The organism is Paraburkholderia tagetis, from assembly GCF_022213065.1.
Taxonomy (GTDB): Bacteria; Pseudomonadota; Gammaproteobacteria; order Burkholderiales; family Burkholderiaceae; genus Paraburkholderia; species Paraburkholderia tagetis.
In genome coordinates, this window is record NZ_JAKLJA010000052.1 from 1 (window position 1) to 41179 (window position 41179).

Sequence of the window (41179 nt, forward strand, 5' to 3'; positions counted from 1 at the left end):
ACGGCGAGCGAGCGCACGCCGTCCCAGCGCAACTCCATGTTGTAGTTCAGGCCGCCGCGAATCAGATGCAGGTGGTTATCGATCAGGCCTGGCAGCGCGGGCCGCCCGCCGAGATCGACGACCCTGGTCGTGCCGCGTGCGAGCGGCATCACATCGGCGTCGCTGCCGACCGCGACGAAACGGCCACCGGCGACCGCGACCGCTGTGGCGTTCGGGTTCGAACGGTCCAGTGTAGTAAATCGTCCGTTATGCAGAATGAGATCAGGTGGGGTATCGGTTGCGCTCATGGGAGTGTCCTCGCTTCGCTCGTTGCACTGATTGCATTCAAAATCCGAGCAACGGCTTGAGTGTCGGGATGGCCTGCGCGCCAATCAGCATGCCGAGCAGGCCGATAAGGGCGATCAGCGGCGGCGCGGGGGAACGGACCTTGATGGCGCTGTAGATCACGCCGATCAGCACGCCCCCGCCTAGTGACACCAGATACGGTTCCATACGATCAGTCTCTCCGACGGTTCAAAAGGCAGGTCATGGCATCCCGGTGTTCGCCGTCTGGAGTGGGTGGGTTTGTCCTTCTGACCGAATCCTTGATGATCCTGGTAGACGAAGCAGCGACTCCAGACCTGCGCCGGATCATGCAAATTTTCCCGGTCCCGAAGCCGAGGCCGCAGCTGCAGCTGCCACGCTTTCGCGTGGAGCACGCCGCAGCGGCCTCAACAAATCGGCTTCGAGCGTCGCGACAAGCGCGACAGGCCGCGATCGGGTCGCGATCAGGCCGCCGGTACTGCGGGGAGCGCCTCATGCGGCGTTGCGGTACGCTGCGGCGCCTTGTGAACCATCGTGTACGCGTAGTCGATGCCCATGCCGTAGGAGCCCGAGTGCTCCTTCGCGATCGCCATGACGGCGTCGTAGGTCTCGCGGCGTGCCCAGTCGCGCTGCCATTCGAGCATGACCTGCTGCCAGGTGACGGGCACGACGCCCGCCTGGATCATGCGCTGCATGGCATAGTCGTGCGCTTCCTTCGACGTACCGCCCGAGGCATCGGCCACCATGTAGATTTCATAGCCGCCTTCGAGCATCGCGCACAGGGCGAAGGTGTTGTTGCAGACCTCGGTCCACAGGCCCGAGACCACCACCTTCTTGCGACCGTTCGCAGCAAGCGCGTCGCGCACTTTCTGGTCGTCCCACGAGTTCATCGAGCTGCGTTCGAGCAGCTTCTGCCCCGGAAACACGTCCAGCAATTCCGGATACGTGAAGCCCGAGAAGCTCTCCGACTCCACGGTCGTGATCGTGGTCGGAATATTGAACACCTTGGCCGACTTGGCCAGTGCGACGACGTTGTTCTTCAGGACCTGCCGGTCGATCGATTGCACGCCGAAGGCCATCTGCGGCTGCTGGTCGATGAAGATGAGCTGGCTGTTCTGCGGCGTGAGTACTTCAAGCTTCGGATTGCTCATGACGGGTGTCCTTAGATCCGGAGATAAAAGAAGACCGCCTCGCCGGATTAACCGGAAGGAGTCGAATGTGTGATTGAGCTGGGAAGATCAGTCATCCAGCCCTATTCATTTAACACTCAAATCCGCCAAAAGAACATCGAATAAATGGAATTAAAGCGATTCCAAAAAGCGCCTGTCAAATCTCCGTATTTACCCTTTCCTTATTCCGGCAAACCCGCTAGGCTTTCACCCAATTCGCGGCGCAGTGCCTCTCACCGATCGATCGTCAACGAGACTCGCATCATGAAATCGTATGTTCTATCGCTGCTCGCCGGCGTGCTTGCCGGCGTCGTCTATCACACGATCGGCGTGCAATCGCCCGCGCCGCCCACTATTGCGCTGGTGGGTCTGCTCGGCATGCTGGCCGGCGAGCAGATCCTCCCCGTCGCACGCCGGATGTTCTCGGGTCTCAAGCTGAACACGGCCTGGCGCGAAGCGAAATGCAGCCAGCACATGTTCGGCGCACTGCCTGGGGCTCACGTACCCGATGCCACCGCAAAGGAGCGGCGGCCATCGTGATGCATTATGATTTGCGCAATCGCGCGCCGCGCGATCTACCGGCACGCGGATGAACAACGTCGAGCTATTTCATTACCTGCTGTTGTTGATCTGCGGCGCGGGCGCGCTCACGTGGCTCGCGGAACGTATCGCCATTGCGCCTGCCGTCGTGCTGCTGCTCGGCGGCTGCGCGATTGCGATAGTCGGCAAGCGCGTGCCCGACATGGACCCGAACCTGCTGCTCGCGGCCGTGCTGCCGCCGCTCCTGATGTCGAGTTCGTTCTACACGGCGTGGAAGGAATTCCGGCGCGAGCAAGGCACGATCGTTTCGCTCGTGATCGGCGCGGTGACGTTCACGACCGTTGCGGTCGGCGCCGCCGTGCATGCCTTCAATCCTGCGCTGCCCTGGGCTGCGTGTTTCGCGCTGGGGGCCATTGTCTCACCGCCCGATGCAGTCGCCGCGAAGGCGATCCTGCAGCGCCATCCGTTGCCCGCGAGGCTCGTGGCCGTGCTCGAAGGCGAGAGTCTCGTCAACGACGCATCGGGCCTGCTGCTCTATCAGGTGGCGGTTTCGGCGGCCATGGCCGCCACGATCACGGCCTCGGGCGCAACGGGCCTCTTCTTCACGCTCACGCTGATCGGCGTCGTGGTTGGCCTCGTGTGCGGTCAGGCCATGTGCTGGGTGCTGCCGCGTCTGGCCGACCCCATGCTCGGCATCGTCGTCACCTTCGTGATGGCCTGGGCGAGCTATGGCATCGCCGAGGCCGTCGGCGGATCGGGCGTGCTCTCCGTGGTGACTTGCGGCCTCGTGCTCGGCGTCCGCCAGCATCGCGTATTCGATGCCGACATGCGCATCAAGGCCAAGGCCACGTGGGAAGCGATCGTGTTCGTGCTCGACGCGTTGGTCTTCATCCTGATCGGGCTCGCGCTGCATGGCATCCTCGCGCGCGTGAATCACGAAGGCGCCGTGTTGATGGCCGGCCTGCGCGTCGCGTTGCCGGCCACCGCCGCCGCCATCGCGGCCCGCCTGGTGTGGGTGTTCGGCGCGCTCTGGCTGCCCGGCCGCATGCGTGCGAAACGCGCGGGCCGCGAGCCCTGGTCGTTGCGCGAAGCCATGGTGCTGGGTTGGGCCGGCATGCGCGGCGTCGTGAGCCTCGCCGCCGCGCTTGCGCTACCCGCGAGTTTCCCGGGCCGCGACCTGATCGTCTTCAGCACCTTCTTGCTCATCATCGCGACGCTCGTCGTGCAGGGCGCGAGCCTTGCACCGCTCATCCGCGTGCTCAAGCTGCGTCCGAGCCTGCGTGAAACGATGTCCGAGCACGAGGCGCGCGCTACGACGTTTCGCGCAGCCCTCGCCGCGCTCGAGGAGATCGGCAAGCGCGCATCCGGTCTCGAGCGCGCGACGCTCGATCGCCTGCTCACGGAGTACCGGGTTCGCGTCACCGCGAACGAAAACGCGCATACGTCGGGCGCGGAGCGCGTCGAGCACCGCGCCCGCTTCCTGCGCGTCGAGCTCGAGCTCGTCGGCGTATCGCGCGAGGCATTGCTCGGCCTGCATCGCGACGGCAAGATCGACGACGCGCTCCTGCACCGCATCGAGTCGGAGTTCGACCTCGAAGAACTGCGCCTGTTGCGCCTGCTCGAACCCTGACGGCTCCTCCGGCGCCAGCAAGACGCCCGCCCGCCGCCAGGATGCCGCCCCTACCTGAGCGCTTGTATCCATACTTCGTTGCGGTGTCACGCGCCGGAAAGCAACGCGCCCGCGCCAGGAACGATTGGCTCAAGCTCGAGATGGTCCAGCATGCGCCGGACGGTGCATACCGCAGTCGAAACGGTGCGAATTCCAAGCATGTCTTCGATGCGCTGAATCGCCGGCAATGAAGGCATCTGGACGCATGCCGACGCCACTACGACGTCCGCACCTTCGGTATTCAGGCCGCGAACGTCGTCGACCAGTTGCATCGGGTCACGCAGACCAACCTCAAGGTTATCGGGAATCTCAAAGCAGATGGAATCGATGACCTCGATGCCTTCGTTTTCAATGTAAGCGACGACGAGATCGGTCAATGGCCGCATATACGGCGCCATCAGCGAAATCCGGCGAGCGCCCATGATCTTCAGACCGTCGATCAGGGCTCCCGCGGAAGTCATGACGGGCGCAAGGCAATGATTGGCACGCGCAACCTCCAGCAGGTCGCGCTCGGTCTCCCGATGATATCCGGGGCCCATCGCCATGATCGCGACCAGGCATGCCGTGCTCATGACATCGACACGAGCGTCGGCAAGTTCCGCCGCGCAGCGCAAGCCTTCCTTGTTCATTGCGACCAGTTCCTCCTTCGTCACCTTGTGCATTCTCATCCGGCTCGAATGGAAGGTGAACCGCTCGGGGCGGATCGATTCACGGGCACGCAACATGGCGGGAATTTCCGTTTCCATGGTCGTATTCGAGCTGGGAACGATCTGTCCAATACGAAAATTTTGAGGCATTTTTCCTTCCAGAAATAAAGTTAGGTGTCCGGCATGCTGATTGACTCAGTCCGGCATGCCCGCGCCACGCGTCTCGGGCAAGAACCAGGGCAATACGATACCGAGCAGATAGACGCTGCCGAGTGCCAACGCAGCCTGCGAGACACCGCCGAACGATTTGATCATGCTGCCCGCAATGATCGGGAAGATCCACGCGATAAGGCGCGCCGCATTGAACACGAAGCTGATCGCAGTGGAACGCACACTCGAAGAAAAGAGTTCACAGGGGTAGATCGCCATCCAGACATAGGCGCAGCCCAGGGTAAAGAACCCGTTGACAGGCGCCACGACCATCATCGCTTCAACGCTTGTGGTCAGCTTGTACGTGATGACCGTTGCCACCAGCGCGCCGGCAAAAGTCAGTGACAGGAACGCCCGCCGGCCAATCGCATCCACCACGAAGCCGGCAACGGTATAGGCCGCAATCGCGCCAACGGTATACGCGATCGATATCTTCGAGCCCCAGGACAACGCGTCGGGGTAGCCTTCGGCTTTAGCGAGCGCCACGGTATAGGTCGGCAGCCAACTGGAAATCGCCCACCAGCCCACCGTCGCAGCGATCGACAGCACGACCAGCAGCATGGTGCGGCGCAGCGCTTCGGATTCGCTGAACAACTGCGTGAGTGTGAAGGGACGCTTGTCGGATACTGCCGTGTTGCCGGCAACCGGCTGGGTACCGGTCGCGCTCCAGCGTTTCTCGCGCACTGCGGATTGCCATTTTTCCGACTCGTCGACGCCGCGGCGGATATACAGCACAAAGAACGCGGGGGCTGCGCCAAGCACGAACATCAGCCGCCAGGTTTCGGCGCCGAGTGGATGCGTGAGCGAAAGTGCGTACCACACGACCGCTGCGACCAGCGTGCCCCAGCCGAAGCCCGATTGCAGGAAACCCGCCCCTTTCGCACGAGCCCGTTCCGGCCAGGTCTCCGATAGCAGCGCGACGCCCGTGCTCCATTCGCTGCCCATGGCGAGGCCAGTCAGGAAACGCAGCCCGCATAACGCCCAGAAGGTTTGCGAGAACGCGGTCAAACCCGACAACATCGCATAGAGGAACACGGACCAGAGCATCATTCGCTTGCGTCCGACATAGTCCGCGAGAATCCCGCCGACCAGTCCGCCCGCGCCCCAGCCAAGCAACGTAATGCCGATTACCAGGCCCGCGTAGGTCGTGGGAGAGGCGGCTTGCGCCGGCGACAGCACCGAATGCAGCATCGGACCCAGTACAACAACGAGCGCCAGTGCCTCGTAACCGTCGAAAATCCAGCCAAGGAAGCTAGCTTTCAGCACCCGCCAGTGCATCGCCGTGAGCCCCTCGTACCAGTGCGTTCGCGAGCCCGATACAAATTGCCTGTGTTCCATCTTTAGTCTCCGTCATTTTCTTCAACCGGGTTTTCACGTATTTCGGCCGTCCGCCGGCGCGCAGCGTGCCATGTCCCAGCGGTATCTGCCGAGACAACGCCGCCTCCTCGACATAGAATCGCGATGCGCGCTGCTCAGCCTTGGCGCCTGGACCGATGGCTCCGCAAGGCTGGAATGCTTTGGCACACAGGATGCCGATTGTCGGGATTATTGAAAACTTCTCAATGCTCAATAGAGGCATCGCCAAATGCGATGGGAGCCAAACAGATATCCAACCCGAAGGAGCGAGGATGCGTGTTTCAGTAACCCGGCCATTTCGACTCGACATGGAGTCGCTGCGCATTTTCGTGGCGGTCGTCGAGGAGGGCAGCATTGCGGCGGCGGCGGCCCGCACGCACATTGTGGCGTCGGCCGTCAGTAAGCGTGTATCCGATCTCGAAGGCGACGCGGGTACGCCGTTGTTATATAGGCACAGCCGCGGCGTGCAAGCTACGCCTGCGGGCGAGGCGCTTTATCACCATGCAAAGCGCCTCGGCGAGCACTTGCAGCAAATTGCGGACGAACTGTCTGAGTATTCGGCGGGATTGAGGGGACACACTCGAATTTATGTGAACTTCACCGCCATGGTCCAGTATCTGCCGGGCGTGCTGCGCACCTTTTTACGCACCAATCCGAAAGTGCGGATCGACATGGTCGAGAAGTCGAGCGATGAAGTGGTGCAGGCGATCACGGGCGGCGTCGCCGACCTCGGCATCTGCGCTGCCACCGAGGACGCGCTGGGCGATCTGCAGTGGCGGCCATACAGCGTCGATAAACTGGTCGTGATCGTCCCGTCGGATCATCGGTTCGCCGGGCGCGAAAGTGTGTCCTTCGCGGAGGCGCTGGACGACGACGTTGTCAGCATGCCATACGGTACGTCCATTTCGAAACTGTGTCGCGCTGCCGCGGAGCGTGCCGGCAGGCGGCTTCGCGTGCGCATCGAGGTGACGAGCTTCGAGGGGGTGCGCAATATGGTCAGCGCGGGTCTCGGCATTGGCATCCTGCCCAAGGGAAGCGTGACACCTTATATGCAGTCGGTCCCTTTTCACGTCGTTGAGCTTGATGAGCCGTGGTCGCTGCGGCCGCTGTTAATTATTGCGCGCAATTTTGAAACGCTGCCGCTTCCTGCGCGCATGCTGGTCGACCACCTCGACAAGCAACAGGACAACTTATCATGAGGCGTTGCCAGGCGTTCGATCGAGCCATTCGACGATGTTGCGCACGGTATCGCCATAGAATGTCTCGTACATCTCACGCGTAACGTAACCGATATGCGGCGTGGCGAGCACGTTGTCCAGCGTGCGCAACGGATCGCGCAGTTCGAGCGGCTCGCTATCGTACACGTCGATCGCGGCGCCTGCGATCTGGCCGCCCTTGAGCGCCGCGAGCAGCGCCGCCATGTCGACGATCGGCGCGCGCGACGTATTGACGATCCGGCTCGTGGGCTTCATGCGCGCAAGCTCGGCAGCGCCCACCAGCCCCCGGGTGCGCTCGCTCAAGCGCAAATGAATCGACAGAAAATCGGACGTCGAGAACAGCGTGTCTTTGTCGACCCGTTGCACGCCCTTCGATTGCGCGCGCTCCGCAGTGAGGTTCTCGCTCCACGCAATGACATTCATTCTGAACGCGCGGCCGATCACGCCGACCGCCGACCCGATATGACCGAGGCCCAGGACGCCGAGCGTCTTGCCGGCCAGCTGCGTTCCGAGCGTGCGCTGCCAGCCCCCCTCGCGCAAGGACTGATTCTCGCGGGGAATATTGCGCGCCATGGCCAGAATCATTGACCATGCGAACTCGATGGTGGGCGTGGACGAGTACCCCGTGTGCGCGACTTCGACACCGCGCTCGGCCGCCGCGTCCATGTCGATCGATTCGTTGCTCACGCCCGTGGAGGCGATGAGCTTGAGATTGGGAAGGTTTTCGATTATCTGGCGCGTGAGCGGCGTGCGCTCGCGCATCACACACACGATGTCGAATGGCGCGAGGCGCTCGATAACCTGCGCGGTCTGCGCGACGTGATCGTTGAAGACCGTGATCTGCGCACGACCATTCAACGCGGACCAGTCCGCCACGTCGAGCGCGGCGTTCTGGTAATCGTCGAGAACCGCAATTCTGATGCACGATGAGCCAGACATGGTTGTCCTCCTGCGGGAAACGCTCTGTTGCAAAAGCACGGATTGGTTTTCTCCCCGCGGCCCCCATTTTCAATTCAGACAAAATTGCCGATGGGCATGGAGAGCAGCAATGGAAACGACACTGGAAACCTTCTCGCGCGATGTGATCGACCACTCCGCGAACACACCCATATTGCTCGACTTTTGGGCGCCGTGGTGCGGTCCGTGTAACGTCCTCGGGCCGAGGCTCGAAAAGCTTGAGGCCGAGTACGAGGGGCGCTGGAAGCTGGTCAAGGTGAATGTCGACGAAAATCGCGAGCTTGCTGCCCAATTCAGGGTTCGCAGCATTCCCCATGTGGTTGCATTCGCGAATGGCGAGGCAGTCGGACAGTTCACGGGAGCGCTGCCTGAAAGTCAGTTGCGCGACGTGCTCAAGCAATTGACGTCGCTTGCGCCCGCCAATTGATGTGCCGGCCACTGAGAGGGCTTCGCCTCTCAGTGGCCAACCTGCATTTACGAAGCGAGCTTTGCCGCCAGCTCGGCAACGTGCTTGCCCTGATAGCGCGCGATATCGAGTTCATTCGCGCTCGGCGTGCGACTGCCATCGGCACCGGCAAGCGTCGTGGCGCCATAAGGCGAGCCGCCGGTAATCTCGTCCATCCTGGTCAGCCCAGCGCAAGCGTATGGCACGCCAACGATCACCATGCCCTGATGCAGCAGCGTCGAGTGGAACGACGTGATCGTGGTTTCCTGGCCGCCGTGCTGCGTACCCGTCGAAGCGAACACGCTGCCGATCTTGCCGATGAGCGCACCCTTCATCCACAGGCCACCGGTTTGATCGAGGAAGTTGCGCATCTGTGCGGCCATATTGCCGAAGCGTGTTGGCGTGCCAAAAATGATCGCGTCGTAGTCCGCCAGTTCGTCGATCGTCGCAACGGGTGCAGCCTGATCGAGCTTGATATGGGCCGCCTGGGCCTGCTCGGGAGGAATCGTTTCCGGCACGCGCTTGACGGTTACCGTCGCGCCCGGTACCGACCCGGCACCCTCGGCAACGGCCTTCGCCATCGTTTCGATATGCCCATACGACGAGTAGTAAAGCACAAGAATTTTGGCCATCTGGTTTCTCCGGTTTTACGTCGAATGATCGATCCCACCGCCCCACCGCTCGCCGATGCATCATCCGCACAGGCAAGCGTCAACTACGGCGCCGACGGCAAGCTTTCTGCAAGATAGTCGAGCAACGCCGCGACACGCGCGGGACGGATGACCCGCGAAGGCGTCACCAGGCTCAGGTAAGCCTGTGCAATCTTCCATTCCGGCAAGACCTCGACCAGGTCGCCGCGCGCCAGCGCGTCCGCAACCACGAACTCCGGCTGCAGCGCCATGCCCATGCCGGCCAGCAGCGGCGGAATCAACGACTCTGCATTGTTGGTCCGCATGCGGCTGTCGATCGTTATACTGCATTCCTCGCCGGACGTGTGTCTGAAGCGCCACGACAGCGATGTCGAATGACTCGCGTAGCACAGACAGGTATGGTCTTCGATTTCCCGAGGGTGACTGATGGGCCCATGCCTGGCGAGGTACGTCGGGCTTGTCACCAGCAGGCGGCGTATAACGCACAGATTGCGAGCCCGCATCGACGAATCTTCGGGCGCCGCAATGCGAACCGCCACATCAAAACCGCCGCGCACGACGTCGACCACGGCGTCGTCGAACGAAACGTCGAGATTCACATCCGGATAGCGCGCGAGAAACTCGGGCATGAGCGGCGCCAGATACTTGAGGCCGAATGACATGGGCGCTGAAATACGCAGCAAGCCTTTAGGCGCACGCGAGTGCGCCGATGTCTCCGCCTCGATCAACTCGCCCTCTCTGACGATGTGCCTGGCGCGCTCCATGACGAGCTGACCGATTGGCGTGAGAGAAATTCGGCGCGAAGTCCGGTATAGAAGCGTCGTACCCAGTCGCCGCTCGAGCCGGATAATCGCCTTGGACACGGTGGGCTGCGACATGCCGAGGGTTTCGGCCGCTTTCGCGAAAGAGCCGGCTTCGAGCACGCGCGCGAAAATCGCCCAAGCTTCGAGATCGGGAAGATTTGGCATGCAATTGTAATTAATGGGCGAGCATTGCTTCTTGAGGCAATGTTATCGGACCGGAAGCCAACGAAAAATAGAAAGAATGGAATAGAAGACATTCCATTTTGATAGGCATCTCAGCAGCGACCTGCCCGCTTCTCGAAACACCGAATGTCGACTGTTTTCCAGATGCCCGCTATGTTGAAGGGATCTTCAAGCACGAACGCCCGCACTGTCTCGATGTCGTGCGCATCGTAGAGAAAGAAGCTGCCGACGATGGTCCCGTCCGGCTCGGTGAGCGGCCCGGCAATCACTGTGTGAAGCGGCGAAGTCTCCAACCGTGCCTTATGCGCCGCAAAGTGCGTGCGACGAAGCGCGATCACGTCGGGGTGATCGAGGCAGTAAACGACGATATGCATTCGAGTTCCTTACTGGACAGAACATACGGGCGGCGCAAAACCGTCCGGAAACGTTTGACACAGGGCAGCACGCTTGCATGGCGTTAGCGCCCATATCTCAGCAAAAAATCCCTAAGCGGCGGATTGACGTCATGAGCATGCGTCAGGTTCGGCGTGTGCCCGGCCCCTGGCACGGTCACCATCCCTTTGCAGTTCGGCAGCCTCGCAGCCAGCGCTTCGCCGCAACGTGGATCGATGGCCGTATCGGCATCGCCATGAAATATGATGGACGCATGCGTAATTTCGCGTAGCTGGTGGGTGATGTCGTCACGCGAAGTGAGCGCATCGACCGGACGGTTGAAATGCTCGCGCGACATGCGCAGCCATTTCGAGGTCCACGCCGCTGCCGCATAGTCAGGGCCAAGAAGAAACGTCGCGAGATGGTCGGCTACGTTCGTGCCGCCGTTGCGTGCCCATTCCGCCTTCAATTGCTCGAACGAGTCCGTGACTGACGCGTCGTCAAGGTCGCTGCGCGTCGCAATCAGGGCGAGTGAGCGGAACCGGTCGCGCTCCAGCAGCGCGGCACGCATCGAAACGAAGCCGCCCTGCGACATGCCCACCAGCGACGCAGTGGCGATCTCCAGGTGATCCAGAAGGCCAATCAGATCGCGCGCGGAATCCCAATAGGTGAATGCCTGCCCGGTAGGCCCCGTTGTGCCGAATCCGCGCTGGTCCCACACGATGCACCGGAATACGTCCCGCAGATTCTCGACATTCGGCCGGAACATTTCGCCGTCCATCAGAAAGCCGTGGCTGAAGACCACCACGGGTCCATCCGGCGGACCCGATTCCTCATAGGCAATCTGGACGCCCTCGCGCTCAAACCATGCCATTTCGCTCCCTCCTCGATTGCGATGCGCTGTCGTGTGCACCATCGCGCACATGGGTATCACTATGGTTCGACTCACCCTCGGCGTGGTAATCGAATGAAGCGATCATTTGCCGTATCGTCCGGAAATCGCGCTACGCCACGCCTCGTGCACACCTGCGTCTTATACCCATTGACTTGTCGTGATTCATTTGATTTAGTGACAGGCGCAATAACGCACCGCCCATGACCATGCGCATGTCACAACGGCATCGCACCGCCAAGAGAACCCCGTATGCCCCCCATGACGATCGATTCGGAGAAGCCAGTCTGGATCCTGCAGGGAGACTTTGGCCGCGCGACGGTCAATTTCATCAGCCGCCCACTCGTCGCGCATGCGCACGCGCAGTATCAGTTCCTGTTCAAGCTCGGCGGCGCCGACTGCGGATTTCGTATCGGCGGACAAGAGTGCACGCTCACCGGCGAGCGTGCGATTTGCCTGAATCCGTGGATCGAGCATGCGAAGAGCGACAACGGCGGCACACCATCGCTGATCCTCTCGCTGGTGGTCGAGACGGCATGGTTGCGCTCACGGCTGCAACTCGCGGAATCGGGTCCCACGGGGATCTTTCCCAACGCTGTGGTCGTCGTCACGCCGGACGTGCGTCACCACGTCGAACGCCTGGCGGCCGCGATTACCCACCACCTCGTCGCGCATGACGATGGCGGCATGCCAATTCTCGAAGATCTCGTGTCCGCACTCGGGCGCGATTTCGCCGATCCGGTGCTCACCACGGGCATCGCACCGTCCACACGCCCCGTCGACTTCCGCATCCGCAAGGCGCTCGACTTCATCAAGCGGTCGCCGGAACCGAATCCCAGTGTTGCGCAGGTCGCCGCGCAGGTCGGGTTGTCGCGCTCGCGCTTCTTCGAGCAGTTCCGCCGCTGCATGGGCATCTCGCCTCAGCATTACATCGACTGGGTGCGAATGTCACATGCGATCCAACTGCTGGGCACCAGCGACCGGCCGCTGGCCGACATTGCCGACGAGTTGGGCTTCGAAGAACATAGTCATTTCACACGCTTCTTCTCGCAGCACATGGGTGTGCCGCCGAGCGAATTCCGGCGCCGCTCGGTCGTGCTGGGCAATTTGCAAGAGTAAGCCAGTAAGCCACTAAGCCGCGCGCGCGCGCGGCGCGGCACGCGCGGCGCAGATGCGCCCTGTCATCGCGCCGCACGCATGCGAGCGGTCTACCGCGTATCGCTCTCGCGGGACGGATCGGGGACCACCGGATTGCGCAACACACCCAGGCCGTCGATTTCAATTTCGACCGAGTCGCCAGGCCGCATGTGCACGAGCCCAGGCGTCGGGAACGGTCCGTATTGGCGCGACAGATCGTTGCCTTCAACATCGTCCGGCTGGGGCTTCAGCGCGCCCGGCGTGCCCATCGCGATCAAATCGCCCGGCCGCAGCCGGTAACCGCAACTCAGGTAGCTGATCGTGCGCGCGACGTCTATCAGCATGTCGTCGAGCGGCGCCTGCTGCCGGACCACGCCGTTCACGCGTGTCAGCACGGAACGCCGCGCGGGGTCGCCGAATTCGTCCGGCGTCATCAGCCAGGGACCATACGAGCCCGATGCCTCGAAGTTCTTTCCGAGTCCGAATTGCCGGTTATGTATTTGATATTCGCGCACCGAGCCTTCGTTCAGGCACGTATAGCCGGCCACATACGCGAGGGCACGCTCGACCGGAATGTAGCGCCCCGGCTTGCCGATGACGACGCCCAGTTCGCCCTCATAGTCGAACGCGCGAGCGACCGATTCGGACGGCGCGAAGATCGGCTCGTTCGCTCCCACATAAGACGCGGCGGTGCGCAGGAACAGGTGGGGATAGTTGGGGTTGGTCTGCAGACCGGTTTCGGCTATATGGCTCTTGAAGTTCAGCGCCAGCGCCCACATTGCGTTTGGCCGGCTCAGAAACGGCTTGAGCGTCACATCGGCTAACAGGCGGTCGCCCTGGCGGCCTTGGGTCGATTCGCGCAGGCGGGCGAGGCCGTCGTCGAGTTCGAGAATCTCGATCAGGTCGCTCGGCAGATCCGGCGCAACGTCCGCAACGGCGACGAAATGGGTCGGGCTGGTCACGACGCCGAGCACAGTATGGCCGGCGTCCAGATAGGCAATGATTTTCATCGGTACAGGTTAAGTCGAGTTGAATTGAGGAGACCAAACTGCGCCAAACCGCGCGGACTGCGCCAGACTGCGCAGCGGCGCTGGCGATTCAGCGCTCCGGCAACGCACTGGCGGCAGCGCGGCGCCCGGCTGCGGAGAGCGCACCGAGCACCACGATCGCCAGGCACGCGGGCACGATGGCGGTCAATACGATGTCGCGCGGCGCCCAGCCGAGCGAGAGCAATGCCCCACCGATCGCGGGGCCGACAAACGACCCAACGCGTCCCAGCGCATGGCCCCAGCCCACTCCGGTCGCACGCAGGTGCTCGGGATAGAACGCGACGGCAAGGGCGGTCTGGCCCATGATGCCGTTGACGAGGCCCGCCCCGATCACACCGATCAGCAACAGAACGACCGCGGGCAGCACGGCAACATGCGCGAGCGCGGCGATGCCCGCGATCACGGCCACGATGCCGACCGTCAGCGCCGATTTCACACGCACCTTGCCGGCGAGCGTCATGGCCGTGACTGCCGCGGTCATCAGCAAATTGCCGCTGAGCCCGCCGATGCTGAACGCGGCCATTCCGGCTGGCGCGTGTTCGAGCGTGAAGCCGAACGACAGCAACAGCGTGGGCAGCCAGAACAGCAGCGCGTAGACGTCCATGAAGATCAGGAAGGAGAACAGCCAAAGCAGCCCCGTGTAGGTGGCGTATCCATTGCCGAAGAGCGCCTTTACCGGGTTCGTGCGCATCTGCGGCTTGTGTGCGGCACGCGGTGGAACGCCAGCCGGCAGGATCCGATAGAACGCCGGTGCGACGACGAACGGCAACGCGCCACCTAGCACGAACACCGCCTGCCAGCCGAACCGGTGCATCAGCGGACCGCCGACGACGCCGCCAATCACCGCGCCCACCGACATGCCCGTTGTCACGAGCAGCGATGCCGCAACCTTGTGCCGCGCGCCGATGATGGTTGCCGACGCGGCAATCGCGATAGGCAGCGCCGCGCCGAGGCCGATTGCCGACAACACGCGCATCGCCGACAGCGCGGCGACATTGTCCGCATACATCGTGAGCCACGTCGCCCCGCCAAACAACACGACGCTCGCGAGGCCCACCAACCGGTGTCCGAAGCGATGCGCGAGCGATCCTGTGATGATGAAGCCGATCGCAGCCCCGATATTGGTCGCGACGAATACCGGCGTAAACGCGGCGGCGCTCAGTTGCCAGTCATGCGCAAGCGTTGGCACGACGAACGAAATCGAGGTGGTGTTGAATCCGTCCAGCACCACGACGAGAAAACAGACGAACAGAGCGATACGCCAGCCGGTGCGGCTGGCGTCCGGAATCGCGTCACCCACTGCAACCGGCTTGGAGTCTTCCACATTCATGACCTTGCCTCCTGCGGCGCGCGGGGCGGATGCCCGCGCGGCCGTATCCATACTCAAAAACGAAAACCCACGCGGCCTACGCGCGCACGTGCGAGGAAATGCGATGTTGCAGCTCGGCCGAGAAAATGCGCTTGGGCAGCATGCAGTGAACGCCCTTCGGGGGCTTGGTCGCATAGACGGTATGGGTCTGGTCCGCGAACTGCGTCACGCGGAAGCTGCCCGCCACACTAAGGATGCCGTAGCAATCCACCGGCTCGATGCCCGCGGCGGCCGACATCCAGCCGATCATCTGCCGCAGACACGCGACGAGCGAACTGTCGAGACTGTCGGCGAAACCGAAGCCAATCCAGTGATCAGCGGTTTCGGCCATCGGGCCGTCGAGCGCCTTGTGCTTGTGCAGCACGTACTGGATGCGCATTTCTTCGAACGCGGTCTCGATCGACGTCTGGTCGACATTGCCCTCGCCGGACGCGCCCATCGAACCGCCGGTCCACACGCGGCCGCCACTCTGCTGCACCGGCAGAAACACCGAGCTGCCGGGGTTCAGCACCGCACAGTCGAGGTTGCCGCCGTAGCTGCCCGCGAAGTTCGCGCTGACCGGCTTGTCACCGGGCGGTTGCGTGCCAAGGTAGGCCTGAAACGGATTGACGGGAATCTTGACGCCCGGGACAAAGTCCGCGTAGGTCCGCGCATCGTTGAACTTCAAATAGCGCAGGTACGGCGGGAAGTCGTGCGGCAGCGCGCCGACTCCGGGCGGCGCCGAGTTCCAGCCCCAGTAGATCGGCCGCATCTTCATCAGACGGCACTCGATGAGATCGCCTGGCTGCGCGTCGTCGATCACCACGGGTCCAATCAACGAGAATGCGCCGTTCGGATACTTCTTTCGGATCGGCTCGCGCTCCTTGAAACCCATCCCGTACTTGGGTTCGTTGCCCCAGTTGGTCCACGTGCCGTCGTACCAGACGGTGTCGCCGGAGCGGATCGTGACAGCAGCCGGCCGGCCCGGATCCATTTGTCCGACCTGGACGGTGTCCCACGACGGCACGAGACGGACCACCTTGCCGCCTGGCAAGGGCTGCATTGCGTTGCCGCCCGAGGACGAACCACTCGTCGCCGCACGCGCGACGCCCGCGACGCCCGCGAAGCCCGCGGCACCCGCGGCACCCGCGGCACCCGCTGCAATCGCGCCGAAGCCGAGCTTGAGCATCGTGCGCCGGCAGAGCACGGTTGCATCCTGTGTCGTCGCGCCAGCCACCTGCAGGTCGTTCGCCGAGGTTTCGCGCGCGTTATGGATATCGGTCGTATTTTTCATAAGTCATCCTGATGTTATTTCAACGGCAAAGGCGTCGTCATCGCGTAACCTGCGCACCGAACGCCTCAATGGCTTCCTTGAGCACTGCGTCATCGATTGCGGACGGTGCGCCACCCGCACCGACTGCACCGAGCAAGTGTCCGTTCTGGAACACCGGAAACACGCCGCGCCCTGGAAGGAACGGTGCGTAGTAGCCAGCGCTGGACACGTTGCTGTATTCCGACGGGTCGTCGCGATAGCGCTGCTCGAGCGTGACGCCCGACTGGCCGCCCAGCGCCACGGAGGCAAACGCCTTGCCGCGCGCGAAATCGACTGTCGCGAATGGCGCACCGTCCATGCGCACCGCCGCAAGCAGATGCCCGCCTGGATCGACCACGGCGAAACTCATCGAGAGATGGCGCGCATTGGCGGCGGCCACTGCGATGCTCAGCAGCTTCTGCGTTTGCGCATAGCTGAGCACATAGCTTGCGATGGGTGCGGGCGACGCAGCCTCCTGTGCCGCCGCACCCGACACGCCCGCGATGCAGCCGGCCACAGCGACGGCTGCGTATGCCGTCAAACGAACCGAGAACCTGGCATTCAACTTCTTCTCCTCCTTCTCAGCAACCGGTTGCGTTACGTCACAGCGTAGCCGCGGGTATGCGAACTTCGGTGACCGTTGAGCCCAGGCGCTTACCGGCAAGTCCGAAAAATGCCGGCAGCGAAGAAAAAAACCCGCGGGGCGCTCGCTCATGCGCCTCGCGGGCAAGCTGCATGCACCTACAGGAGACGCTCGCCCTTACTCCGTCGCGAACACCGAAACGCCGGTCCCGGCAAACTCCGGCGACGGTCCCTTCGCGAACGGCACGAACACCCGATGCGCTTCGCCGTCCACCGCCACCGAGTGCGAACCGGTGCCCGTCGGCACGACGGCGACGAGGCTGCGCGTGCTCGCGTCGACGATGCCCAACGCCGGATCGAACTTCGCGGCCTTGTTGCCGACCTGGGACACGTTATCCGCCGAGTGATGGCCGGCGGCCAGGAAGTAGCGGTTCGAGACCGGGTCGTAGACCGCCTCGTCGGTGCCGCCAAACGGCAGTTCGGCCAGCGTCGTGCCGTTGGTGCGATCGATAATCACGGTGGTCTGCTTGCCGCCCTCATCCGGATCGCAGCCGATCAACGCATCGTTGCCCGGCCCGATTGCGAGACCGGTCGGCCCTTCGCAGCCTTTGAGCTTGAGTACTGTGGCGATTTGCGGATTGCCGTCGAGCACCGATTTCACTGGAATCAGATCGACCTCGCCCTTCGGGTTGGCCTTCGTGCCGTCGTTGTTCAGCATGAAGTTTTGGGCTTTGGGATCGTAGGCGCACGCCTCGAGCCCGGTCGAATCCTTCAGCGGCAGTTTCGCAATGACCGACTGGGAGTCGGTGTTGATAAACGTCGCGAACGGCGGCTCTTCGGCGCCGCTCGAGAACATCACGACGTGGTGGACGGGATCGAGACAGCCTTCATCCGCGCGAATGCCCGAGGTGCTGACCTCGATTCGCTTGACAAGCTGCTTCGAAGCCACGTCGATCACCTTGACGGCGTTCACGTCGCCGATGTACACCAGCGACGATCCCGGAATCGGGATCACGCCGGACGGGCCCGATTTGTCATGGGTCGGTCCAATGCCCGCGAAATCCGCGGAAATCCGGTCGCGCAGCGTCATCGTCTTCGTATCGAATACGTCGAGCGTCGCGTTCGATCCGTTGGCCAGATAGTAGTTGCCGTCCGACGCCGCGCTGATGTCGAAGCCAAACGGTTTCGCGCCCGTCACCGGAATGTTGGTGATCAGCTTGGGACCGTTGTGGGGCGCGTCGCCCGCCCACACGACGGCTCCTGCCGCGGCGACACTCGTCAGTACGGCTGCACAAATGGCTCTTTTCATGTTTTGACTCCTCCAACCTCGTGTTGATATGTGTCCGGCCTGCGCCGGGATTAGCTACCGCTTGTGGGTACGCACTTAGAAGCTGTGATAGATGCCGACCCGCAGATCCGTCTGATTGCCCGTCAGCGACGGCTGGAAACTCGCGCCGATCACCGCGTCCACGCCGGCCGACGCCTTCAGGTAATCCCCCGACACATAGAGCTCCGTGCGCTTGGACAGCAAATACAGCGCGGCCGCCGTCACCTGGTTCCAGGTGTGGCCCTCGAAGCCCGTGTGCTGATAGCCGCCGACCAGCTCGAACGCTGGCGTCACCTGCCAGGTCGCGCCGCCTTCGTAGACGTGCATCACCGAAGTCATGTCGAGATACTTCAGGACGGTGTCGCTGAAGTTGCCGAACAGCGTGACATCGCCGATCGCATAGGACGCGCCGATGCCGAGCGTCCCAAGCGAGCGGATCTGGAACGCCGGTGCGAGGTCGGTCGCGGTGTTGCCGGTGACGCTCGCGACCGTCTGGCTGAAGAACGAGTGCACGCCGATTTGCGCATAGGGGTCGATCGTCGGCGTCGCGACATGCGTGTACGCGGCTGCGACCGTCAACGGGCCGTTGGCGTACTGCGCGCCAACACTCCAGCCGCTGTTGTCGTGAAAACTGCCCGGCGTATTGCTGAAGCCGTACATGCCGCCGAACGTCAGGCCGCCGAACAGCGTCGGGCTCATGTACTTGATCGAGTTTTTCAGCCGGTCGTTGTTCGTGTGATCGAAGTCGCCCTGGTGGATTGCATAGCCGCTGCCCGCCGAACCCACGTTGAACTGGCCGAAATACTCAGCGCTGAAATCGAACTGGTTACCCATCGAGATCGTGCCATAGGGCGACTGGATGCCAACCCAGGCCTGCTGCCCGAACAAGGTGTTATCCTGGTTCAGTTGGCCGTTGTTCACGTTAAAGAGCGAGGACAGCTTGAACACCGTCGAGTAGCCACCGCCCAGATCCTCGTGGCCCGAGAGAATCCACAGGTTCGGAAACAGTACCCCGCTGTCCATCCTCGTGTTGGAGGAGCCACCTTCCTTCGTGACGTATGTGATACCGTCGTCGAGCCTGCCCGACAGCGTGACGCTGCTCTGCGCCAGCGCCCCGGTGCTCAAAGCAGCACCCACCAGCGCGGCTATCATCGTTCTCTTCATCTCCACCTTGCCCCTCCATTTTCCCGGCCTTCAGCCGATGTTGATCGCAATCGCACTTTTACTTATTTGTACTACGAACTATTTTTTATACTGCTTCAGCCCCACTGAACCGGCGGCCGTCACGCCAGGCAGACCCGAATCCATACTGGCTCACGCTGTCGGTTCGATTCGCCTGCGCCGCCTTGGCGAGATCGATCTGTGCCGCATCGTTGACTCAATGTTAGCCACGGTCGGCGCAGAGGCCTTCGTCGATCAGTCTCGCCGCTTGTCAAATCGTCTCTTTGTTACGTCTGAAATACGTGTCAAGGCGCGCTGAAACGGATGCGCGATCAGCGCTTGCGGCTGCCCTGCCGCCGCGCGAGCGCGTCGGCCAGCACCGCCAGCAGCAGAATCGCGCCGACCATCATCGGTTGCCAGTTCGCGTTGAGATTCAGCAGGTTCATCCCGTCGATCACGAGCGAAAGGGTCACGCAACCAAGCAGCGTGCCGAACAGCGTGCCCGTACCGCCGAACAACGAGGCGCCGCCGATCAGGATCGCGGCAATCGCCGGCAGCAGGATCGGCTCGCCCATCGCGGAATCGGCCGCGTTCACGCGCGCCAGATAGACGACCGCGGCGATACCAGCCATCAGGCCACTCATCGTATACACCGCGATCCGCCTCGCGCGCACGGGAATGCCGGACAGTCGGGCCGCCTCGGCGTTCGCGCCGATCGCATAGATCTCGCGGCCGAAATTCAGGCTCGCGGTGACGAGCGTGCCGCCGATCAGCACGATCAGCATCATGTAGACCGGCAGCGGCACGCCGAGCCAGAACCCGGTGCCGAGCGCGCGAAACCCCGCCGGAAAACCAAAGATTTCGTTACCGCCCATGTAGTGAAACGCGAGCCCCTGGATAATCCAGAGCATCCCGTAGGTCGCCAGGAATGGCGGCAGCCTCAGCAGCGTGACGGCCAATCCGTTAAGGAATCCGATTGATGTGCCACACCCCATCGCGGTTGCGACCGCCAGCACGGGCGAGCCGCCGGCTTTCATGGCTCCTGCTGCAAGGCACGCGGACAGCGTCAGGTTCGCCGCGATCGACAGATCGAAGCCGCCCGAGAGGATCACGAGCGTGAGTCCGGACGCCAGCAGGAACATCAGGCTCGCCTGCCGCAGGACATTGAGCAGGTTCGCCGACGTCGCAAAGCCGTCGGTCGCGACAGTCAGCGCGAGCACCATCGCGGCCACCAGCAAGATCCGGTAGATCAGCGCGGCGGTTTCGTCACTGGCGTGACGGCGGACATCGAGGCGGCCGACGTGGTTCATCAGGAAACGGGCGGGATTCTGGATACTCATGCGGACGCTCCGAGGAAGCGGGATTTACGAACGCTGTCGACGAGAATGACGAGCAGGACCAGCACGCCGACGGACACCACCTGCAGCGACGACTCGACGCCAAGCAGGTTGAGCGCATTGCGCAACATGCCGATTGTCACGACGCCGAGCACCGTGCCGGCCAGCCAGCCATCGCCGCGCTCGAACGAGGTGCCGCCCAGCACGACAGCGGCGATCGCGTCGAACTCGATGCCGGTTGCGGCAGTGGGCTCGGCCGCGTTCATCCGCCCGACGAGGAGCAGCGCGGCAAGCCCGGCGAAAAGTCCACTGAGCGCGTAGATCGCGATGTGGAAGGCCTTCGCCTTGACGCCGGCCAGCGTCAGCGCGTCACGATTGCCGCCGATCGCGAATACGTAGGTGCCGAACTTCGTGTGATAAAGCAGCACGTGTATGAGCGCCCACGCCATGAGTGCGCAAACGACTGGAAAGGGCACGCCGAAGACGGTCATCGCGTAGAGCTGGGCGAGCGCGGGCGCCGCGACCACGACGGCGTTGCCGTCGGTCAGCACCAGCGCAATGCCACGGGCGATGCCGAGCATGGCGAGCGTGACGACGAACGGCGGCAAGCCGAGTTGCGCGATCAGCACGCCGTTCACGCCGCCCGCCAGCACACCGACGGCGGCGGCCGCGAGCAGCGCGGGCACGATGCCGGTGCTGCCGCCACCTAAAGCGAGCGCCTGTGCGAATACGACGCCGGAGAGGCTCAGCACCGCGCCGACCGAGAGGTCGAGCCCTTCGCTGAGGATCACGAGCGTCATCGGCATCGCGACCACGACGAGCATGGCGATTTGCAGGCCGATGTCCGAGACGTTGCCGCCCGAGGCGAACCCATGAACGCCCATTGCCGAGACAGCCGCGAGCACGACGCTCACCCATACGATGGACGGCAGCGGCCGCCGCGGGCGTACCGCGCGCGGCGCCTGCAGTGGTTCAATCGTTGCCATTCTTAGTCCTCCTCATGCATGGCGAGCGCGAGGATGTTTCGCTCGCTCAACCGGTCTTTGGGCAGTTCGCCGGAAATGATGCCTTCGCGCATCACGTATGCGCGATCGCATACGTGCACGATCTCCGCAAGCTCGGAGCTGATCAGCAGCACTGCGGCCCCCTCCTCCACGAGCCGTTCGATCAGCGCAAAGATTTCGGTCTTCGCGCCAATGTCGATGCCGCGCGTCGGTTCGTCGAAAATGAACAGCCGGCATCCGGCGCTCAGCCATTTGCCGATGACGATCTTCTGCTGGTTGCCGCCGCTCAGTAACTGCGCGCGCTTGCCCGGATCGCCCGGCGCGATGCGCAGCGACTCGATCAGCGCGCGCGTCGCAAGCCGCGCCTGCTCCGCGCGGTACCAGCCCTTCGGGAACAATCGCCACAGGCTCGCGGCCAGCAGGTTCTCGTGCACCGAGCGCGTCAGCGCGAGCCCTTCCTGCTTGCGGTTCTCCGGAATCAGCCCGACGCCGCGCGCCGCCACCTTGTGCGGCCCGCCCGTCACCCGTTCGCCGAAAATTTCGACCTGGCCGCCCTGGATCGGGTCGGCGCCGAACACCGCCCTGACCACCTCCGAGCGCCCTGCGCCGACGAGCCCCGAGAGCCCGACGATCTCGCCGCAGCGCACGTGCAGATCGACGCCCTTCACGCCGGTTGCGGTCCTCAATTGCTTCACGTCGAGCGCCATCTCGCCCGGCTTGCCGACGTAGCGGCGCTGATAGACGGTGCCGACCGAGCGGCCGACCATGAGCGCGATGAGTTCGTCGGGCGTGGTCTCGGCGGCCGCCATCGATTTCACGAGGCGTCCGTCGCGCAGCACGGTCACGCGATCGCCGAGGTCGAACACCTCCTTCATCCGGTGCGAGATGTAGACGATCGCGACACCGGCATCGCGAAGCTTGTGCACGACCGCGAACAGCGCATCCGCCTCGCGCTCCGAGATCGCGGCGGTCGGCTCGTCCATCACGAGCACGCGCGCCTCGTGCGACAGCGCCTTCGCGATCTCGACCATCTGCTGCTGGGCGACGCCAAGCTCGGCGGCCTCCATGCGCGTGTCGTACGCGAGCCCAAGCTCGCCGAGCACGGCGGCGGCATCCGCATGCATGCGGCGATGATCGATGAGGCCGATCCGGTTGCGCGGCTCGCGCCCGAGATAGATGTTCTGCGCGATCGAGAGGTGCGGGACCAGTGAGAACTCCTGAAAGATCACCGCAATGCCAAGCCGCTTCGCATCGGCGGGTGAGCCGATCGCGACGGGCTGGCCGTCGAAGAAAAATTCGCCGGCGTCGGCGCGGTACGCGCCGAACAGCACCTTCATCAGCGACGATTTGCCGGCGCCGTTTTCGCCAAGAAGCATGTGCACTTCACCGGGATACAGTTGCAAGTCAACGTCCGACAGCGCGCGAACGCCAGGAAAGCTCTTGCAGATCCCGCGCAGTTCGAGCCGCGGCACGGTGCTGGCATCAATCCTTGTTTGCATGTCTACCTCTGCAGTGCGAACGACGCGCGGCGAATGCGCGACACGGCTTGCGCCGCGCGTCGTCGGGTCAGTTGCTGACGACGTTGTCCCATTTCGGGCACTGCCGCTGGTCGCCCGGCAGTTCGAACGGCGCATAGTTCGTCTTGTCGATGACGATGCCCTTGATCAGCAAGGTCGACGGCACGCTTTCGTGGCGCAGCGTGCGCACCGCCGCCATCGTCGCGATGCAGCCCATCTTGAAGCCGTTGAATTCAGCCGTCGCGAGCAGACGCCCGTCCTTGATCGCCTTCACCGATTCCGGCACGCCGCCGATGCCGACGACTTTCGTATCCTTGCGCCCGGCGGCTTCCAGCGCCTCGATCGCGCCCATTGCCATCACGTCCGCCGCGGCCAGCACGCCGTCGATCTTCGGATTCGACTGAATCAGGTTTTCCGTCACCTGTAGCGCCTGCAACCGCTGGTAGTTCGCGGGTTGCGACGCCAGCAGGTGCACGCCCGGAAATTCCTCTAGCGCCTTCTTGAACCCGCGCATGCGCTCGTCGCTCGTGGTCGAGCCCTTCACACCTTCGAGAATCACCACGTTGCCCTTGCCGCCCATGCTCTTGAACAGATAGGTGGCGACGTCATGGCCGAGGTCGAAGTCGTCGGCGACGACCACGGAGGCGAACTTGCCCCCCGCGACCCGATCGTTGTAGTTCACGATCGGGATGCCGATCGAGTTGAGCTTCTCGATCTCAGGCACCACGCCGCGCGGGTTCACGCCCATGAACAACACCGCGCTGGGCTTCTTGACGCTCACGTCTTCGAGTTCGCTCAATTGCTCGCCCAGATCGTTCGGACGCGTGGGCGCATAGTGCGTGACGGACACGCCCATCTGCTTCGCTTGCGCGTCCACGCCCGCATGCACGAGCGCGAAATGGGGATCCACCTGGTTCTTGTAGAACGCTGCGAGGGTCTCGTTCGCCGCAATCGCGGCGTTGCCTCCGGCCAACCCCAATACGATGACGCACGCGGCTGCCATGCGTGCGCCGGCCTGCCTGCCTGACACTGCCTGCTTCTGTTTCAAGTTCGTCTCCTTCCACCTGTTCGTCGGCTCTGTCCGCGCCTCCTGCGCCCGCCCGTGCAACGCCTTGCGCCGCACTGCCGGCCTGCCAGGAAGCCCATTTTTATGCAACCGTTTGCATTAGAGGGCAAAAAAACCCTGAATGACGTGCACCGGGCGGGCTACGGAGAATGCATCGTGTCACGCCCACGTCGATCATTTTGCAAACGTATGCATATGCTACTGCTGCATAATGACTTGTCAATGCGTATTCACCGCTGAAAACGCTGGGTTTTTATTGCAACATTGAAAGCAATCCTTTGCATCGATACAATCGGCACACACCCACCGACCCGTTCCATGACCACGACATCCGATACGCGAGGCGCGCGGCGCATCACCATCCGCGAAGTGGCGGCGGCCTCCGCCGTCAACATATCGACCGTCTCGCGCGTGCTGAATCCCGCAACGCGGCACCTGATCGGCGACGAAGTCGTGCATCGCGTGCTGGCCGCCGCGAAGTCGCTCGGCTACCGGCAGAACCGCCTCGCCGCGGCGCTGCGCGGCGGGCGCTCGCGCGTGATTGGCGTGTGCTTGCCGGACATCGAGAACCCGGTGTTTCCGCCCATCGTCTGCGGCATCGAGGAAGCGCTCGCGGCCGAGGGCTACGGCGTGCTGATCTCCAATATCGCCGGCAAGCCGAAGGACCAGGAACGCCTGATCGAGCAGATGCTCGAGCGCCAGGTCGATGGGCTCGTGCTGGCGACGGCGGCACGCCAGGATCCGCTCGTACAGCGCTGCCTTCGCGACGGCATTGCGGTCGTGCTCGTCAATCGCGGCATCGACTGCGGGCAGGCACCGGAAGTGGTCAACGACGATTTCCTTTCGATGCGGCTCGCGGTCGATCATCTGGTGCGGCTCGGCCACACGCGCATCGCGCATCTGGCGGGGCCGGCGCGCCTGGCAACCGGCCTGTCACGCTTGCAGGGCTTCCAGATCGCGGCACAGCAGCATGGCGTCACGGGGAGCGTCGTCGTCGAAGCCGCGGAATTCACGCGCGAGGCCGGACGTGCCGCGTGCGAGCAACTCCTCGACGCGCATCGCGACGTCACCGCGATCATCGCGGCGAACGACCTGATCGCGCTCGGCTGCTACGACGTGTTCGCCGCGCGCCGGATCGCGTGTCCCGGCGCCATCTCGCTGATCGGCCACAACGACATGCTGCTCGTCGACATGCTGAATCCGCCGCTGACCACCCTGCGCATCCAGCATCGGGAGATGGGGCGTCAGGCCGCCAGGCTCTTGCTCGGGCGCATCGCGACGCCTGACGCCTCGCCGCTGCGCGTCACGCTGCCGCCGGAGCTGATGATCCGCGGCTCGACAGCGGCGCCGCGCGCCATCGCATCGAGCCACAAGCGCTAACCTCGGCGCTAACCTCGGCGCTACCCGGGCGGCCCGGCCAGCCATCGGTTGGGCGCCTCGCCGACGCTTGACTTGAAGAACGTCGAGAACGCGCTCGGCGTGAAGCCGAGCTCGCGCGCCGCGGTCGAAACCGGGCTGCGCCATTGGCTGAAGTCACAGCGCCTCGGGCCGCGCCAGCGGCATCGCAAGCAGGATCATCGCAGGGCGCGCGCCGCGGTTGTGCAGCGCGCGCCGCGCGCCGGGCGCAAGCCGGCACGAGTCGAAGCGGCGCAATGCGACTTCGCCCTCGACCGTCTGCACGCAGACTTCCCCGTCGAGCACCACGTAATGCTTTTCCACGGGCGATGCGCTCATCGACGTATGCCCGCCCGGCTCGATCGTCGAGACGCCGAGCCACAGCGATTGCGCGGGCCCGGCCTCATGACCCTGCAGCCGCACGCAGCGCATCAGGAAATGCTCGCTCGGAAAATACTGCGGCGCGTCGCCGAAGCGGGTCACGTTCATGGCTTGAGCAGCACGCGCTGCGCCGCGCCGCGATACACGGCCTGATAGGCGCGCGCCGCGTCGTCGAGCGCGAACACGTGGTCGCCATCGACCGGGAACGGCTTGAGCATGCCGCGCTCGAACGCGGGCAGCAGCGTGTCGAGAATCGCCGCGCCGGCCTGCGCGTCGAGCGCGAGCGTATCGATCCCGACATAGGTGTGCTGGCCGCGATAGAACGCGAAGATGTCGAATGGCACCGGCCGCTCGATGGTCGAGATGAAAATCTGCGTGCCGCGCACCGCCATCGCGTGATTCGCGCGCTCGAAGTACGGGCTGCCGACCGTGTTGTAGACGATGTCCGCGCCGTGCCCGTTGGTCGCGTCGCGCACGACCTCGTCGAGCCTGGCCGACGACGCATCGATCATCCGCACCTGGCCGTTCGCGTGGCCGAGATACGGCTGGCCGCTGCGCTCGACGCCGATCACCGTCGCGCCCGCCATCGTCGCGAGCTGGATGGCCGCTTGCCCGACTTTGCCGTTCGCGCCGAGCACCAGCACCACGTCGCCCGCCTTCGCGCCGCCGGCGCGCCGCAGCCCCTCGAATGCCGTGATGAACGGCACGCCGACCGCGCCGGCTTCGTCCATCGTCAGATTCGCCGGCTTCTCGCGCACGCTCTGCGCGGGCACGACGAGGTAGCGCGCATGCGTGCCGTCGCGCCGGATCCCCAGCTCCCCGCCGCTGCCCCAGACGGCCTTGCCGACGAGCGCCGCCGGCCCGTCGACCACGCGTCCCGCGTAGTCGCGGCCCGGCGTGCGCGGCCACACCGCGTGCGGCATGAAGCCGAGCACGGCCTTCACGTCGCTCGGGTTGACCGCCGCGCTCGCGATTTCCACCAGACACTCCGCCGCGCCGAACGCGGGCACGGACTGGGTTTCGAACTGCAAGGCCAGGGCGTCGATATCCCGGCTTTTTTCCAGAACGCGAACGCTCTTCATCGTGTTTTCTCTCCTGCTGATGGGTGCAACGATTGACGAAATGGCTGACGCAACTTCACGCGAGCCCGAGCAGCTCGCGCGCCTCGCGGCTGGTGACCACCTCGCCGCCGAGCATCGTCACGATGTCTTTCGCGCGCGCGACCAGCGCCGCATTGCTCTCGGCCAGCACGCCCTTCTCCAGATACAGGTTGTCCTCGAAGCCGACCCGCACATGGCCGCCCGCCAGCCACGCCTGGGCGACCATCGGAAACTCGAAGCGGCCGATCCCGAACGCGGACCAGATCGCCCCGGGCGGCAGCAGGCCGCGCGCATAGAGCAGCGTCTCGGGCGAGGCCGCGAAGCCGTACTTCACGCCCGCCACGAAGGTCCAGAGTCCGGGGCCTTCGAGCACGCCCGAGGCCATGAGGTCACGTGCGAGGTGGATGTCGCCGGAATCGAAGATCTCGAGTTCGGGCTTCACGCCCGCCTCGCGAATCACGTGCGCCATGCGCGCGACGGTCTTCGGCGTGTTGATGACGACTTCCGCGCCCGAGTTCATCGTGTTCAGGTCGAGGCTGCACACGTCCGGCTTCAGCTCGAGAATGTGCTCCACGCGCTTTTCGGGCGGCAGCAGCGTCGTGCCGGGTGCGGCGATCTTCGGATCGTCGTCGCTCGGGACGAAACGGCCGCCGGGGCCGGTCGTCAGGTTGATGATCAGCGCTTGATCCACGGCGCGAATGCGCTCGATCACCTCGCGGTACAGGCTCACGTCCATCGACGGACGCCCGGTCCGCGGATCGCGCACGTGGATGTGCACGGCGGCCGCGCCGGCCTGCGCGGCCTCGAGCGAGGCGGTCGCAATCTGCTCGGGCGTGACCGGCAGGCGCGGGTGCTGGTCCGGACGTGTGATGTTGCCGGTGACCGCGCAGGTGATCAGTGTCTTGCGTGCGTGCATGGGGTTTCCTCTCAATTCAACCTTCTGCCGCCGTCGACGACGATCGTCACGCCGGTGCTGAACCTGAGTTGCGTCGCGCAGGCCTCGATTGCCGCCGCGACGTCGTCGGGCGCGCCGATCCGGCCGAGCGGCGTGGTGGCCGCGGCCTTCGCGTTGAAATCGTCGCTGCGCCCCGGCACGAAGCCGGTATCGACCACGCCCGGCGCCACATTGAGCACGCGGATGCGCGGTGCAAGCGCACGGCCGAGCGCGCTCGCCATCACGTCGAGGCCCGCCTTCGCCGCGCAGTACGCGATGTTGCTGCCAACGCCCGTCGTCGCCGAAATCGACGACACATTGACCACGAGGCCGTCGCCGGACGCGTCGAGCAGCGTGCGAAATGCACGGATCGCCGCGAACTGGCCGCGCCAGTTCACCTTCATGATGTCGTCGATCAGGTCGTCGGTCAGCGCGTCGAGGTCGGCGTGCCGGACCGGCTTCGTGAAACCCGCGGCATTCACGAGGATGTCCGCGCGCCCCTCGCGCTCGCGCACGCTCTCTGCAAGCGCGTTGAGCGCGGCGCTGTCCGTGATCGACGCGACGGCGCCGCGATGCCCACCGCCTGGCAGCGCCTCGGCCACGCGCCGCGCCTTGTCTTCGTCCTGCTGGGCGACCACGACCACGCGCGCGCCGGCTCGCGCGAGGCGCGCCGCTGTGGCGGCCCCGATGCCCCCGGTGCCGCCCAACACGACGGCTACTTTTCCCTGCAACTGGCTGGACACGGTCACACTCCTCGTCACTGGATGGGCGGCGTCGGGTACGTCGGCGTCCCCTCGGCCAGGATGAAATCGAAGTCGAGCGTGTAGTAGGCCTCGCGGTGATCGCCGTGCGGGCCGGTGCCGGCCTCGTGATGCTCGAACGTGCCGACGAGGCGGCGGTTCACGCCGAACACGACGTCGCTGTCCAGATGCTCGGAATCGTCGGCGAACACTTGCGAGACGAGCGTTGCATGACCTTCGGCGAAGATCGCGAAATGCAGGTGCGCGGGCCGATACGGATGACGCTGCTGCGCCGCGAGCATCGCCCCCACGGGGCCGTCCGTCGGCACCGGATAGCCGGCGGGGCGCACGCTGCGGAACGTGAACATGCCGTCCGCGCCCGTGCGGAAGCGGCCGCGCAAGTTGTGCTCGGGCTGGCTTGCGTCCTGATTTTCGTAGAGACCCACCGGCGACGCCTGCCAGACGTCCACCGTGGCGTCCTGCACGGGCCGGCCGCTCGTGTCGAGCACGCGGGCGTGGACGAACAGCGCCGCGCCAGGCGAGCCCTCGCAAGCGATGCACCGGCCGTTCTCGTACTCCGGCGAGCCGCCGCGATAGAACGGCCCCAGCAAGGCGCCCGGCGTGCGTCCGCTCTCGTCTGCGTTGTTCAGCAAGGCGACCAGCGTCGAGAACCCCAGCACGTCGGCGAGCAGCACGACTTCGTTGTGCCGCTCGTTGCACGCCTGGCCGACCGCGCGCACGAACGCGAGCCCCTGTTCGAATTCCGCGTCGGTCAGGCGCACCTGCTGCAGGAACGCATGGCCGTGCTCCACCAGTGCGTCCAGGATTTCCTTGAGACGCGGGTCCCGCGTGCCCGACATTGCGGCCTTCACGATCGACGTAACCGAGGCCACGTCGTTGATGATGCCGCCAGGCTGATCCGAATTTGCCATGATGCTCCTTAATGCAATCGTTTGCATAACATGTCGCCAATATACACGCCATCTCTGGCCCAATGAATAGCTCGTTAACCCTGAAAATTGGCGCTTAATTTTCCTGTTCGGGTAGGTCTTTATAAGCAAACGTATGCAGTACCATATCCAGGCCCGCTCTCCCCATCCGGGTGGACTGCAGATTGATGTAAAACGCCGAAATCTGGAAGATCGCACAAACCGTACGCCCTAACGTCTCCATTACGCCCGACTCGATCAGGCAGATATCAACGATCAGGAGACGTCCCCGTGAACACCGGCACACATGAAACTTCTTCCTCACTCGACGCCCACCAGCCAGCCGAACCGTTCGACATGATTGTCGTGGGTGCCGGCGCTGCCGGTCTGGCCTGCGCGCTCTTTGCCGCCTGGCAGGACAACAGGGTCCTGTTGCTCGAAAAGGCGCCGGAAGTCGGGGGCACAGCGCGCAAGGCGGCTTTCTGGTACTGGGTGCCCAACAATCGCCCACTGCGCGAGATGGGCATCGAAGACCGGAAAGAAGATTGCCTTCGCTACATGGCCCGCCTGTCGCGTCCGGAGGCCTACAGCCCCAACCTGCCCCGTTTCGGCATGACGCAATGGGAGTACGACATGTGCGAGGCGATCTACGACAACGCGAGCGTTGCCGCGGAACTGCTCGCGCAGAAAGGCGCCCTCGAATACCGCCACTGCCCCGATGTCGCCGATTACTGGGCGGAATTGCCAGAAGACAAGGCGCCGCGCGGACGCGTACTGCTGCCGAAAGGCGCGTGCGAGTCGATGTCCGATGGCGGCGCCGTGGCCGTCCAGTCGATGCTGGAGGCGGCGCGCAAGGCGGGCGTGGTGGTGCGGACCAGCGCCCGCGTGCAGCGCCTGCTGACCGACGAAACGGGCACCGTGACCGGCGTTCAGGCGCAACTTGGCGAATCCGGCTCAGCGGTATTCAACGCGCGCAAGGCCGTCATATTCTGCTCGGGTGGCTTTACGCACAACAAAACGATGCGCAAGAACTTTCTCAGCGCGCCCGTATTTGGCGGCTGTGCCGCCCGTTCCAACGAAGGCGATTTCGTGCGCATCGGCACGGCCGCCGGCGCCGAACTGCGCAACATGAACTATGCCTGGATGTGCCCCATCGTCCTCGAAAAAGCCCTGCGCGAAGATCCCGGCCTGATCGGCACGTTTTCGGCCTCTGGTGATTCGATGATCTACGTGAACCAGCATGGCCAGCGCGTGACGAACGAGAAGCTGGCCTACAACGAAGCCGCGCAAGCGTTCTTCAGCTGGGACCCGGCCAGCTCGTCGTACCCGAATCTGGTCCTTGCCGCCATCTGGGACGCACGCAGCCAGCAACATAGCGCGAGCACGGAATACGGGCGCTTCATCGTACCGGAGGGGTCGGACGATGCCCATGTGATCAAAGGCGAGACCCTCGCGGAACTCGCGCGCAACATTCGAGCACGCGTGGCCGAACTCGCGCCGCAGATCGGCAATCTGCACTTCGGCGAAGACTTCGAAGCGAACCTGGCCGCGACGGTCGAGCGCTTCAACGGGTTCGCGCGCAGTGGCCGGGACCTCGACTATTATCGAGGCGAGCGGCCGGTCGAAGTGCTGTTCAATGGCCCCGCTGCAACCGCGCCTGTCGCGCCGAACCCAACGATGTACCCGATCAGCGACACTGGGCCCTACTATGCGACGTTGCTCACCGGCGGCAATCTCGATACCAAGGGCGGCCCGGTGACGAACCGTCATGGGCAGGTGCTCGATCACGAGGGCGCGCCCATTGCCCATCTGTACGGGGTGGGCAATTGTGTCGCGTCGCCATCGGCTCGTGCGTATTGGGCGGGCGGCGCAACGCTCGGGCCTATTCTCGCATTTGCCTACCTTGCTGCGCACAGCGCCCATAACGAAGCCCCCGCTTGCGTTGCTACGCGTCGATCGACATTCGACGCGCTTTAAGCCTCACATTATCGTCATCACATGGAGGAAATCATGGCACTGACCATGCAAACAATGACCGACGAGCAAAGGAAATCCGTCGCCATCGAATATCTGAAGGCGTTCGACAATGGCGGCGTGACGTCGACGGGCGGCAGCATCCTCGACCTGTTCGCTGAGGATGCCCAGGTATTTTTCCCTAAATGGGGCGTGGCCAACGGCAAGGAACAGATCGGCAAACTTTTCGGCGACGTCGGCGGCACGCTGAAGTCGATCGTGCATCACTACGCGCACTTCAACTGGATCTTCTCCAGTGGCGACGTGATTGTGTGCGAAGGCACGAGTCACGGCGAGCATCGGGACGGTCCATGGCGTGCCGGCGTTCCCGCATGGGGCGCCGGTAACTGGTGCGACGTGTTCGAGATTCGGGACTGGAAAATCCAGCGCGTCTACATCTATCTCGACCCCGATTACGCGGGCAAGGACACGGCTCGTTATCCGTGGTTGAGCGCAAAGTGACGCCGACGGCTCATCACTTTTGACCGGCTCTCGCATGGCGCGGTGTCATGCCGCGCCGCTGCGAGAACAGCGTGGTCATGTGCTGCTGGGAGGCAAACCCGCAGGCGGCTGCCACGTCGCACAGGGGCATGTCGCTTTCGCGTAGCAGTTGCATCGCCGCGTCGAGACGCCGCTCGACCACGAGCCGATACAAGGACTGCCCTGTCCTCGCCTTCACTGCATCGAACACCGAGCGCAGCGGCAAGCCAAGCTCGTTTGCGAGGTCGGCGCAGGTGATCGTGGAATCGATATGGTCACGAATGTAGGCTTCGAGTTGCTCGAACCCTGCGTCGGTGAGCCTGGGCGGCCGGCGGGGTGCGGTGCGGCTCAGGGCCTGCACCATTTCGACATGGACGAGCGTGGAGAGGCACTGCATTTCCCACGGGTCGGGGTGCGTGCCGCCCATCAAGCGCGTGCGTGCGTAACCAATCAGATGCCTGAGCCCTTCCCCGCCAATGTTTTCCCGATTGTGGCTCGCAGCGCGTTCGATCGCCTGGGCATAGCTGAACGCGACGAAACCCTCGGTGACGTTCGTCGCGTCTACCCGCAAGTGGCTGCCGCGAGGATGGAATGACGCCGTTTCCGGCGCGAAGGTCAGTGGCCTCGCGGGCTCGTCGTCATACTGCGTTTGCGTGACGATGCGCCCGAAAACAAGACAGATCGTGTCGGAGTCCGCCGTGTAATCGAGCGTGTAGGGTTTCGCGCCCGATCGCCAGTATGCGAGCCCCGGCGACCCGGATGGCGGCACGCCAAATTGCTCCATGCCGCGCCAGTTCTCCGCAATCGTCGGCTCTCCCATCGGTGTCTCCTGCAAAGGCTGCGGGCGCGCCCTGAGCGTCGGCACAATCAGAACAATGTATGCAAGCCAATGCGCACGGCTGTCTGATTTTCGGAACTAGATGCGCCATTGGCATCCAGCACACCATTTATCTGTGCGTTTGCGCCGCTATTTGCTCGTTGGTAGTCCGCAGAAACGTAGACCATCGTTCGCTTCGTCAGTAAATACTGAGCGGCGACGCTGACCTGGTGAGCATGGTTGTTGCTCACAGCTTCGTTACCCTTCATATACATGTATTTTGCTCCGAGGAACACGTCGGGCCTTAGCTTCCACCCCCCTCCTGCTTCTGCCATCCATACGCCAGCACCGTTGAAGGAATTGTGCACGGTTGTCACTAGCGCCTTGGCAGTGAGTGCGCCGAACGTGTAGTGCATGCCGGCGCCCCAGTTGCGCACGCTCGTCGAAGGTATACCGGCGGCCGGACCGTACTTCTCGTTGGTGTACGCCGCACCCGCGCCGAATGGCCCCATCTCGTAGTTCAGGCCGACGCTGACCGTGTTGTCCGCGCCGACAGAGCCGGCCACTCCGCCGAAGGCGTACATCACCCCGCCCGAAATCCCCGCGAAAGTGGGCGAGCTATATTTGACCGAGTTCGCGACGGGCTTGCTGCCTGCGGTGCGGTCCCAATCAAAAGCACCCGTCGGATTGTTCGGTAGCGCCAGGCGCTGGAACGGGCCGTTACGGAAACCATAGAGACCCGTCAGGTCCATCGAAATCGCATTCCCCTTGGAAAAAAGGGAATCCACCATGAAATCGTACTGATTCCCGAGCGTGAGACTGCCAAGGCGATCGCTTTCGAGTCCGACATATGCGTTCCGCCCGAAGATGCCGCTTCCGATGATGCCGCCGTTAGCCATTGAGAACTGGTTGACCAGTGCAAAGGTTGCCCGGTATCCACCACCCAGGTCCTCGCCCCCGCGAAAGCCAAAAAGATTCGGGGTGAATATGCCATCGTCAAATTTGGCGTTCTTGCCTCCGCCTTCATTGCTCACGTATGTTATTCCGGCATCGATGAGACCGAACATCGTTACGCTACTTTGAGCCCAGGCACCTTGGGCCAGCACGAGAAATGTGAGTGCTCCAAACCGTAGTTTCATTTTGTCTCCGTTGATTTTCATTTATGTAATTCGTTCTACCATCGCGTCTGCTCGCCCGCCGCGAGTTCGGGTCGCATCGAACGGCGTTGCAGCACCGCTGGCGCGGTCTCCTTCAAAAGCACGCTGACCAGGATGCCGAGGACGACTGCACACATCGGCAGCCAAAGAATGTTCTGGATGCCGAAATGAGATGCGACATAGCTGCCCATCGCCGGGGCAATGCCGCCACCGAAGATTTCGCCAACGCCGACTACCGCGCCAATGGACGTCGAGACGAGTCCGACGGGGGCCGCCTCGGTTGCCACCGGCCCGGACAGCAGCGAGACCAGGCCGAGCGTGAAGAACGATGCGACGAACAAAACAGCGAACAGCGCAAGCGGCTGTGCGCCGAGGCCACGAAAAATATAGAGCATCACCGCCGTTCCCGCGAAGATCAGGGCTGCGAAGACGCCCCACGACAGCCCAAGCACACCGATGCAGTTGCCTACGTCCTGCGCCGTCAGGTTGAGGTCCTTCATGATTGAAGGAAACAGCGGTGCGATGAGCCAGCGGTCCAGGCCGACCAGCCCGAAGCCAAGGGCCAGCAGCGTCACCGCCTTCCATTCGTAGGAGGTGTCCCATTCGTTTGCTTTCATTTACGTCTCCTTGGACATTGGATCCCCGCGCATGCGCCGGGGGCGTCCATGCCTGGGTCAGTGCCGATGATTTTTGCGTGCGAAGTCAGTCGCGAGGAATGGTCGAGCGTCTCATCAGCGCGAAGCGCCCTGGATTCACCCGGCCAACGCCACAAAGATAGATGCAAGGCTTATTAGTCGGGTATGGAAGAACCCGCGAACGCGACATTCGCGAATCGCGAATAATCGGTGTGTGCAAGCGAAGACGTCCTCTGGAAAGCACGACGCGACCATCGAAAGAAGAAATGATTGCTAAATCGCCGTGTCCAGGGGAATCCCTCGTAGACATGGAAAGGCGAGCGCAGCGGGGCTTTCCAGACTGCCTTACCGCGACAGATCTGAACCCCGCCCGCGCGCCGCCTGCGCCGCAGACAGTGCAGTTTCGAAGCTCAGCGCTGCATTCTCGAAGCGCTCCGCTCCGACATCGAAGCCCCAGCGTTCAAGCGCCGGCTGCGGAGCCATCCCGAGTTCAACGAGCCGATGCTGCGTATCGAGGACGGCCAACACCGCGTTCATCATCGCGGCCGGCATACCTCCCGTAACGTCCATCGTCAGGCCACCGTCGAGAACACTGGGCGCGAATGCCGCGCTTTTTGCGTTCAGTTGCAGTGCGGTGCGCATCGCGGTGGCGGCCGCCTGCGCGCTCGCGCCGACGGTCCAGAACGCCGGATCGCCGAGACCGACCAGGAGGACCGCGTCGGCAGCCACGCCCACGGGCGGGCGGCTGATGAGCAGCGTCTCCATCGCTGTGGCAGCAAAATATCCGTCACGTCTGAGACCGGTCAGTGCGCCCGACAACGCCGTATCGAGATGCAACAGCCCACCTACCGGTCCGCCAGGCGTCACTTCGTGGGTAAACATGCAGACACAGGAAAGCTCGACTTCAGCGCGTGCACCATCCCAAGCAGCGGCCTCGAACGAAATCCCTCGCCATTTACCGATCTCGCGGCGCAGCGGCATGATCGCACTCCTATGGATTAGAACCTGACCCATTACCACGCCGCAGCTTCAGTACGCAGTTGCGTACCTGACCCACGACGCAGCCGGCGTGTAAGATTTGGCATGCAATTATGGTTAACGATCGCGTAATACTGCTGGAGGCAATGTTATCGGACCAGAAGACAACCACAAACAGAACAAATGGAATAGAAGTCATTCCATATTGACCCGCCCCGGTATCGCGCTACCATGTCAACGCTCTTCACGTCATTTCGAAAGAATGGAGCTGCTTCCATTCGGCTTTCCATGCAAACACTCCCTGACCTCGAAGCGTGGGCAATCTTCGCGCGCGTGCTCGAAACCGGTTCGTTCGCCAAGGCCGCCGAGTCGCTGGGCATCTCGCAGCCGACCGTATCGAAGGCCATTTCGCGGCTCGAGCGCAAGCTCGGCACCACGCTCCTCTATCGCAACACGCGCCAGCTTTCGCTCACGCCAACGGGCGAAATCGCCAAAGCGCGCGCCATTCGCATCCTGACCGAAGGCGAAGCCGTAGAGGCGGAAGCATCGTCGCAAGCGACCCAGCCACGCGGCATGGTGCGCATCACCGCGCCGATGTCATTCGGCATCCGCCACCTTGCACCGTTGATCCCCGCGTTTCTCGAGCACTACCCGGAAGTGGAAATCGACCTCACGCTCACCGATCAGATTGTCGATATGGTGGCGGGCGGCTTCGACGTGGCCATTCGCATTGCCGAGCTTGGCGATTCGCCGCTGCGCTCGCGCCGGCTTTGCGTCGTGCATCGTCCGTTGGTGGCCACGCCAGCGTATCTCGAGCGTCATGGGCACCCCACCCACCCGCGCGACCTTTCGCAGCACGCATGTCTCATCTATACGAATCTGCCCACGCCCGAGTTATGGCAATTTCGCCATACTTCCGGCGAAGAATTCTCCGTGCCCGTGAAGGGCCGAATTCGCAGCAACAACGCCGACGTGATCGGCCCGGCACTGCTCGCGGGGCAAGGTCTCGCGTTGCAGCCGGAATTCATCGTTTGGGATGCGCTAAAGGCAGGCTTGCTGGTCGATGTACTTCCGGACTGGCGGATCAGTCAGATCAACGTGAATCTCGTCACGCCGCCCAACATCCTGCGTCCCGCACGGGTGACGGCACTGCTCAACTATCTGTCCGAATGGCTCGCCGCGGCGCCATGGGCCAGCGCCGGAGCCTGAGCGCGGCACGGCCTACCATCCATACTTGAGCTCGACGCCCGCGTAATCGGCGTTGTGCCCGCCCGCCTGGCGAAGCGAGTTGCCCACCTGGAAATGCACGGCTTCGATCGCCCCAATCAGGTTCGGTTCGATCGTCCAGTCCGCGCGCAACTGCACGTACATGCCGGTCCACAGACTGCCCTTGCCCGCGGTGCCCGGCACCACCTGATTCGCTTGCTGATACACGGCGTCGCCGGTCGTCTCGCGCCACTGAAAACCGAGTGCTGCAAGCAGCGCAAGGTCGTTCGTCGGCTTGAGCGTGATGGACGGCTTGATGTGAATAAGGTTCGAATATCCCGTATAGCCTGCGAGCGTAAAGTAGTAGCCGTTTGGAAACAGCGTATTGAACGTCTCGATGCGGCCGTCGTGCGGGTGCCGGTCGCCCGACGCCGCGTCGATCTGCACCGCGATGTGCGGCGACCACGGCAGGTCGAGCTTGTAGCCCGCAATCGAGCCCACCGCCCAGGCGAAGATCGTATTGTTGCCGACCGTACCCGTCTGCAGCATTGTTTCGACATCCCAATCGAATCGATCGTGCGAGCCGAAGTAGCGCACATCCCAGACGTCGCGGCGCTCGGGGCCGCGTGCATCGAGAAAGTGCGCGTTGCTGCGGTTATAGCGCGACCAGTAGCCGGAAAGGTCTCCCGGTCCGACTGACTTGCGTTCGAAACGCACGCCGCTGAAGGTGAGATCGCGGTTCGAGACGTCATCGAACACCGTGGCGTCGCGGTTCTGCACGGGCTGCGTCGCGTAGGCGATAAAGCGCCACTTCTGGTATTCATAGTCGGCCCAGATCGCGTCGTAGGCCTGGCGCACGTTCGGACCATCACGCACGGAGATGAATCGCTGAAGGTCGAATGCCATCTCCTGGCGGCCAACACGGAACTTGAACGTGCCGCCACCCAGCGCGCCAGTGTAGGTGACGAATGCCTGTTCGAGTTCGAGAGGGTTCTTGTCCACCGGCGTGACCACGTTCTTGCCGAACGCGCGTGCGTCCTCGAATTGCACAAAGAACTGCCAGTGATCGGCAAGATGGGCATCCGCATGAACCTGGACGCGTTGGATCAGATACGTATCCGACTGGGTGCCAATGCCGAACAGCGGAGCGTTGTTGCTCTCCACACGCTCGCGCAGGTTCACCCCCAACGACAGGTACGAGGCGGGATCGCCGCCAAGCGGTATGTACTTGAGGCTGTCGAGCGGCTTGCGCGGCACACAGGGATTCGCGAGCACCGACCAGTCTTCCTGCCAGCGATTGAATAGCACGGCGGGCCGTTTCGCATTGCATGTGGCTGCCGACGAACTGGCAGCCGCTGTCACATTGGTCGCGGCCGTCGCGCTGGCCTGCGCGGGTGCAGCGGCAGACGCACCCGCCGCTTCCGGGGCCACGGTCACGCCGGCGGTGGGTTGTGCGGCCGTGTCCGCGAATGCCGGGTCCACACCCACTAGCAACAGGCTCGCGAATGCCGTGACACTGGCGGCCTTTTCGAATTGACGCCTGCGCATTGCAGTCGACATGATGTATTCCCTTGTCTTTAACTGCATGTTGTTATGTGCGCCCGCCGGTTTATGCGGGGCGGGGAGCGAGCCCGGAGCCAAGAGTCATTTCCCAGGCTCCCCAGGCTCCCCAGGCTCCCCAGGCTCCCCAGGCTCGCAAACTCATGCGTGCCCGGGTGCGGCCGCCCGCTCGTGCTCTCCCGTGGTCGCTGCGAGAACCACGAGTGCGCACGCCGGCGCGAGCAGCGCCCAGAAGCCCACATAGCGGTAACCCAGCGCACCGGCCATCGCACCGATGGCGAACGCAACGATTGCCGGCATCATCTTCGCGAAGCGCGCGCGCGCCGTCGCGCGCACACTTTCGTCCGTGCCCGCGGACAGCATGTCGACCACATCGAGGATCGCCTGCGTGACATTGCCCGTCATCACGGTATTGGGCACGCCGGGTCGGTTGATGAGCTTCGGATGCGCATTCTGAATGCCCATCGCAAACGCGCCAACCACGCCGGCCACGATGGCCGGCAGGCTGTCGGGCGTGCTGACCGGCGTCGCCCAGATGCCCGCCAGGCAATAGCCGAACATCAGCACAGCCTGGACCGCGTGGAGCAGGCGCGCGCCCTGACGCGCATGCTGCCCGGAAAGCGAGCGCACGAGCAGGCTGCTCAGCACGACGCCGCAGACAAACGCCGGAAACACAATGAGCTTGAGCATGACGCCCTGGCCGAAGCCCGCGACGCCCGCGCCGATCAGCACGAAGTTGCCCGTCACGTGCGCGGTGAACAGCCCGAACAGCGCGACGAAGCTCAGCGTGTCGACATATCCGGCAATCGCGGCAAGGATGGTGTCCTCGGATTTCATTTCGACACGCTGGCGTGGATCTCGGCGATATAGCCGCCCGGGAACTGGACGATCGCGGCTTCGCGCCCATCCGAGGTGAACGGCGGCACGAGCACGTTCACGCCCGCGGCCTTCGCCTTTTGCAGCGTCTCGTCGAGATTCGATACTTCGTAGCCCGTAGTTTCTCTTCCGAACGGGTAAGACAGATGGCCGTCGGTCACGAGCACGGTCATCTTGCCGAAGCCCGATTCGATGCGAATGCGCCGATAGGTGTCGTTCGGCCGGCCGATTTCGATGCCAGGCGCCTTGAGGTCATCGGACACCACCTTGCCGTGCGAGAACTTCACGAAGTCGTGCACCAGCTTGGGCAGGCTTTGCGGCGAGACGTAGACACGGTTCTCGGGAACCGTCTGCAGCGCGTCATAGTGCGGCGCCTGGGTATGCCAGTACAGCTGCATGTTCACGCCGCCCGGCCACTGGATCACCACGTCGCGGCCAATCGGGTCGGGGAAGGGGTCGACGATCACATCCGCGCCATGCGCGCGCGCCGCCTTCACCGCCGCGTCCATGTCGGTCACGAGATAGCCCGTGCGCTCCGCGCCGAACGGGTACGGTGTGGGCGTCTTGAAGCCGAACACCGAGATCGTGCCCACCGGCGTGAACACGAGCTGCGACATCGTCTGGCTGGGCGTCGGCGTGACCTGGAAGACGCCCTGCTTCGACTTGCTGCCGCCGAACGTCGCGACGAAGCTGTCAGTGAAGCGGTCGTAATCCTCGGGCGCGACGTACACGTGTGTCGTGTCGTACTGCGGACCGACGGCGACGGCTGGCGTCTCGGGCGTCAGCACGGGCGGCTTGGCGAACGACGCCGGTGCGGCGGCGAGACCTGCGGCGATCGTCAGCGCGAGCCATGCCGAGCGAACTGTTTTCATCACGGGATTTCCTATTGTTTCATCGTATTGTTCAATCGATCAGGCGCCGTGATCGCTGGTCCTTCTTTGCTCATCGCCGAGCATCGTCGCGAGCACGAGCGCCGCGATCAGACCCAGATGCTCGAAAAAGCTGTTGAGCGCCATGAAGCGCGCGATGCCGGTCTGGTTCCAGAAGTCATTTGCGACCAGCATTGCGACGACGGTCAGCATGCCGAGCCCGCCCGCACCTATCCACGTAAAGCGGCGCAACACCACGCACAGTGAACCGATGATCTCGACAGCAACAGCCAGCGCTGCCCAGAGCGCCGCCGGGTGCAGGCCGAAATGCGCCTGCTCCGCGATCGCGCTGTCGAAGTGCAGCGCCTTGTTGATGCCGCCGATCAGGTAGGCCGACACGAGCGCGAGACGCGCGAGCGGGCCAACCCACGGCTGCGCCAGGATCGCGTGGATCCATGCAGGATTGCTGCGCCCGCTCAATGCCGTCATGTCAGATCGCCCAGCAAGAGCAACCGAACGCGCCCCAGAAACCCTTCACGTCCGAGGTCGGCAATGCGCTGCCCCAAGCGCCCGCGTGCGCATGACCGTGCACGTTGCACGCGCTCGCGCAACCGCACATTGCCGCTGCGGCAGCACGCGCGAGCGGTGCGCCGTCGCGCTGCATGGCGTTCGAGCCGCCCCATGCACCGTAGCCGCCATACTGGCGCACCGGCGACCAGTCGGGCATCGCCGGTGGAATCGGCGCATCGTGTTGCGAGAACGGCCCCGCGCCCCAGACGATCCTGCCGCCGACCACCGTCAGCAACGCGGTGGTGTCGGCGATATCGTCCTCGGCACACGCGAAGAAGTCGCGGTC

Annotated in this window: 41 protein-coding genes and 3 pseudogenes; 10 read left to right on the forward strand and 34 right to left on the reverse strand. The window is 63.6% G+C overall.

Annotated features, from left to right (window positions below):
* The 3 genes from L5014_RS33320 to L5014_RS33330 all read right to left on the reverse strand — a co-directional run.
* Positions 1 to 287: amidohydrolase family protein (locus tag L5014_RS33320; RefSeq protein WP_238468091.1), on the reverse strand; the 287-nt coding region annotated here is incomplete at its 3' end.
* A 37-nt stretch (positions 288 to 324) separates the two neighbouring features.
* Positions 325 to 492 carry a DUF1427 family protein gene (locus L5014_RS33325; RefSeq protein WP_238468093.1) on the reverse strand — a complete coding sequence of 56 codons (168 nt, stop codon included), beginning with the start codon at positions 490 to 492 and terminating at the stop codon, positions 325 to 327.
* 275 nt (positions 493 to 767) lie between these two features.
* On the reverse strand, positions 768 to 1454 hold the full coding sequence (locus tag L5014_RS33330; RefSeq protein WP_238468094.1) for a hydrolase: 687 nt from the start codon (positions 1452 to 1454) through the stop codon (positions 768 to 770).
* A gap of 282 nt (positions 1455 to 1736) precedes the next feature.
* On the opposite strand from L5014_RS33330, the gene L5014_RS33335 reads away from it, so the two are divergent.
* Complete coding sequence (locus L5014_RS33335; RefSeq protein ID WP_238468096.1) at positions 1737 to 2012, forward strand: XapX domain-containing protein; 276 nt, start codon at positions 1737 to 1739, stop codon at positions 2010 to 2012.
* A 49-nt stretch (positions 2013 to 2061) separates the two neighbouring features.
* Complete coding sequence (locus L5014_RS33340) at positions 2062 to 3642, forward strand: Na+/H+ antiporter (protein ID WP_238468098.1); 1581 nt, start codon at positions 2062 to 2064, stop codon at positions 3640 to 3642.
* 86 nt (positions 3643 to 3728) lie between these two features.
* On the opposite strand, the gene L5014_RS33345 is transcribed toward L5014_RS33340, so the two are convergent.
* A complete protein-coding gene (locus L5014_RS33345; RefSeq protein ID WP_238468100.1) occupies positions 3729 to 4478 on the reverse strand; it encodes a maleate cis-trans isomerase family protein in 750 nt (249 codons plus the stop codon).
* Between the two features lie 45 nt (positions 4479 to 4523).
* Positions 4524 to 5876, reverse strand: a complete 1353-nt coding sequence (locus L5014_RS33350; protein ID WP_238468102.1) for an MFS transporter — start codon at positions 5874 to 5876, stop codon at positions 4524 to 4526.
* Positions 5877 to 6166: 290 nt separating this feature from the next.
* Here L5014_RS33350 and L5014_RS33355 point away from each other — a divergent pair, with 290 nt between their 5' ends.
* Entirely contained in the window at positions 6167 to 7093 is a 927-nt protein-coding gene (locus tag L5014_RS33355) for a LysR family transcriptional regulator (protein ID WP_238468104.1), read from the forward strand.
* Here L5014_RS33355 and L5014_RS33360 read toward each other — a convergent pair.
* Entirely contained in the window at positions 7088 to 8050 is a 963-nt protein-coding gene (locus L5014_RS33360) for a D-2-hydroxyacid dehydrogenase family protein (RefSeq protein ID WP_238468106.1), read from the reverse strand. The two genes, L5014_RS33355 and L5014_RS33360, sit on opposite strands and share 6 nt — an antisense overlap.
* A gap of 109 nt (positions 8051 to 8159) precedes the next feature.
* Between L5014_RS33360 and trxA the strand changes: the two are divergent.
* Positions 8160 to 8471, forward strand: a pseudogene (trxA, locus tag L5014_RS33365) (thioredoxin); the annotation flags it as partial.
* Between the two features lie 71 nt (positions 8472 to 8542).
* On the opposite strand, the gene wrbA reads toward trxA, so the two are convergent.
* The 4 genes from wrbA to L5014_RS33385 form a co-directional block, all read right to left on the reverse strand.
* Positions 8543 to 9145 carry an NAD(P)H:quinone oxidoreductase gene (wrbA, locus tag L5014_RS33370; RefSeq protein WP_238468108.1) on the reverse strand — a complete coding sequence of 201 codons (603 nt, stop codon included), beginning with the start codon at positions 9143 to 9145 and terminating at the stop codon, positions 8543 to 8545.
* A gap of 83 nt (positions 9146 to 9228) precedes the next feature.
* The gene (locus L5014_RS33375; RefSeq protein ID WP_238468110.1) at positions 9229 to 10131 is read right to left on the reverse strand and encodes a LysR family transcriptional regulator; all 903 of its coding nucleotides are present in this window, start codon (positions 10129 to 10131) and stop codon (positions 9229 to 9231) included.
* A 110-nt stretch (positions 10132 to 10241) separates the two neighbouring features.
* Positions 10242 to 10523 (reverse strand): YciI family protein, encoded by a 282-nt coding sequence (locus L5014_RS33380; RefSeq protein ID WP_238468112.1) that lies wholly within the window; start codon positions 10521 to 10523, stop codon positions 10242 to 10244.
* An 83-nt stretch (positions 10524 to 10606) separates the two neighbouring features.
* Positions 10607 to 11395, reverse strand: a complete 789-nt coding sequence (locus L5014_RS33385; protein WP_238468114.1) for an alpha/beta fold hydrolase — start codon at positions 11393 to 11395, stop codon at positions 10607 to 10609.
* 270 nt (positions 11396 to 11665) lie between these two features.
* Here L5014_RS33385 and L5014_RS33390 point away from each other — a divergent pair, with 270 nt between their 5' ends.
* Positions 11666 to 12532 carry a helix-turn-helix domain-containing protein gene (locus L5014_RS33390; RefSeq protein WP_238468116.1) on the forward strand — a complete coding sequence of 289 codons (867 nt, stop codon included), beginning with the start codon at positions 11666 to 11668 and terminating at the stop codon, positions 12530 to 12532.
* Positions 12533 to 12621: 89 nt separating this feature from the next.
* Here L5014_RS33390 and L5014_RS33395 read toward each other — a convergent pair whose 3' ends face one another.
* The 6 genes from L5014_RS33395 to L5014_RS33420 all read right to left on the reverse strand — a co-directional run bounded on the left by L5014_RS33395 (position 12622) and on the right by L5014_RS33420 (position 19332).
* Entirely contained in the window at positions 12622 to 13560 is a 939-nt protein-coding gene (locus L5014_RS33395; RefSeq protein ID WP_238468119.1) for a fumarylacetoacetate hydrolase family protein, read from the reverse strand.
* An 88-nt stretch (positions 13561 to 13648) separates the two neighbouring features.
* A complete protein-coding gene (locus L5014_RS33400; protein WP_238468121.1) occupies positions 13649 to 14929 on the reverse strand; it encodes an MFS transporter in 1281 nt (426 codons plus the stop codon).
* A 76-nt stretch (positions 14930 to 15005) separates the two neighbouring features.
* Positions 15006 to 16241, reverse strand: a complete 1236-nt coding sequence (locus L5014_RS33405) for an acetamidase/formamidase family protein (protein ID WP_238468123.1) — start codon at positions 16239 to 16241, stop codon at positions 15006 to 15008.
* A gap of 37 nt (positions 16242 to 16278) precedes the next feature.
* Positions 16279 to 16824 carry a GlcG/HbpS family heme-binding protein gene (locus L5014_RS33410; RefSeq protein ID WP_238468125.1) on the reverse strand — a complete coding sequence of 182 codons (546 nt, stop codon included), beginning with the start codon at positions 16822 to 16824 and terminating at the stop codon, positions 16279 to 16281.
* A gap of 195 nt (positions 16825 to 17019) precedes the next feature.
* On the reverse strand, positions 17020 to 18150 hold the full coding sequence (locus L5014_RS33415) for a YncE family protein (RefSeq protein ID WP_238468127.1): 1131 nt from the start codon (positions 18148 to 18150) through the stop codon (positions 17020 to 17022).
* Positions 18151 to 18225: 75 nt separating this feature from the next.
* Positions 18226 to 19332, reverse strand: coding sequence for a porin (locus tag L5014_RS33420; protein ID WP_238468129.1), 1107 nt, complete (start codon positions 19330 to 19332; stop codon positions 18226 to 18228).
* 37 nt (positions 19333 to 19369) lie between these two features.
* Here L5014_RS33420 and L5014_RS33425 point away from each other — a divergent pair, with 37 nt between their 5' ends.
* Entirely contained in the window at positions 19370 to 19648 is a 279-nt protein-coding gene (locus L5014_RS33425; RefSeq protein WP_238468131.1) for a hypothetical protein, read from the forward strand.
* 13 nt (positions 19649 to 19661) lie between these two features.
* Here the strand turns inward: L5014_RS33425 and L5014_RS33430 are convergent, their stop codons facing one another.
* The 4 genes from L5014_RS33430 to L5014_RS33445 all read right to left on the reverse strand — a co-directional run bounded on the left by L5014_RS33430 (position 19662) and on the right by L5014_RS33445 (position 24235).
* The gene (locus L5014_RS33430) at positions 19662 to 20669 is read right to left on the reverse strand and encodes an ABC transporter permease (RefSeq protein ID WP_238468133.1); all 1008 of its coding nucleotides are present in this window, start codon (positions 20667 to 20669) and stop codon (positions 19662 to 19664) included.
* On the reverse strand, positions 20666 to 21652 hold the full coding sequence (locus L5014_RS33435; RefSeq protein WP_238468135.1) for an ABC transporter permease: 987 nt from the start codon (positions 21650 to 21652) through the stop codon (positions 20666 to 20668). Before L5014_RS33435 ends, L5014_RS33430 begins: the two co-directional genes overlap by 4 nt.
* Before the next feature lie 2 nt (positions 21653 to 21654).
* The gene (locus tag L5014_RS33440; RefSeq protein ID WP_238468137.1) at positions 21655 to 23169 is read right to left on the reverse strand and encodes a sugar ABC transporter ATP-binding protein; all 1515 of its coding nucleotides are present in this window, start codon (positions 23167 to 23169) and stop codon (positions 21655 to 21657) included.
* A gap of 67 nt (positions 23170 to 23236) precedes the next feature.
* Positions 23237 to 24235, reverse strand: coding sequence for a sugar ABC transporter substrate-binding protein (locus L5014_RS33445; protein WP_238468139.1), 999 nt, complete (start codon positions 24233 to 24235; stop codon positions 23237 to 23239).
* Between the two features lie 336 nt (positions 24236 to 24571).
* Between L5014_RS33445 and L5014_RS33450 the strand changes: the two genes are divergently transcribed.
* Positions 24572 to 25633: a LacI family DNA-binding transcriptional regulator gene (locus L5014_RS33450; protein ID WP_238468140.1), complete on the forward strand. Its 1062-nt coding sequence runs from the start codon at positions 24572 to 24574 to the stop codon at positions 25631 to 25633.
* Between the two features lie 153 nt (positions 25634 to 25786).
* Here L5014_RS33450 and L5014_RS33455 read toward each other — a convergent pair whose 3' ends face one another.
* The 5 genes from L5014_RS33455 to L5014_RS33475 are packed head-to-tail and all read right to left on the reverse strand — an operon-like array spanning position 25787 to position 29735.
* The gene (locus L5014_RS33455) at positions 25787 to 26137 is read right to left on the reverse strand and encodes a cupin domain-containing protein (protein ID WP_238468142.1); all 351 of its coding nucleotides are present in this window, start codon (positions 26135 to 26137) and stop codon (positions 25787 to 25789) included.
* Complete coding sequence (locus L5014_RS33460) at positions 26134 to 27111, reverse strand: quinone oxidoreductase family protein (protein WP_238468144.1); 978 nt, start codon at positions 27109 to 27111, stop codon at positions 26134 to 26136. Before L5014_RS33460 ends, L5014_RS33455 begins: the two co-directional genes overlap by 4 nt.
* A gap of 55 nt (positions 27112 to 27166) precedes the next feature.
* Positions 27167 to 28045 carry a beta-keto acid cleavage family enzyme gene (locus tag L5014_RS33465; RefSeq protein ID WP_238468146.1) on the reverse strand — a complete coding sequence of 293 codons (879 nt, stop codon included), beginning with the start codon at positions 28043 to 28045 and terminating at the stop codon, positions 27167 to 27169.
* An 11-nt stretch (positions 28046 to 28056) separates the two neighbouring features.
* Positions 28057 to 28806, reverse strand: a complete 750-nt coding sequence (locus L5014_RS33470; RefSeq protein ID WP_420800179.1) for an SDR family NAD(P)-dependent oxidoreductase — start codon at positions 28804 to 28806, stop codon at positions 28057 to 28059.
* Between the two features lie 14 nt (positions 28807 to 28820).
* Complete coding sequence (locus tag L5014_RS33475) at positions 28821 to 29735, reverse strand: dioxygenase family protein (RefSeq protein ID WP_238468151.1); 915 nt, start codon at positions 29733 to 29735, stop codon at positions 28821 to 28823.
* Positions 29736 to 30023: 288 nt separating this feature from the next.
* On the opposite strand from L5014_RS33475, the gene L5014_RS33480 reads away from it, so the two are divergent.
* Both L5014_RS33480 and L5014_RS33485 read left to right on the forward strand, forming a co-directional pair.
* Entirely contained in the window at positions 30024 to 31709 is a 1686-nt protein-coding gene (locus L5014_RS33480) for an FAD-dependent oxidoreductase (RefSeq protein ID WP_238468153.1), read from the forward strand.
* A gap of 33 nt (positions 31710 to 31742) precedes the next feature.
* Entirely contained in the window at positions 31743 to 32207 is a 465-nt protein-coding gene (locus L5014_RS33485) for a nuclear transport factor 2 family protein (protein WP_338019373.1), read from the forward strand.
* Between the two features lie 13 nt (positions 32208 to 32220).
* Here the strand turns inward: L5014_RS33485 and L5014_RS33490 are convergent, their stop codons facing one another.
* From L5014_RS33490 to L5014_RS33505, 4 genes and pseudogenes are all read right to left on the reverse strand, one after another.
* Complete coding sequence (locus tag L5014_RS33490; protein WP_238468155.1) at positions 32221 to 33045, reverse strand: AraC family transcriptional regulator; 825 nt, start codon at positions 33043 to 33045, stop codon at positions 32221 to 32223.
* Between the two features lie 47 nt (positions 33046 to 33092).
* On the reverse strand, positions 33093 to 34181 hold the full coding sequence (locus L5014_RS33495; RefSeq protein WP_238468172.1) for a porin: 1089 nt from the start codon (positions 34179 to 34181) through the stop codon (positions 33093 to 33095).
* Between the two features lie 35 nt (positions 34182 to 34216).
* Positions 34217 to 34612 (reverse strand): annotated as a pseudogene (locus L5014_RS33500) (MFS transporter); the annotation flags it as partial.
* 567 nt (positions 34613 to 35179) lie between these two features.
* A complete protein-coding gene (locus L5014_RS33505; protein ID WP_238468159.1) occupies positions 35180 to 35815 on the reverse strand; it encodes a M17 family peptidase N-terminal domain-containing protein in 636 nt (211 codons plus the stop codon).
* A 285-nt stretch (positions 35816 to 36100) separates the two neighbouring features.
* On the opposite strand from L5014_RS33505, the gene L5014_RS33510 reads away from it, so the two are divergent.
* Positions 36101 to 37021, forward strand: a complete 921-nt coding sequence (locus L5014_RS33510; protein ID WP_238468160.1) for a LysR family transcriptional regulator — start codon at positions 36101 to 36103, stop codon at positions 37019 to 37021.
* Positions 37022 to 37033: 12 nt separating this feature from the next.
* On the opposite strand, the gene L5014_RS33515 is transcribed toward L5014_RS33510, so the two are convergent.
* From L5014_RS33515 to L5014_RS33535, 5 genes and pseudogenes are all read right to left on the reverse strand, one after another.
* Positions 37034 to 38578 (reverse strand): alginate export family protein, encoded by a 1545-nt coding sequence (locus L5014_RS33515; RefSeq protein WP_238468162.1) that lies wholly within the window; start codon positions 38576 to 38578, stop codon positions 37034 to 37036.
* Between the two features lie 141 nt (positions 38579 to 38719).
* Complete coding sequence (locus L5014_RS33520) at positions 38720 to 39415, reverse strand: YoaK family protein (RefSeq protein ID WP_238468164.1); 696 nt, start codon at positions 39413 to 39415, stop codon at positions 38720 to 38722.
* The gene (locus L5014_RS33525) at positions 39412 to 40326 is read right to left on the reverse strand and encodes a VOC family protein (RefSeq protein ID WP_238468166.1); all 915 of its coding nucleotides are present in this window, start codon (positions 40324 to 40326) and stop codon (positions 39412 to 39414) included. The genes L5014_RS33520 and L5014_RS33525 overlap by 4 nt, the downstream gene beginning before the upstream one ends.
* Positions 40327 to 40365: 39 nt before the next feature.
* Positions 40366 to 40812, reverse strand: coding sequence for a DoxX family protein (locus L5014_RS33530; RefSeq protein ID WP_238468168.1), 447 nt, complete (start codon positions 40810 to 40812; stop codon positions 40366 to 40368).
* A gap of 1 nt (position 40813) precedes the next feature.
* Positions 40814 to 41179, reverse strand: a pseudogene (locus tag L5014_RS33535) (amidohydrolase); the annotation flags it as partial.

Bases quoted from the DNA above. Each gene is read 5' to 3' on its own strand.
- L5014_RS33325 (WP_238468093.1), bottom strand. From the start codon at position 492: ATGGAACCGTATCTGGTGTCACTAGGCGGGGGCGTGCTGATCGGCGTG.
- L5014_RS33330 (WP_238468094.1), bottom strand. From the start codon at position 1,454: ATGAGCAATCCGAAGCTTGAAGTACTCACGCCGCAGAACAGCCAGCTC.
- L5014_RS33335 (WP_238468096.1), top strand. From the start codon at position 1,737: ATGAAATCGTATGTTCTATCGCTGCTCGCCGGCGTGCTTGCCGGCGTC.
- L5014_RS33340 (WP_238468098.1), top strand. From the start codon at position 2,062: ATGAACAACGTCGAGCTATTTCATTACCTGCTGTTGTTGATCTGCGGC.
- L5014_RS33345 (WP_238468100.1), bottom strand. From the start codon at position 4,478: ATGCCTCAAAATTTTCGTATTGGACAGATCGTTCCCAGCTCGAATACG.
- L5014_RS33350 (WP_238468102.1), bottom strand. From the start codon at position 5,876: ATGGAACACAGGCAATTTGTATCGGGCTCGCGAACGCACTGGTACGAG.
- L5014_RS33355 (WP_238468104.1), top strand. From the start codon at position 6,167: ATGCGTGTTTCAGTAACCCGGCCATTTCGACTCGACATGGAGTCGCTG.
- L5014_RS33360 (WP_238468106.1), bottom strand. From the start codon at position 8,050: ATGTCTGGCTCATCGTGCATCAGAATTGCGGTTCTCGACGATTACCAG.
- wrbA (WP_238468108.1), bottom strand. From the start codon at position 9,145: ATGGCCAAAATTCTTGTGCTTTACTACTCGTCGTATGGGCATATCGAA.
- L5014_RS33375 (WP_238468110.1), bottom strand. From the start codon at position 10,131: ATGCCAAATCTTCCCGATCTCGAAGCTTGGGCGATTTTCGCGCGCGTG.
- L5014_RS33380 (WP_238468112.1), bottom strand. From the start codon at position 10,523: ATGCATATCGTCGTTTACTGCCTCGATCACCCCGACGTGATCGCGCTT.
- L5014_RS33385 (WP_238468114.1), bottom strand. From the start codon at position 11,395: ATGGCATGGTTTGAGCGCGAGGGCGTCCAGATTGCCTATGAGGAATCG.
- L5014_RS33390 (WP_238468116.1), top strand. From the start codon at position 11,666: ATGCCCCCCATGACGATCGATTCGGAGAAGCCAGTCTGGATCCTGCAG.
- L5014_RS33395 (WP_238468119.1), bottom strand. From the start codon at position 13,560: ATGAAAATCATTGCCTATCTGGACGCCGGCCATACTGTGCTCGGCGTC.
- L5014_RS33400 (WP_238468121.1), bottom strand. From the start codon at position 14,929: ATGAATGTGGAAGACTCCAAGCCGGTTGCAGTGGGTGACGCGATTCCG.
- L5014_RS33405 (WP_238468123.1), bottom strand. From the start codon at position 16,241: ATGAAAAATACGACCGATATCCATAACGCGCGCGAAACCTCGGCGAAC.
- L5014_RS33415 (WP_238468127.1), bottom strand. From the start codon at position 18,150: ATGAAAAGAGCCATTTGTGCAGCCGTACTGACGAGTGTCGCCGCGGCA.
- L5014_RS33420 (WP_238468129.1), bottom strand. From the start codon at position 19,332: ATGAAGAGAACGATGATAGCCGCGCTGGTGGGTGCTGCTTTGAGCACC.
- L5014_RS33425 (WP_238468131.1), top strand. From the start codon at position 19,370: ATGTTGATCGCAATCGCACTTTTACTTATTTGTACTACGAACTATTTT.
- L5014_RS33430 (WP_238468133.1), bottom strand. From the start codon at position 20,669: ATGAGTATCCAGAATCCCGCCCGTTTCCTGATGAACCACGTCGGCCGC.
- L5014_RS33435 (WP_238468135.1), bottom strand. From the start codon at position 21,652: ATGGCAACGATTGAACCACTGCAGGCGCCGCGCGCGGTACGCCCGCGG.
- L5014_RS33440 (WP_238468137.1), bottom strand. From the start codon at position 23,169: ATGCAAACAAGGATTGATGCCAGCACCGTGCCGCGGCTCGAACTGCGC.
- L5014_RS33450 (WP_238468140.1), top strand. From the start codon at position 24,572: ATGACCACGACATCCGATACGCGAGGCGCGCGGCGCATCACCATCCGC.
- L5014_RS33455 (WP_238468142.1), bottom strand. From the start codon at position 26,137: ATGAACGTGACCCGCTTCGGCGACGCGCCGCAGTATTTTCCGAGCGAG.
- L5014_RS33460 (WP_238468144.1), bottom strand. From the start codon at position 27,111: ATGAAGAGCGTTCGCGTTCTGGAAAAAAGCCGGGATATCGACGCCCTG.
- L5014_RS33465 (WP_238468146.1), bottom strand. From the start codon at position 28,045: ATGCACGCACGCAAGACACTGATCACCTGCGCGGTCACCGGCAACATC.
- L5014_RS33475 (WP_238468151.1), bottom strand. From the start codon at position 29,735: ATGGCAAATTCGGATCAGCCTGGCGGCATCATCAACGACGTGGCCTCG.
- L5014_RS33485 (WP_338019373.1), top strand. From the start codon at position 31,743: ATGGCACTGACCATGCAAACAATGACCGACGAGCAAAGGAAATCCGTC.
- L5014_RS33490 (WP_238468155.1), bottom strand. From the start codon at position 33,045: ATGGGAGAGCCGACGATTGCGGAGAACTGGCGCGGCATGGAGCAATTT.
- L5014_RS33495 (WP_238468172.1), bottom strand. From the start codon at position 34,181: ATGAAACTACGGTTTGGAGCACTCACATTTCTCGTGCTGGCCCAAGGT.
- L5014_RS33505 (WP_238468159.1), bottom strand. From the start codon at position 35,815: ATGCCGCTGCGCCGCGAGATCGGTAAATGGCGAGGGATTTCGTTCGAG.
- L5014_RS33510 (WP_238468160.1), top strand. From the start codon at position 36,101: ATGCAAACACTCCCTGACCTCGAAGCGTGGGCAATCTTCGCGCGCGTG.
- L5014_RS33515 (WP_238468162.1), bottom strand. From the start codon at position 38,578: ATGTCGACTGCAATGCGCAGGCGTCAATTCGAAAAGGCCGCCAGTGTC.
- L5014_RS33520 (WP_238468164.1), bottom strand. From the start codon at position 39,415: ATGAAATCCGAGGACACCATCCTTGCCGCGATTGCCGGATATGTCGAC.
- L5014_RS33525 (WP_238468166.1), bottom strand. From the start codon at position 40,326: ATGAAAACAGTTCGCTCGGCATGGCTCGCGCTGACGATCGCCGCAGGT.
- L5014_RS33530 (WP_238468168.1), bottom strand. From the start codon at position 40,812: ATGACGGCATTGAGCGGGCGCAGCAATCCTGCATGGATCCACGCGATC.